The sequence below is a fragment of the Photobacterium minamisatsumaniensis genome (assembly GCF_050336695.1).
GTDB classification, from domain to species: domain Bacteria; phylum Pseudomonadota; class Gammaproteobacteria; order Enterobacterales; family Vibrionaceae; genus Photobacterium; species Photobacterium minamisatsumaniensis.
The window spans coordinates 1-57,671 of the sequence record NZ_JAKJSI010000043.1 but is presented as its reverse complement, the minus strand read 5'-3'; the positions used below and the strand labels follow the sequence as shown (position 1 = coordinate 57,671).

The 57,671-nt window shown below is 43.5% G+C and carries 54 protein-coding genes and 1 riboswitch (1 of these 55 running past the window's edge); of the genes, 23 read left to right on the top strand and 31 right to left on the bottom strand.

Going from position 1 to position 57,671, the window contains the following annotated elements:
- The 3 genes from L4D78_RS21720 to L4D78_RS21710 form a co-directional block, all read right to left on the bottom strand.
- Window positions 1-617, bottom strand: partial view of a transporter substrate-binding domain-containing protein gene (locus L4D78_RS21720; RefSeq protein ID WP_428468852.1) — the beginning only. It extends 3,574 nt beyond the left edge of the window; the window shows 617 of its 4,191 coding nt (coding positions 1-617); the start codon lies at window positions 615-617; its stop codon lies off the left edge, out of view.
- A 47-nt stretch (window positions 618-664) separates the two neighbouring features.
- Window positions 665-1,999 carry a response regulator gene (locus L4D78_RS21715; RefSeq protein WP_428468851.1) on the bottom strand — a complete coding sequence of 445 codons (1,335 nt, stop codon included), beginning with the start codon at window positions 1,997-1,999 and terminating at the stop codon, window positions 665-667.
- 171 nt (window positions 2,000-2,170) lie between these two features.
- The gene (locus tag L4D78_RS21710; protein WP_428468850.1) at window positions 2,171-3,493 is read right to left on the bottom strand and encodes a Na+/H+ antiporter family protein; all 1,323 of its coding nucleotides are present in this window, start codon (window positions 3,491-3,493) and stop codon (window positions 2,171-2,173) included.
- A gap of 341 nt (window positions 3,494-3,834) precedes the next feature.
- Between L4D78_RS21710 and L4D78_RS21705 the strand changes: the two genes are divergently transcribed.
- Window positions 3,835-4,440: a peroxiredoxin C gene (locus L4D78_RS21705; protein WP_428468849.1), complete on the top strand. Its 606-nt coding sequence runs from the start codon at window positions 3,835-3,837 to the stop codon at window positions 4,438-4,440.
- 94 nt (window positions 4,441-4,534) lie between these two features.
- Here the strand turns inward: L4D78_RS21705 and L4D78_RS21700 are convergent, their stop codons facing one another.
- From L4D78_RS21700 to rnt, 3 genes are all read right to left on the bottom strand, one after another.
- On the bottom strand, window positions 4,535-6,979 hold the full coding sequence (locus L4D78_RS21700; RefSeq protein ID WP_428468848.1) for a VolA/Pla-1 family phospholipase: 2,445 nt from the start codon (window positions 6,977-6,979) through the stop codon (window positions 4,535-4,537).
- Window positions 6,980-7,010: 31 nt separating this feature from the next.
- Window positions 7,011-8,270, bottom strand: a complete 1,260-nt coding sequence (locus L4D78_RS21695) for an outer membrane protein transport protein (RefSeq protein ID WP_428468847.1) — start codon at window positions 8,268-8,270, stop codon at window positions 7,011-7,013.
- A 400-nt stretch (window positions 8,271-8,670) separates the two neighbouring features.
- Window positions 8,671-9,339 (bottom strand): ribonuclease T, encoded by a 669-nt coding sequence (rnt, locus tag L4D78_RS21690; protein WP_428468846.1) that lies wholly within the window; start codon window positions 9,337-9,339, stop codon window positions 8,671-8,673.
- Between the two features lie 201 nt (window positions 9,340-9,540).
- Here rnt and motY point away from each other — a divergent pair, with 201 nt between their 5' ends.
- From motY to L4D78_RS21675, 3 genes are all read left to right on the top strand, one after another.
- On the top strand, window positions 9,541-10,428 hold the full coding sequence (gene motY / locus L4D78_RS21685) for a flagellar protein MotY (RefSeq protein WP_428468845.1): 888 nt from the start codon (window positions 9,541-9,543) through the stop codon (window positions 10,426-10,428).
- A gap of 85 nt (window positions 10,429-10,513) precedes the next feature.
- Window positions 10,514-10,822 carry a hypothetical protein gene (locus tag L4D78_RS21680; RefSeq protein ID WP_428468844.1) on the top strand — a complete coding sequence of 103 codons (309 nt, stop codon included), beginning with the start codon at window positions 10,514-10,516 and terminating at the stop codon, window positions 10,820-10,822.
- Window positions 10,823-10,973: 151 nt separating this feature from the next.
- The gene (locus tag L4D78_RS21675) at window positions 10,974-11,312 is read left to right on the top strand and encodes a hypothetical protein (RefSeq protein WP_428468843.1); all 339 of its coding nucleotides are present in this window, start codon (window positions 10,974-10,976) and stop codon (window positions 11,310-11,312) included.
- Between the two features lie 65 nt (window positions 11,313-11,377).
- Here L4D78_RS21675 and nth read toward each other — a convergent pair whose 3' ends face one another.
- The 7 genes from nth to rsxA form a co-directional block, all read right to left on the bottom strand.
- A complete protein-coding gene (nth, locus tag L4D78_RS21670; protein ID WP_428468842.1) occupies window positions 11,378-12,019 on the bottom strand; it encodes an endonuclease III in 642 nt (213 codons plus the stop codon).
- Window positions 12,020-12,161: 142 nt separating this feature from the next.
- Complete coding sequence (locus L4D78_RS21665; protein ID WP_428468841.1) at window positions 12,162-12,854, bottom strand: electron transport complex subunit E; 693 nt, start codon at window positions 12,852-12,854, stop codon at window positions 12,162-12,164.
- 1 nt (window position 12,855) lies between these two features.
- A complete protein-coding gene (rsxG, locus tag L4D78_RS21660; protein ID WP_428468840.1) occupies window positions 12,856-13,491 on the bottom strand; it encodes an electron transport complex subunit RsxG in 636 nt (211 codons plus the stop codon).
- A gap of 8 nt (window positions 13,492-13,499) precedes the next feature.
- The gene (gene rsxD, locus L4D78_RS21655; protein WP_428468839.1) at window positions 13,500-14,549 is read right to left on the bottom strand and encodes an electron transport complex subunit RsxD; all 1,050 of its coding nucleotides are present in this window, start codon (window positions 14,547-14,549) and stop codon (window positions 13,500-13,502) included.
- A gap of 2 nt (window positions 14,550-14,551) precedes the next feature.
- Window positions 14,552-17,488: an electron transport complex subunit RsxC gene (gene rsxC / locus L4D78_RS21650; protein WP_428468838.1), complete on the bottom strand. Its 2,937-nt coding sequence runs from the start codon at window positions 17,486-17,488 to the stop codon at window positions 14,552-14,554.
- 1 nt (window position 17,489) lies between these two features.
- A complete protein-coding gene (gene rsxB, locus L4D78_RS21645; RefSeq protein WP_428468837.1) occupies window positions 17,490-18,071 on the bottom strand; it encodes an electron transport complex subunit RsxB in 582 nt (193 codons plus the stop codon).
- Complete coding sequence (rsxA, locus tag L4D78_RS21640; RefSeq protein WP_428468836.1) at window positions 18,072-18,653, bottom strand: electron transport complex subunit RsxA; 582 nt, start codon at window positions 18,651-18,653, stop codon at window positions 18,072-18,074.
- Window positions 18,654-19,496: 843 nt separating this feature from the next.
- Between rsxA and uvrB the strand changes: the two genes are divergently transcribed.
- The 3 genes from uvrB (at window position 19,497) to L4D78_RS21625 (ending at window position 23,751) form a co-directional block, all read left to right on the top strand.
- Window positions 19,497-21,533, top strand: a complete 2,037-nt coding sequence (gene uvrB / locus L4D78_RS21635; RefSeq protein WP_428468835.1) for an excinuclease ABC subunit UvrB — start codon at window positions 19,497-19,499, stop codon at window positions 21,531-21,533.
- A 406-nt stretch (window positions 21,534-21,939) separates the two neighbouring features.
- Entirely contained in the window at window positions 21,940-23,373 is a 1,434-nt protein-coding gene (luxO, locus tag L4D78_RS21630; RefSeq protein WP_428468834.1) for a quorum-sensing sigma-54 dependent transcriptional regulator LuxO, read from the top strand.
- An 18-nt stretch (window positions 23,374-23,391) separates the two neighbouring features.
- Window positions 23,392-23,751 (top strand): Hpt domain-containing protein, encoded by a 360-nt coding sequence (locus L4D78_RS21625; RefSeq protein ID WP_428468833.1) that lies wholly within the window; start codon window positions 23,392-23,394, stop codon window positions 23,749-23,751.
- Here the strand turns inward: L4D78_RS21625 and yvcK are convergent.
- From yvcK to L4D78_RS21610, 3 genes are all read right to left on the bottom strand, one after another.
- Window positions 23,713-24,618, bottom strand: coding sequence for a uridine diphosphate-N-acetylglucosamine-binding protein YvcK (yvcK, locus tag L4D78_RS21620; RefSeq protein ID WP_428468832.1), 906 nt, complete (start codon window positions 24,616-24,618; stop codon window positions 23,713-23,715). The genes L4D78_RS21625 and yvcK overlap by 39 nt on opposite strands.
- Window positions 24,619-24,832: 214 nt before the next feature.
- Entirely contained in the window at window positions 24,833-25,408 is a 576-nt protein-coding gene (locus tag L4D78_RS21615) for an LON peptidase substrate-binding domain-containing protein (RefSeq protein WP_428468831.1), read from the bottom strand.
- 157 nt (window positions 25,409-25,565) lie between these two features.
- Complete coding sequence (locus tag L4D78_RS21610; RefSeq protein WP_428468830.1) at window positions 25,566-25,793, bottom strand: hypothetical protein; 228 nt, start codon at window positions 25,791-25,793, stop codon at window positions 25,566-25,568.
- 179 nt (window positions 25,794-25,972) lie between these two features.
- Window positions 25,973-26,116: riboswitch (molybdenum cofactor riboswitch) on the top strand.
- Between L4D78_RS21610 and moaA the strand changes: the two genes are divergently transcribed.
- From moaA to moaE, 4 genes are all read left to right on the top strand, one after another.
- The gene (gene moaA / locus L4D78_RS21605; RefSeq protein ID WP_428468829.1) at window positions 26,105-27,094 is read left to right on the top strand and encodes a GTP 3',8-cyclase MoaA; all 990 of its coding nucleotides are present in this window, start codon (window positions 26,105-26,107) and stop codon (window positions 27,092-27,094) included. (Overlaps the previous riboswitch by 12 nt.)
- Window positions 27,095-27,140: 46 nt before the next feature.
- Complete coding sequence (moaC, locus tag L4D78_RS21600; RefSeq protein WP_428468828.1) at window positions 27,141-27,620, top strand: cyclic pyranopterin monophosphate synthase MoaC; 480 nt, start codon at window positions 27,141-27,143, stop codon at window positions 27,618-27,620.
- Window positions 27,617-27,862 carry a molybdopterin synthase sulfur carrier subunit gene (gene moaD / locus L4D78_RS21595; protein WP_428457329.1) on the top strand — a complete coding sequence of 82 codons (246 nt, stop codon included), beginning with the start codon at window positions 27,617-27,619 and terminating at the stop codon, window positions 27,860-27,862. Before moaC ends, moaD begins: the two co-directional genes overlap by 4 nt.
- 2 nt (window positions 27,863-27,864) lie before the next feature.
- Window positions 27,865-28,311 carry a molybdopterin synthase catalytic subunit MoaE gene (gene moaE, locus L4D78_RS21590; RefSeq protein WP_428468827.1) on the top strand — a complete coding sequence of 149 codons (447 nt, stop codon included), beginning with the start codon at window positions 27,865-27,867 and terminating at the stop codon, window positions 28,309-28,311.
- 16 nt (window positions 28,312-28,327) lie between these two features.
- Here moaE and L4D78_RS21585 read toward each other — a convergent pair whose 3' ends face one another.
- Window positions 28,328-28,456, bottom strand: a complete 129-nt coding sequence (locus tag L4D78_RS21585) for a hypothetical protein (protein WP_428468826.1) — start codon at window positions 28,454-28,456, stop codon at window positions 28,328-28,330.
- Window positions 28,457-28,597: 141 nt separating this feature from the next.
- On the opposite strand from L4D78_RS21585, the gene L4D78_RS21580 reads away from it, so the two are divergent.
- The gene (locus L4D78_RS21580; RefSeq protein WP_428468825.1) at window positions 28,598-29,134 is read left to right on the top strand and encodes a hypothetical protein; all 537 of its coding nucleotides are present in this window, start codon (window positions 28,598-28,600) and stop codon (window positions 29,132-29,134) included.
- An 88-nt stretch (window positions 29,135-29,222) separates the two neighbouring features.
- Here L4D78_RS21580 and L4D78_RS21575 read toward each other — a convergent pair whose 3' ends face one another.
- Window positions 29,223-29,621, bottom strand: coding sequence for a MerR family transcriptional regulator (locus L4D78_RS21575; protein WP_428468824.1), 399 nt, complete (start codon window positions 29,619-29,621; stop codon window positions 29,223-29,225).
- 691 nt (window positions 29,622-30,312) lie between these two features.
- Between L4D78_RS21575 and L4D78_RS21570 the strand changes: the two genes are divergently transcribed.
- The 6 genes from L4D78_RS21570 to oppF all read left to right on the top strand — a co-directional run bounded on the left by L4D78_RS21570 (window position 30,313) and on the right by oppF (window position 36,546).
- Window positions 30,313-30,489, top strand: coding sequence for a hypothetical protein (locus tag L4D78_RS21570; RefSeq protein WP_428468823.1), 177 nt, complete (start codon window positions 30,313-30,315; stop codon window positions 30,487-30,489).
- Window positions 30,490-30,924: 435 nt separating this feature from the next.
- The gene (locus L4D78_RS21565; protein ID WP_428468822.1) at window positions 30,925-32,556 is read left to right on the top strand and encodes an ABC transporter substrate-binding protein; all 1,632 of its coding nucleotides are present in this window, start codon (window positions 30,925-30,927) and stop codon (window positions 32,554-32,556) included.
- 114 nt (window positions 32,557-32,670) lie between these two features.
- Complete coding sequence (gene oppB, locus L4D78_RS21560; protein WP_428468821.1) at window positions 32,671-33,591, top strand: oligopeptide ABC transporter permease OppB; 921 nt, start codon at window positions 32,671-32,673, stop codon at window positions 33,589-33,591.
- Window positions 33,592-33,607: 16 nt separating this feature from the next.
- The gene (gene oppC, locus L4D78_RS21555; RefSeq protein ID WP_428468859.1) at window positions 33,608-34,519 is read left to right on the top strand and encodes an oligopeptide ABC transporter permease OppC; all 912 of its coding nucleotides are present in this window, start codon (window positions 33,608-33,610) and stop codon (window positions 34,517-34,519) included.
- 72 nt (window positions 34,520-34,591) lie between these two features.
- The gene (locus L4D78_RS21550) at window positions 34,592-35,557 is read left to right on the top strand and encodes an ABC transporter ATP-binding protein (protein ID WP_428468820.1); all 966 of its coding nucleotides are present in this window, start codon (window positions 34,592-34,594) and stop codon (window positions 35,555-35,557) included.
- Window positions 35,557-36,546 carry a murein tripeptide/oligopeptide ABC transporter ATP binding protein OppF gene (gene oppF / locus L4D78_RS21545; protein WP_428468819.1) on the top strand — a complete coding sequence of 330 codons (990 nt, stop codon included), beginning with the start codon at window positions 35,557-35,559 and terminating at the stop codon, window positions 36,544-36,546. The genes L4D78_RS21550 and oppF overlap by 1 nt, the downstream gene beginning before the upstream one ends.
- Before the next feature lie 140 nt (window positions 36,547-36,686).
- Here oppF and L4D78_RS21540 read toward each other — a convergent pair whose 3' ends face one another.
- The 5 genes from L4D78_RS21540 to L4D78_RS21520 all read right to left on the bottom strand — a co-directional run bounded on the left by L4D78_RS21540 (window position 36,687) and on the right by L4D78_RS21520 (window position 42,178).
- Window positions 36,687-37,820, bottom strand: coding sequence for a ribosomal protein uL16 3-hydroxylase (locus L4D78_RS21540; RefSeq protein ID WP_428468818.1), 1,134 nt, complete (start codon window positions 37,818-37,820; stop codon window positions 36,687-36,689).
- A gap of 165 nt (window positions 37,821-37,985) precedes the next feature.
- Window positions 37,986-39,356 (bottom strand): adenylosuccinate lyase, encoded by a 1,371-nt coding sequence (gene purB / locus L4D78_RS21535; RefSeq protein ID WP_428468817.1) that lies wholly within the window; start codon window positions 39,354-39,356, stop codon window positions 37,986-37,988.
- Window positions 39,357-39,462: 106 nt separating this feature from the next.
- Window positions 39,463-40,080, bottom strand: coding sequence for a high frequency lysogenization protein HflD (gene hflD, locus L4D78_RS21530; RefSeq protein ID WP_428468816.1), 618 nt, complete (start codon window positions 40,078-40,080; stop codon window positions 39,463-39,465).
- Window positions 40,081-40,094: 14 nt separating this feature from the next.
- Window positions 40,095-41,222: a tRNA 2-thiouridine(34) synthase MnmA gene (mnmA, locus tag L4D78_RS21525; RefSeq protein WP_428468858.1), complete on the bottom strand. Its 1,128-nt coding sequence runs from the start codon at window positions 41,220-41,222 to the stop codon at window positions 40,095-40,097.
- Between the two features lie 320 nt (window positions 41,223-41,542).
- Window positions 41,543-42,178: a pseudouridine synthase gene (locus tag L4D78_RS21520; RefSeq protein WP_428468815.1), complete on the bottom strand. Its 636-nt coding sequence runs from the start codon at window positions 42,176-42,178 to the stop codon at window positions 41,543-41,545.
- A 142-nt stretch (window positions 42,179-42,320) separates the two neighbouring features.
- On the opposite strand from L4D78_RS21520, the gene icd reads away from it, so the two are divergent.
- A complete protein-coding gene (icd, locus tag L4D78_RS21515; RefSeq protein WP_428468814.1) occupies window positions 42,321-43,574 on the top strand; it encodes an NADP-dependent isocitrate dehydrogenase in 1,254 nt (417 codons plus the stop codon).
- Window positions 43,575-43,874: 300 nt separating this feature from the next.
- On the opposite strand, the gene cspD is transcribed toward icd, so the two are convergent.
- Entirely contained in the window at window positions 43,875-44,096 is a 222-nt protein-coding gene (gene cspD, locus L4D78_RS21510) for a cold shock domain-containing protein CspD (RefSeq protein ID WP_428468813.1), read from the bottom strand.
- Between the two features lie 479 nt (window positions 44,097-44,575).
- On the opposite strand from cspD, the gene clpS reads away from it, so the two are divergent.
- Entirely contained in the window at window positions 44,576-44,896 is a 321-nt protein-coding gene (gene clpS, locus L4D78_RS21505; RefSeq protein WP_428457345.1) for an ATP-dependent Clp protease adapter ClpS, read from the top strand.
- A gap of 47 nt (window positions 44,897-44,943) precedes the next feature.
- A complete protein-coding gene (gene clpA, locus L4D78_RS21500; RefSeq protein ID WP_428457346.1) occupies window positions 44,944-47,208 on the top strand; it encodes an ATP-dependent Clp protease ATP-binding subunit ClpA in 2,265 nt (754 codons plus the stop codon).
- Between the two features lie 51 nt (window positions 47,209-47,259).
- On the opposite strand, the gene speB is transcribed toward clpA, so the two are convergent.
- The 5 genes from speB to aat form a co-directional block, all read right to left on the bottom strand.
- On the bottom strand, window positions 47,260-48,174 hold the full coding sequence (gene speB, locus L4D78_RS21495; RefSeq protein ID WP_428468812.1) for an agmatinase: 915 nt from the start codon (window positions 48,172-48,174) through the stop codon (window positions 47,260-47,262).
- A gap of 96 nt (window positions 48,175-48,270) precedes the next feature.
- Window positions 48,271-50,193 carry a biosynthetic arginine decarboxylase gene (gene speA, locus L4D78_RS21490; RefSeq protein ID WP_428468811.1) on the bottom strand — a complete coding sequence of 641 codons (1,923 nt, stop codon included), beginning with the start codon at window positions 50,191-50,193 and terminating at the stop codon, window positions 48,271-48,273.
- A gap of 551 nt (window positions 50,194-50,744) precedes the next feature.
- Entirely contained in the window at window positions 50,745-50,963 is a 219-nt protein-coding gene (infA, locus tag L4D78_RS21485) for a translation initiation factor IF-1 (protein WP_005298441.1), read from the bottom strand.
- 185 nt (window positions 50,964-51,148) lie between these two features.
- Complete coding sequence (locus L4D78_RS21480; RefSeq protein WP_428468810.1) at window positions 51,149-51,856, bottom strand: arginyltransferase; 708 nt, start codon at window positions 51,854-51,856, stop codon at window positions 51,149-51,151.
- A complete protein-coding gene (gene aat / locus L4D78_RS21475; protein ID WP_428468809.1) occupies window positions 51,853-52,566 on the bottom strand; it encodes a leucyl/phenylalanyl-tRNA--protein transferase in 714 nt (237 codons plus the stop codon). The genes L4D78_RS21480 and aat overlap by 4 nt, the downstream gene beginning before the upstream one ends.
- Window positions 52,567-52,635: 69 nt before the next feature.
- Between aat and L4D78_RS21470 the strand changes: the two genes are divergently transcribed.
- Window positions 52,636-53,097, top strand: a complete 462-nt coding sequence (locus L4D78_RS21470) for a glycine zipper 2TM domain-containing protein (protein WP_428468857.1) — start codon at window positions 52,636-52,638, stop codon at window positions 53,095-53,097.
- A gap of 45 nt (window positions 53,098-53,142) precedes the next feature.
- Here L4D78_RS21470 and pyk read toward each other — a convergent pair whose 3' ends face one another.
- Both pyk and L4D78_RS21460 read right to left on the bottom strand, forming a co-directional pair.
- Window positions 53,143-54,588, bottom strand: a complete 1,446-nt coding sequence (gene pyk / locus L4D78_RS21465) for a pyruvate kinase (protein WP_428468808.1) — start codon at window positions 54,586-54,588, stop codon at window positions 53,143-53,145.
- A 385-nt stretch (window positions 54,589-54,973) separates the two neighbouring features.
- The gene (locus L4D78_RS21460; protein WP_428460785.1) at window positions 54,974-55,828 is read right to left on the bottom strand and encodes a MurR/RpiR family transcriptional regulator; all 855 of its coding nucleotides are present in this window, start codon (window positions 55,826-55,828) and stop codon (window positions 54,974-54,976) included.
- A gap of 334 nt (window positions 55,829-56,162) precedes the next feature.
- On the opposite strand from L4D78_RS21460, the gene L4D78_RS21455 reads away from it, so the two are divergent.
- Entirely contained in the window at window positions 56,163-56,990 is an 828-nt protein-coding gene (locus L4D78_RS21455) for an NAD-dependent epimerase/dehydratase family protein (protein WP_428468807.1), read from the top strand.
- Window positions 56,991-57,671 lie beyond the last annotated feature (681 nt).

Below are 57,671 nucleotides of genomic sequence, written 5' to 3'. Positions count from 1 at the left end.
CCAAAAGAGGTATTATTTTCGATGGATTTAATCGCCGTGGCGCTATTAGGGACAGAGTGCAGCTGTACTTTAGGTAAAAGTGCTGGCAGTAATTCTTGTAAGGCAAAGCCTTGTTCAACGGCAATCGCTTTATTATTTAATTCTTGATAGCGGTTAATTGGCTTACTTTGTGTAATAACGGCACGGCGGATCGAAAAGATAGGTTCGCTGAAAGCCATGAACTTTTGGCGCTCAAACGTTGAAGATACCCCGAGTAATAAATCGAGTTCCCCAGCCTTGAAGGCGGTAGTCACGTCTTCATAGGTCGGATAAAACACCAGTTGAAAGTTAAGATCGGCATGGGTCGATACTTGCTTTAATACATCAATGAATAAACCACTATAAGCATCGTTATTGACAGCATAACCTTGTGGGGAAATAAGCGCTGAGTCAATTGAATCATGGATATAGATATAGGGAGGCAGGCTGAAATAGGGAAGACCGATCTTCAAGACCGGTTGTGATGCATTGTCGTTGAAACTTGTCTCTTGCTCTGGTGCCGCAAAAAGCCTGAATGAACAGAGAACAAGTGAGATAAAAATAGTGAGCCTTATAGCCGTTCGAATAGCATGTAGCATGCTTTACATCCTTGTAAAGAAAGAACCTATATCGTTTTTTATGAGAATTAAGCACTCGGTTCAGGTAACGAAATACGTTGTTGAGTTAACTTACTAAGAGCTATCGCCTGCAAACGTTCAAGCGTGAAACTGGTTGGCGACTGGAGGTTTCCCATTATTTTTGTTACACGGTTTATGCCGTCTTGATCACCGAGTTTATGCTGCGCCCAACAGATTAAATAGCCTGTTTCAGTATCAGATATTTCTTTATCGAGGATCTCTGCCAGTGTCTTTTGTGCTTGCTGTTTCTCATCTAAAAGAAGGTGCTTTATAGCGGAAATAGCCTTCTGTGTTCCTTTTGAGGCAATTTTACTTTTTGGATCTTTGCTGATCCGAGCCCAAGCAGGTTCCAGTTTCCAGTTTTGCAGTGCGTTGGGTTTATCTGATTGTTTACATGAGAGTAAATCAGCAAATACAGCAAGGCCACGGCGACCAGCGTTGTCCCACATAGAGTGGGGGAGTAACAATGCGCTTTTTGATAGCAATGGTGCTGCTTTTGCGATGTCGTGTTCTGAGAGATAAAACCAAGCAAGGCTTAGTGTCTGTTCAATGTTGCTACTTTGCAGTTGGATGTGGCGTTGAATGGTTGGCTCGATGTCTTGCCATTGCTCTGCCATCACACTAATGGTCGCTTTTATGCCAAGTAACCGTACATTAAAAGTATTTTCATCGATAAGTTGATCGAGCTGTGCAATGGCTTTTTTGTATTGCTGTTGATCCGCCAGTATTTCTACTTGCTTGATCTTGGCGGGTAGGTAATCGTGGATTTGCAGCAAGCCCGCGAGCATCGCTTGAGCCTCATCAAATTGTTCTTTTGTACGTAAAAGATTTGCGACAAAGAGTATGCCTCCTTTTAATGCCATCGTATCTGGTGCTTTTGCAAAGAGTGGTTTAACCATAGGAAGCCCACCACTATTAAACGCTTCTTGGAGTTCTTCACAGAATGTTCTTCTCAGCAGGCCCGATGAGACACGCTTAATAATATCGCCAGAACGGATGGGCTTAATCAGGTAGCCGTCGGGCTCAAGCTGAGAATAGCCAAAAAATACATCCTGACTATCGTTGCCCGTGACGATGAAAACCAATACTCGGCTTGAAAGTAATTGTTTGTAGTGCAGGTATTCTAAGAGCTGCAGCCCTGTGCTGCCCGCTCCGAGATTGTGGTCGATAAGTAAAATATCAAATTTACGTTGAGTGCAGGCAGAAATCGCGCCTTTTGCATTGGCCGTGCTGACGATATTGTTCATTGGCACGCCCATTTTCATCAACAGAGCACGCGTGGCGCTTTGAATAATATTACTGTCATCAATGATTAGATATGATGACTGAGTGAGAATTTCCATTAATCATCCCTGAAAAATCTATTTCTTATCAAATAACTATAGAACAGGGAATCTTCATGTGAGTGTTGTTTTATAAGAAGTTGCTGAGGAATGTGAGATAAAAAAATACCAGCCCCAATATGGGGCTGGTATTCATGTTGTTACATGGGTTTGTGCGAAACTTGTCGTCTGCTATAGCACCATTGCGGCTAACCAGCCAAAAGCAATTAGCGGTAGGTTGTAGTGCAAGAATGTCGGTACAACGGTTTCCCACACGTGTTCGTGTTGACCATCGGCATTCAAACCCGCAGTTGGACCTAAAGTTGAATCTGATGCTGGTGAACCCGCATCGCCCAATGCAGCAGCAGTACCTACTAGTGCAACCGTTGCCAATGGTGAAAAACCAAAAGTCAGGCACAGTGGCACGTAAATCGTAGCCAAAATTGGAATGGTCGAGAAAGATGAACCAATCCCCATGGTAACAAATAGGCCAACGATAAGCATCAGCAGCGCCGCTAGCGGTTTGTTATCACCAATGGCATTGGCCAGTGAGCTAACCAGTGTTTCAACACCACCTGTTGCTTTCATTACTGCGGCGAAACCCGCAGCGGCGATCATAATAAAGCCGATCATTGCCATCATGTGTACACCTTTGGTGAACACGTCTTGGGTTTCTTTCCACTTGATGACACCACCGAAGGTGAACACCATGAAGCCGATCAAACCACCGACAATCATCGAGCCACTATAAAGTTGAGCACCTAAAGCAGCCACGATAGCGACAACGGCGATCTTTACATGCTGCATATTAATCTCAGCATGCTCTGGTTCATTTGCGAGGATCTTTTCTTCTGAATACTCACGCGGTTTGCGGTAGCTGAAGAATGTGGCAATCAATAAGCCAAAGATCATACCCAGCGCAGGAAGAAGCATGGCAAATGGTACTTGAGAAGCGACTACATCTAATCCGTTATCATGTAGGTTCTTCAAAAGAATATTGTTAAGGAATATGCCACCGAAGCCAACTGGCAGAACCATGTATGGGGTGACAAGGCCAAATGTTAGTACACAGGCAACGAGGCGACGATCCAGCTTCAGCTTGGCAAATACATGCAATAGCGGTGGGATCACAATCGGGATAAAGGCAATGTGAACTGGGATTGCGTTCTGAGAAGAAATGGTTAGAAGTAGTAAAATGGACAGAACGGAATATTTTACGCCAGTTGCGGCCGCAGCATTATTGTGACCAGTTATTTTCTTAATCACCTTTTGTGCCAGTACGTCGGTGATGCCAGAGCGAGAAATCGCAACAGCAAACGTACCTAGCATTGCATAGCTAAGCGCAGTTGTTGCACCGCCACCAAGGCCACCTTCAAAAGCAGAGACTGTTTCTGCTAATGACATTCCGCCCATCAGGCCACCTAGAATGGCACTGAAGGTAAGCGCTACAACAACATTGACCCGCATTAAAGCGAGTACCAGCATGACGCTTACCGATATTACTATTGGGTTCATAAAACTGAGATCCATCCGTTGTGTTATGTTTTTAAAATACTTGTATTACGTCATTTGATGCATAAAAAAGCATCTAATTACCGTATTTATTAATTAATTGGGCTTTTTTGCTCAAAAACATTCAGTTTGCTGAAATTTTTCAACATGTCGAGGAAAATTTGATGCTAATGGGGAATTTTCTTTATCTGTGCTTTAGATCTAAGCCTTGTCATAAAGTGCTGTTTATACTGCATAGACTGAAGAATTAAGTTTAACCCATAGTAATAACAATGATTTATTATTATTCATGGTTTATATGAACGGCATTTTTATGATGCCTCACTGATAAAATGGAGTTTGTAATGAGTGTACTAGTAGGTCGTCCAGCGCCGGACTTTACTGCCGCGGCTGTTTTAGGCAATGGTGAGATTGTTGATCAGTTTAACTTGAAAGAGCAAATTGCAGGAAAGCCTGCGGTTATTTTCTTCTACCCATTAGACTTTACGTTTGTTTGCCCATCGGAGTTGATTGCTTTTGATAAGCGTTTTGCTGATTTTCAGGCAAAAGGTGTTGAAGTGATTGGCGTGTCAATTGACTCACAGTTCTCTCATAACGCATGGCGTAATACCGCGGTTGAAGATGGTGGTATTGGCCAAGTGCAATATCCACTGATTGCTGATACTAAGCATGAAATTTGTCAGGCATACGATGTAGAGCACCCAGAAGCGGGTGTGGCTTTCCGTGGTTCGTTCCTGATTGATAAAGAAGGCATGGTTCGTCACCAAGTCGTGAACGACTTACCGCTAGGCCGTAACATTGACGAAATGCTTCGTATGGTCGATGCACTTCAGTTCCATGAAGAGCACGGCGAAGTGTGTCCGGCACAGTGGGAAAAAGGTAAGGAAGGCATGGACGCATCACCGCAAGGTGTTGCTGCGTACCTGTCTGAGCATACTGACGACCTGTAATTGAGTCGAAAACATTGGTTATATCATCAATGAATACGGTGGGATAAAACAAAGGCTAGCCGCGAGGCTAGCCTTTTTGGTGAGTATTACGAAGTTATGGTGTAGTGGTCAGAATTCCACTGTTGTTTACAGTAAGTGTAGTGCCATCACCATTAAGCAGGCTAGCTGCATGCCCTTGCATTTCAGCGGTTGCTGGTTTGCCTGAGGGAGCTGTCGTTTCTTGCATGAAACTAGTGTGACTTCCCGCTGTAAAGAAGGCAGCCGTTTTCAGTGGTTTATCTCCAGTAACACTACTTGTAGTAGGAGTTAGTCCCAGCTGTGCTTCTGATACAAGGTTTGCAGTACCTGCAAATGCTGAATAGGGTTTCATGATATCAGTCCCCTCAACCGTTGCTTTTGGTATCAGATGGTTGGGGATAGTGCTGTCATCAATTGTCATCGACATATAAACAGGAGTTTGTTCACTAATAAGTGGCGCGTGATTGAGTGGGTCGACTGTATCCAAGATAGTTTGAGAAGCATATGCAAATTCGCTGTATAAGCTATAAATAGATTCGAGTTGGCTGAGCGACTCATTACTACCACTATTCACTAACGATCGTTCGTATCGCCCATAACAAGTTGTCATTGGTAACAAACCTGGGTTATTACATACTGCCGCAAATTCATCACTGCTTGCCGAAAGTAAAGTACCTTTGACAAAGTTACCAAATGAGCCTGACTCAAGAAGTAAATAGGGAATACCTGCTCCTGGGTTTGCGAGCGCAAACTTATTGATATTAAAGAGCAGCGGGTCTGTTTCTTCATTGACAGTACGATTGGCAACATAGGCCAAATCAATACCTGTAATTGCCCCTAGCGAGTGACCGACAAAATTGACACCTTTTGTAGGGTCTAGCCAACCAAGTGGGCCCATATTACTGCCGTTTCCTGCTGAAATCCCCGCAAAAAGACGGCCAATAGCGACACGTAGGTTTATTTGGTCTGTAATGCTTTGACGAACATTATCTCTACCAACGGGTAGATATTGCAGGTTCAGGTAAACACTTGGATCGTCTGAGGCATTAACCGTGCTTCCATCTGGAAGCGAGATGCCACGAGTACCATGAAGCGGTAAGTCAATTGCAAAAATTGCATTACATGAATCACCAATTATTTTATCAGGGAGGTCACTTGCTTTAAGAGTGTCTTTGTAAGACGTGATCCCGTGTTGGAAAATAGTAACTTGGTTAGCCGCTATATTCTGACAATCTGTATCAGATGGGAAAATAACAGTGTATTCCACTTCCTGTATTGACTTCAATTTTGGTACAGGGCTATAGCGGGTGATAAGTCGCTCTGCGTCAAGTTGGCTACCGTCAGATAATATGATCTCTTGACCTGTCAGTAATGGCAATACGCGAAGTTGAGTCGCAGGGTCTGTTGCGATGTTTGCAAGATCATCTAAAGTAATACCTAATTCCGTTAGCTTGGACATTACAATTGACTTGTCAGTCTCAGAGCCGTTTTCAAGTACATAAGAAATTGCAGCTAAGCTCGGCATACCACTTTGCCACGGAGTAGAAGCAAATTTCGTTGGGTCTGTTTCTAAGTAATACGGTAAGTTGACAGTCCCTGTGAAGACAAGGTTACCGTCTGGAGTGTTGGTTAATGATGCTTGTTCGAAAGACATCTCGAACACACTATCTAATTCATCTGGCGTTACGTCTTCACCGATTGCCGTTCCTGTCCAGACGTTTTCAGCACCCTGTTGTAAAGCAAGTGCAGAAGCCGCTTTAGCAGCATACATAGCATCACCGGCAGATACAGTTGTAAACCAATTAGAGAAAATTATTTTATCTTTATCCACCCCCGTTGCAGCAAAAGTCGCTTCACTCAAGTGGGCAACTTTCTGTGCTGGTTCTAGTGCTATGTCTGGCGTTGGAGTCGTTGATTTTAATACTGCGTAACTACTACTCATTCCTACAGAGTTACCTTTTTCATCTTTAAGATCAGATGTAACCGCAAACTGGTATTGGCTTGCAGGTTTTAAAGGTTTTAGGAAGATGATTGTTAGTGTTTTACCTGATGCACTAACAATGAAATCACCATTGGCGGCTGTTAATGGTATTGGGGGAGTATTGGCATATTCAGGTGAGCTTGGGTCTGCTGTTTCTAGAAGGTAGAAACCATCTTCAGCTGTGCTAGCATCAAGATTGTTACCAGTAAACTCGATCATTATTGGCTGGTTTGTACTCCAACCATCCGTTTTTCCGAGGGCTATTTCAGGGTCAGAAATATCAGTTGAATATCCTTCTGCACCTACGTCACCGTCTGTTTTTATTGTACCGTCAAAGCTATCCATTGCGAGGTAGGTAGGCGTAACGATAATTGGGTTAGATGGATCAGTTGTAAGATCGAACTTTATTTTTGTTTCTGCTTTTAGGCTTTCACCAATACCAGGATCTAATGTAGGGTCACCTGTTGTTGTGGCTTCATCTCCACATGCTGTTAAACCAAGGGTTGATGCTACTAGAAGAGCAAGTAATTTTTTATTCATTAAGTTTATCCTTAAAATCTTTTAGCTAAAATTAGAATTTGTAGTTAACTTGTGCAGCACCTAGCCACGCATAGTTTTTGCCACTAAATTCATATTCTCGGCCATCAACATACTCTTCCTTGAACGTGTTACTTTTGCCATATAGGTAGGTAACACCTAAATCAAATGTTAAGTCATTACTATAAAGATATGTAAAGCCTGCTGAGTACCAGTAGCGGTCTGTGTCAGGGATACTTAGGGTTGCTTTTCCTGCTTGTTCGTCAAACGCAAATCCTGCTCGGATCACCCATTCAGGGTTTAACGTGTATGTTGCACCTAATGAATATCGGAAACTATCGTTATACTCTTCTTCTTTAAGAAGGCAGGTATTATCAATGCAGTCATCACTCGTCGCTTTAAGTTCGGTAAATTTACTCCACTGTGTCCATTGAACACCATAATGGACAGCCCATTGCTTAGTTAACTGGTGAAAACCACCAAATTCAGCAATTGCAGGGAGAGGTACTTTTAAATTGCCGTCAACAGTGGCTGGATTTGTTGGAGAAGAACCTGCTACACCACTTCCTTGATAGTCAGTGTATTTGCCATCAAAATCTAAATCGACCTGTGAGCGATAGCTAAAACCAAAGCGGTTATTTTCGTCGAGCTCCCATAATGCACCAATATTCCAGCCCCACTCCCATGTATCACCTTGAAGGTTCATCAGTGTTTGGCTTGGTTCAGTCCCGTATATTGGCGCGAGGCTGCCGAAGTTTCGATTTAGCTCTGCATCGGCATAAACAAGAGATACACCAGCGCCCACGCTGAAGTGATCATTAATTCGCCATGAAATATTGGGGTTAATATTCATGGTGATCAGATCTGTCATACCAGCTAAAGCTCCAAAGTTTGCATCTGCTGGGTAGTCGGTTGCGAAACCGTAATTTGAAAATATTCCAATTCCCCACGCAAGTTTGTCGTTTATTGGTTGGATGAAATAGCCAGCAGGTACTGCAGCGAAAGGTGCTACATCATTGTATGTTTGGCTCGGGCTGCTACCAACGGTGGAAACATCAATAGAAGGGTCAATAAGGGATAAGCTACCCGAGAACTCCATGCGGTCAAACATGGCCATCGCTGCAGGGTTACGTGCAAGCACTGATGCATTATCTGCTACTGCCACTTCACCAGAGAATGCACGGCCAAGGCCTGATGCGGAGTGTTCATTTACTTGGAAGCCTGCCGCATTAGCATTAATGCTAACTAGCGCTGCGGTTATGGCCATTGCTGTATATGTGATTCTTTTAGACATTATTATAGTTGCCTTATATTTAGACGCTGCTTCTTGCTCTTCTATCCATGAAAGGAAAAGCAAACTAAATCACTGGCTCATTGCTTCGGTGAGAGTATTCCGGGACGGCATAGTAGAAGGGCAAGCCTATTAGAGCAGGCTAATGAGATATTTGTTTCTACTCGTTATCACTGGAAGCATTACGAAACATTATGAAACAGTTGGCACTATTATAAAGATCAACTTTAGAATTGTTAACCTAGTGTAACCAATTGTTTTTGAATATATTGTCTAATTATTCGCCGTTCGATTACATGCTGTTTGAAATAAACGTTTAAAATGAAACGAGCGTTTGAATATATATAAAAAAAGCCCAGAGAGTGGGCTTTAAAGGGAGGTGCTGCAGTGGCTGTTGTTTAAATTAAGCGTCGCTTACTTCATCTTCTGTTTGATTTTCGAACAAAGGCCAGCCACCTAATTTCTTCCATTTGTTAACAATCTCACAAAAAAGTTCAGCTGTTCTTTCTGTATCGTACAGTGCTGAGTGTGCTTCTTTGTTATCAAAATCAATGCCAGCTGTTGCACACGCTTTTGCTAATACAGTCTGGCCAAAAGCAAGACCGCTTAATGCGGCGGTATCAAAGGTCGCAAAAGGGTGGAATGGGTTACGTTTAAGTTTTGCGCGCTCAGAGGCTGCCATAACGAAGCTGTGATCAAAATTAGCGTTGTGCGCGACCATGATTGCACGCGAACAACCCGCCGCTTTTTGTTCTTTACGAATTTGCTTATAAATATCTTTTAAAGCCACTTCTTCAGACACAGCCCCACGTAATACACTGAATGGGTCTCGTATGCCGTTAAATTCTAATGCTTCTTTGTGGATCACGGCACCTTCGAAAGGCGTAACATGGAAATGATGCGTAGTGGCTGGCTTTAACCAACCGTCTTCATCCATTTGAAGGGTAACGGCACAAATTTCAAGCAATGCATCTGTTTTAGCATTAAATCCAGCGGTTTCTACATCGATGACAACTGGAAAGTAGCCGCGAAAGCGACTTTTTAGTGTGTTTAGTTCGTTATCTTGGCTCATAACACTGCGGCAGAAAATAAATAATCAGTCATTATGTCAGATTCGTAACCGGAGCTAAACCTTTAGGTCGCATGACCATTTCATTGTGGTGAATCGATGTTAGCTGTTCTATTCGAAATTTTGTGTCTACAGCTAAGTTGATTAAAGATTTTTCTATTTTATCCGATACAATAGAGAGGTTTTAATGAACGAGTAATCACTATGGGCAAAACAACAATCACTCTTTGCTATGCTGCCGCGACACTTAGTCTTGTATTAAGTGGTGCTGTCGCGGCTGGCCAGAAATATGTTGCAAGCCCTGACCAATCAAGTTGGAAGGTTGCTGTTGATACACCGCTTGAATGTAGAATGCTTCACGCCATTCCAAACTATGGTGAGGCACAATTTACCTCTAAAGCCAGCAAAAAAATCAACTTAGACTTTGAATTGAAAATGCGCCGGCCTATGGGCGAAACGCGTAATGTTAGCTTGGTTTCGATGCCCCCGCGGTGGATGCCCGGAGAGGCGGCAGAACCTATCACAAAGTTAACGTTCTTTAAGCAGTTTGACGGTTATGTCGGTGGGCAGACTGCCTGGGCGATACTATCAGAGCTGGAAATTGGTCGTTACCCCACCTTTAGTTATCAAGACTGGCAACAAAGAAACAAGAGAGTAGACGTCGGGCTTTCTGCTGTAGCCTTTCAGTCTTCATACAATCAATTTAGCCAGTGTTTAGATAATTTATTACCCTACAGTTTTGATGATATTGCTTTTACTGTACTGCATTATGACCAAGATAGTGACGAGCTGAATAAGGCGTCGCAGCAGCGCTTGGCACAAATATCAGATTTTGTTCGCTATAGTGATGACGTTGATTTGATCCTCGTCGCAACCTATACCGATTCTCGTGGCGGTAAGAATACCAACCAAGCCTTATCAGAACGCCGAGCGGTTAAGTTGGAAGAGTACTTCATGCAGATGGGTTTACCGAAGAATCGTATTCAGGTTGAAGCATTTGGGGAGCGTCGTCCCATTGCAGATAACGCCTCACCGCTTGGCCGAAGTAAGAACCGTCGTGTCGTGATCTCTTTAGGTCGTACGATTATTTAGATTTCCATACTTTCTCGGTATAAAATTCGCTAATTTTGATTGTTTGTCTAACTTTATAGGGTGTAATCAAAATTGGCCGTTGAATATGAAATCGTTGTTATTCATGACATTGTTTGCTGTCTCACCTCTATTCGCACAAGACTGTAATCAGGTCGCTAAAGTTGATGGTGTACCTTTTGAGGTATCGAAAGATAAAGCTGAATCACTCGGATTAAATAGAGCCGAGTCGTTTACTGTTTATACTGTTACAAGTAAGGCCCGACTTGACCAGCAGGTATATAACAAATTGAAATCTAAGAATATCGAGTACTATTCTGTCGCGTATGTCGTACCTCGTAGTTATAACAGTAACTACCAGGCTATCGTTACTGGCTACTATAATCGGGTCGAATAGCCTCGTATTATTAACGTGCTGGAAATTAAAAGGTGGCGATGTCACCTTTATCTTTAGAGCAACCCGCCTATATTTCTTATTTCTGAAGCTGAAGTAACCTAAAAAGTGACTAAATTTAGTGTGAACAATAAAAACTAAGAAGGTAGTGGTAATGAAAAATTTAGTTTGGCTATTCATGTTTGGTGTCGGTAGTGTGTTCGCGAGTGATGATGTTGTACTTAATAGTGATGTGACGAAAGTCGACTCGGAGTTGGCGGCAGAAGTTGAGGCTGAGCAGATTACTGTTGAGCAAGCTGAAGAGATGGATCTTAACCGCGCTGAAACGTATGAGCTTTCAAGTACAGTAAGCGTTGAAAATTTAGAAATGCAAATAGCTGAAAAGCTAAAAGAAAGTATTATGCCGTATTACTCTATCGAGTTTAATGACCCGACCAGTGACGACAATAATTACCGTGCTATCGTAACGGAGTATTTTAGTAAGGTTGAATAGTTATTGCCTGAGTTTAATGCTAAAAAGCCCGGTACATCGGGCTTTTTAAGCTTGTTTGGCACCGGTTACTCTTCTGGGTAGACTTTTTCTTTGTACTCACAAAGATCTTCAATAATACAACTACCACAGCGGGGTTTTCTTGCAACACAGGTGTAGCGACCATGCAGAATTAACCAGTGGTGCACATCCACCTTGAACTCTTTAGGGACGACTTTTAAAAGCTTCTGCTCTACTTGGTCAACATTTTTACCGATAGCAAGCTTGGTGCGATTTGATACTCGGTAGATATGAGTATCAACCGCGATAGTTGGCCAGCCAAATGCAGTATTCAGTACGACGTTTGCCGTTTTGCGCCCAACTCCTGGCAGTGCTTCCAGCGCATCTCTGTCTTCAGGTATTTCACCGTTATGTTGATCTAACAATATACGGCAAGTCTTAATGACATTTTCAGCTTTAGAGTTAAATAGGCCAATGGTTTTAATGTATTCTTTTACGCCCTCTACACCTAAATCAAATATAGCTTGTGGGGTATTGGCGACAGGGTAAAGCTTATCCGTGGCTTTGTTGACACTGACGTCGGTGGCTTGCGCTGAGAGTAATACAGCAATGAGAAGCTCAAATGGAGAGCTCCAATTGAGTTCGGTTTCAGGGTGTGGATTCTCTGCTCTCAGTCGTTCCAGTATTTGGACTCGTTTTTCATTGTTCATAGTAGCTTCCAGTTAAACTGACATTGCTCTTATCTGTTGGGTTTATTGTGTTTTCAGACGGTAAAGAGCATGTTTTGCATCGGCTCTGCTGTGGGTTATCCGTACCCACAGCGTGATTAAGCGTTTGCTTTAGTATGTATGTTTAATTTGATGATGTAACGCGGACTCGTTCGATAACAGGTTTATCTTGTTGCTTTTCGGCTCTTTTTTCGCGTTGTTTATCAATACTGTTCTTTAAGGCAATCATAAAACCGACACCGATGAATGCACCTGGAGGTAGAATTGCAAGTAAGAAGCTACTATCAAAATTAAACACTTCAATACGCAGTACCGAGGCCCAGTCACCTAATAGGCGATCTGCGCCATCAAAAAGGGTCCCATTGCCGAGTATTTCACGCATTGCACCTAAAACAACCAGAGCCGCCGTCATACCTAGCCCCATCCAAAGGCCGTCTATTACCGCTGGCTTTGGGTCGTTTTTGGAAGCAAAAGCTTCGGCACGCCCGATGATAATACAGTTGGTAACGATCAGAGGTATGAAAATACCCAGCGATTGGTAAAGCCCATAGGTAAAAGCGTTCATCAATAGCTGCACGCAGGTAACCAAAGCTGCAATGATCATGACGAACACTGGGATACGGACTTCGGAAGGTATCCACTGGCGTACCAGCGATACAATCAGGTTCGAACCTACCAGCACCGCAGTGGTCGCTAAACCAAGGCCCAGCGCATTAGTAACCGTTGCTGATACGGCAAGTAGTGGGCAAAGCCCTAGCAGCTGTACGATGGCTGGGTTGTTATTCCATAAGCCATTCTTCATTAATTCATTATTCATACTATGATCCGCCCTGACAATTCAGAGGTTGTTCGAATAAGGTTTGTTGGTGCTGTTGGTAATACAAGGATACGTTTTTCACGGCACCAACGACGGCACGTGGCGTGATCGTTGCGCCTGTGAACTGGTCAAACTCCCCACCATCTTTACGGACGGCCCAATGAGGATCTTTTTCACCATTAAGTTTCTTACCATTAAAGCCGTAGATCCAATCACTGATCCTCGTATCGATTTTATCGCCGAGCCCTGGTGTTTCGTTGTGGTTTAAGATCCGTACACCCGTTACAACGCCATCAATGTTCAAGCCAACGATCAACTTAATCGCTCCGCTGTAACCGTCAGGTGCAATTGCCTCTATAGCGATACCTGTTTTCTTACCGTCTTTTTCGGCTATATAGGCAGGCATTGGGGCTGGCGTGCCTAGGTATTGCTCATTGGTAATTAGCGTACAGCTTTTATAGAGCTCATTATCATGGCTATCTGGCGAGATAACTTGATTCAGTACTTTTAGGAGTTCTTTTTGTTGTTGCTCTTCAATTTTATCCGCTGTTAGCAGGTGAGTGACTGAGACCAATGTAGTCGAGAGCAAAGCAAATATTGCTAATACGCCCCCATTTTTTTTCATCGCGTTAATCATAACAGCTCCTATTGATGGCCGTAGGTTCTAGGGCGTGTGTAGTAATCAATAAGAGGGACACACATATTGGCAAGTAGGACACTGAATGCAACGCCATCAGGGAAGCCGCCGAAGGCTCGAATAAGGAAAACAAGTAAACCGATTATTGCACCGAAGATAAGTCGGCCTTTTACCGTTGTTGATGCCGAGACAGGATCGGTAGCGATAAAAAAGGCACCTAACATTGTGGCACCAGAAAATAGGTGGAACAACGGTGAGGCGGAGTTATCTGGGCTAATTAAAAACCCTAAGGTACTAACTAATAGCAACATGCCAAGCATACCCGCAGGAATATGCCATTGGATTACTCGCATCTTTAGCAAAATTAAGCCGCCCACTAAAAAGGCAACATTAACCCATTCCCAACCAATACCCGCGATGCTGCCAAAAACAGGGCCTGACATAATTTCAGCAGTCGTATGACCGGTTGTTAGTGATGTTTTAAGGGTATCTAAGGGGGTAGCTGTTGTGACACCGTCTACAGCAATACGAAGTTGATGAACGCTAAACCCATCCTGTGTAAAGCCCGTCATGATAGCGCTAAGGCTATCGATAAATGTCACAGGCTCCGCGCTGAGTGATGTAGGTGGCAGCCAAGTGGTCATCTGGAGTGGAAATGAAATCAGCAGTACTACATAGGCAACCATGGCTGGATTAAACAGGTTTTGTCCCAAGCCACCATAAAGATGCTTGGCAATGAGGATAGCAAAAACGACCCCAATGACAGTGATCCACCATGGTGCAAGAGGTGGAATTGATATCCCTAGTAATACACCTGTTAACAACGCGCTGTTATCCCGTAAATAAGGGATAAGCGGGCGGCTACGCAACTTTAGGATTGCGGCCTCAGTAACAACGGCGACAATCGAAGCCAGTGCAACTTGGATTAAGACACCCCAGCCAAAGAAATACCATTGAGTCGCCACACCCAGTGAAGTACAAAGAATCACTGTACGCATTAAGCTACTGGTGCTTCGACGGCTGTGTGCATGGGGTGAACTGGCAATATTAAAAGCCACGATTAATTTTCCTCATTTTTTTCTTGTGCATCGCGAGCTGCTTTTCGTGCTTTTGCACGAGCAACGGCAGCCGCTACAGCTGCTTTTTTCGGATCGTCAGTTTCTGGCGCGTTATCCGTTTCTGTTCCTGCAGCAACTTCGGCTTGCTGCGCTGCTTTTCGTGCTTTTGCACGAGCAACGGCAGCCGCTACAGCCGCTTTTTTCGGATCATCCGCTGCTGGCGCGTTATCCGTTTCCGTTTCTGTTCCTGCAGGCGTTTCGGCTTGCTGCGCTGCTTTACGCGCTTTAGCACGAGCAACGGCAGCCGCCACAGCAGCTTTTTTCGGATCGTCTACAGCTGGCGTGTTATCCGTTTCTGTTCCTGCAGGCGCTTCGGCTTGCTGCGCTGCTTTACGGGCTTTTGCACGAGCAACGGCAGCCGCTACAGCCGCTTTTTTCGGATCGTCCACTTCAGGCGCGTTATCTGTTTCCGTTTCCTTTTCTGCAGGTACTTCGGCTTGCTGCGCCGCTTTTCGTGCTTTTGCACGAGCAACGGCAGCAGCTACAGCCGCTTTTTTCGGATCGTCCACTTCAGGCGCGTTATCTGTTTCCGTTTCCTTTTCTGCAGGCGCTTCTGCTTGCTGCGCAGCTTTACGGGCTTTGGCGCGAGCAACGGCAGCCGCTACAGCCGCTTTTTTCGGATCATCCGCTGCTGGCGCGTTATCCGTTTCTGTTCCTGCAGCAACTTCGGCTTGCTGCGCTGCTTTACGCGCTTTACGCGCTTTACGCGCTTTAGCACGAGCAACGGCAGCAGCTACAGCCGCTTTTTTCGGATCGTCCACTTCAGGCGCGTTATCTGTTTCCGTTTCCTTTTCTGCAGGCGCTTCGGCTTGCTGCGCTGCTTTACGGGCTTTTGCACGAGCAACGGCAGCAGCTACAGCCGCTTTTTTCGGATCGTCCACTTCAGGCGCGTTATCTGTTTCCGTTTCCTTTTCTGCAGGCGCTTCTGCTTGCTGCGCTGCTTTACGGGCTTTTGCACGAGCAACGGCAGCAGCTACAGCCGCTTTTTTCGGATCGTCCACTTCAGGCGCGTTATCTGTTTCCGTTTCCTTTTCTGCAGGCGCTTCTGCTTGCTGCGCTGCTTTTCGTGCTTTAGCGCGAGCAATAGCTGCAGCCACAGCGTCCTTTTTATTATCAGAAGGTGCTGCTACTTGATCATCACTGAGCTCTGCTGGCTTAGCCGCTTTCCGCTCACGAGCTTGACGCTTACGTTCTTCACGTAATTTTGCCATTTCACTGTTATCAGGAAGTGTGTCTTCAGTGTTGCTTGCTTTTGCTGCTGCTTCTGCCTGTTTTGCTTTAGCGCGAGCAATCGCGGCTGCAACGGCAGGTTTTTTATCATCTGTATCGGCATTTGTAGCTTGCGCTTGTTTGGCTTTTACACGAGCAATCGCGGCGGCGACAGCATCATCACCTCCGGACGATGACATCTCTTTTCGGCGATCATCAGCTGCTTTTTTGAAGCGATTTTCTCGTGCGGCTTTATCACGCTCAAAACGTGCTTGCTTCGCTTCAAAACGTTGTTTTGCACGCTCGGCGTTTTCTTCATCTTGACGGCGAGCATATATTTCAGCTTTAGCCTGACGATAGTAACTGACAAGTGGGATCTCACTCGGACACACATAGGCACAAGCGCCACACTCTATGCAGTCAAAGAGGTTATATTCTTCGCATTTGTCGTAGTCTTGGTCTTTTGCATACCATTGCAGCTGCTGAGGCAATAGTGATGTCGGGCATGCGTCAGCACAGGCACTACAGCGAATACAGGCCATTTCATGCGTATGAAGAGGTAACTCTCGACGCTTTGGTGCAAGAATACAGTTAGTAATTTTAGTGATTGGTACATTGGCATGGGGAAGGGTAAACCCCATTAGTGAGCCGCCCACAATAACTCGCGGGTACTTTCGATCCGGCTTATAGCCATAGTGGTCGAGTAAGTAGCTAATCGGCGTACCTAAGCGTGCAAAAACATTACCGCGCTGTTTGAAGGCTTCACCTGTCAGTGTAACAACACGTTCAATTAATGGTTCCCCATCAATAATTGCGCGTTTAACGGCAAATGCTGTACCGACATTTTGTACCACGACACCAACAGCAGAAGAGCGAGACTGTGTTGGAACTTCGCGGCCAGTTAGAACCTTTACAAGTTGTTTGGAGCTACCTGAAGGGTACTTGGTCGGGATAACTCGAATAATAATATTATCATCGGCATTAACGCACATTTCTAAGGCTTTAACTGCTTCAGGCTTATTATCTTCGATACCTATCAGTGTAAGCTTAGGCTTCACAATATGACGTAAGATACGAATACCTTCGATGACCTCTTCAGCATAATCTTGCATTAAGCGGTCATCGGCGGTGATATAAGGTTCACACTCGGCAGCATTGATGATTAAAATATCTGCAAGTCCAAGGCTACCTTGCAGTTTTCGCCCTGTAGGAAAGCCTGCGCCACCTAATCCGGCAATACCACTGAAACGAATAGCATCAATGAGGTCACCGGGTTCTTGTGTTTGATAGTTAGGTGTCTTAGTTTTCGCGTACCACGCATCTTTACCATCACTTTGGATCACGATACTTAAATCGGTTAAGCCTGACGGGTGTGCGGTTGTACGCTGTTCTATTGCACTGATGATACCGGATGTTGGTGCGTGAATCGGAACGCACATGCTCATATCACTTTTTGTCAGCGGTTGCCCTTTGAGCACGCTATCGCCGACGGCAACAAGAATGTCACCTTTAGTACCAATGTGTTGCTTCAGCGGCAGTATGAGTTCTTGAGGAATACCAGCTTGTTCAATCGCGGCTTTGCTTGATATTTTTTTGTTTTCAGATGGGTGTATTCCGCCCGGAAAGTCCCAAAGCTGGCCTTGTTTTATTTGTTCGATAATTGACAGCATGTTACTTCACCGTGCTCTGTTTACTTTCGGCTGGTAGATTAACGACAGGGATCTGGTTGAGGTCCCATTTCCAGCTTTCAGGTGTCGTTTCTATTGGCACCATTTCAATACAATCAGTTGGACACGGCGCAACGCATAAATCGCAGCCGGTACATTCATCTTTAATGACGGTGTGAAGGGCTTTTGTGCCACCAACAATCGCGTCAACAGGGCAAGCCTGAATACACTTTGTACAGCCAATACACATATCTTCATGAATGAACGCCACTTTTTTAATACTTTTTTCAGCATCATGTGCAGACTCTTGGACATCAACGCCCATGAGGTCAGCAAGTTTTTCTATTGTTTGTTGGCCGCCGGGAGGACATTTGTTGATATTGTCACCATTGGCAATGGCTTCGGCATAGGGACGGCAACCGGGGTAGCCGCATTGCCCGCATTGGGTTTGTGGCAAAATGGCATCAATTTGTTCAACAATTGGGTCTGCCTCAACCTTAAAACGTATAGATGCAAAACCCAAAACAAGGCCAAAGATTGCGGCGAGAACGGCAATCGCGATGACGGCAATCAGTAATCCGCTCATTTACAGTTTCACCAATCCAGTAAAGCCCATGAAGGCAAGAGACATTAAACCTGCAGTGATCATGGCAATAGATGCTCCTTTAAAAGGCGCAGGAACGTCAGCTGCAGCAATACGCTCTCGCATTGATGCAAAGAGAATTAGGACGAGTGAAAAGCCTGCGGCAGCACCGAAACCATAAATCACGGATTCGATAAAATTATGTCGTTCGTTAATATTGAGTAGAGCAACCCCAAGTACTGCGCAATTGGAGGTAATTAATGGTAAGAATATCCCCAATAGGCGATAGAGCGTTGGACTGGTTTTATGAACCACCATTTCTGTAAATTGAACGACAACAGCGATCACTAAGATGAAGCTGAGGGTCCGAAGGTATTGAATATCCAAAGGGATAAGAATATAGGTCTCAACCAAGTACGCACACACTGATGCCAGTGTGAGTACAAACGTTGTCGCTAACCCCATGCCTATCGCTGTTTCCAGTTTTTTGGAAACACCCATGAAAGGACACAGGCCCAAGAATTTTACCAATACAAAGTTGTTAACCAACACTGTACCGACAAGAAGGAGTAGGTATTCAGTCATACCGCCATAATACTATTTGCTAAAGATCCTTATATTATCAGTCTTTGTTGTATCTATAACAACTCCTCAGGAGCAGGGTTTTTCAGTTAGATGCACTTTTTGATGGTTAATTAGCCCATCGTAATGAGAATGCTATGTTGTATTAACAGGCGTGTACGTATTTCCAGCATTAAGTAAACATCTGTCAAATATTTTTTCACGCGCCATGCCAACTTATTGTGACCCGTTTTTTGTAGGAAAAAGCTTAAAAGGGTCTTGCATTCCTACAGCCCAGCAAAGACAAGGCTTTAACACACTTATCCACGGAAACTGTGGATAAGTATGTTGATGGATACTTGGAAACTACTCAGTAAGCCTACGCGGGTGGCATTTTGGGTAAAAAATAGACAATTTCCAAAGGGCGTTAAATAGCTGTTATTGGGGGCATCATAGGGTGTTGTTTAAGCGTGGGGGCGTGTATTGAAGTAATTACTTTATTTTTATAATTGAGAATAATGTTCTGTGAATTGATTTAAATCAAGAATTGAATAAGCTGTGGGAAAGGTTGGTATAAAAATATAACACTAAGGAATAGTCGAGACTTAATCAGAATGAATCTGAATGGAGGCTGTATGAATCGTGGGCGCTGATAATACGGCGTAAGATCAATACCGTCAAGCGAAAAGTATATTTACTTTAATTAACGAAAAATGCCCCTCCATTAATAGGCGGTTGCTCGCTGGAGTGGCTTTAGCAAGGTTTAGGTGGGGAGATCCCTAAGAAGGATCCACTCTTATTATTGACATGTTCGTAAGCTACTGCACAATGTCACCACACTGATCATATAACCAGTTCGGAATCATGATGGATAAGACTAGCTCTAAAACCTTTAACCTTTCATCACGCTATTCACCTTCTGGTGATCAGCCAACGGCCATTTCGCAGTTACTCGATGGGCTCGATTCAGGGCTGGCACACCAAACTTTATTGGGAGCGACGGGTTCGGGGAAGACGTTCACTGTTGCAAACGTCATTGCGGAAACAGGGCGTCCAACGATGATCCTTGCCCCTAACAAAACCTTAGCTGCACAATTATACGGTGAAATGAAGGGCTTTTTTCCAGACAATGCTGTTGAATATTTTGTTTCATATTACGACTATTATCAGCCCGAAGCGTACGTACCAACAACCGATACTTTTATAGAAAAAGATGCATCGGTTAATGCGCATATCGAACAAATGAGGCTATCGGCAACCAAGGCAATGATGGAAAGGCGTGATGTCATTATTATTGCTTCAGTGTCTGCGATTTATGGCTTGGGTGATCCGGACTCTTACTTAAAGATGATGCTGCATGTTCGACGTGGAGACATGATCGATCAACGTGATATTTTACGTCGCTTGGCTGAATTGCAATATAAGCGTAATGATATGGCATTCGAGCGCGGAACCTTCCGAGTTCGTGGCGAAGTCATTGATATTTTTCCTGCGGAATCAGAGAAAGATGCCATTCGTCTTGAGCTATTTGATGATGAAGTTGATTGTATCAGTGTGTTTGACCCCTTAACTGGCACCTTGATTAAGCGGGATTTACCAAGGTGTACTATTTATCCGAAAACCCACTACGTTACACCAAGAGAAAAAGTACTTGAGGCGGTAGAGGGTATAAAAGTCGAATTAGCTAGCCGTAAAAAACAATTACTTGAAAGTAATAAATTGGTAGAAGAACAGCGGATCAGCCAGCGTACTCAGTTTGATATTGAAATGATGAATGAGCTTGGCTTTTGTTCTGGAATTGAAAACTACTCACGCTATTTAAGTGGTCGTACAGAAGGCGAGCCACCACCGACCTTATTTGATTATTTACCTGCCGATGGTTTGCTGATTATTGATGAATCTCACGTAACGGTTTCACAAATTGGTGCCATGTACCGTGGTGACCGTTCGCGTAAAGAAAACCTCGTAGAGTACGGCTTTCGACTACCTTCTGCATTAGACAATCGGCCATTGAAATTTGAAGAATTTGAGGCACTCGCACCACAAACGTTGTATATATCCGCAACACCGGGCAATTACGAAATTGAAAAATCCGGTAATGATATCGCTGAGCAAGTTGTACGGCCGACGGGCTTACTTGACCCTATTATTGAAGTAAGGCCTGTTGCCACACAAGTTGATGATTTACTGTCTGAAATACATAAAAGAGAAGTGAAGCACGAACGCGTGTTGGTGACGACTTTAACCAAACGTATGGCTGAAGACTTAACGGAATACTTATCTGAACATGGTGTGAAGGTAAGATACCTACACTCAGATATTGATACAGTAGAACGGGTCGAGATAATACGCGATCTTCGTTTAGGCGAATTTGATGTACTCGTGGGTATTAACTTGCTCCGAGAAGGGCTTGATATGCCTGAAGTTTCACTTGTTGCGATTTTGGATGCTGATAAAGAAGGCTTTTTACGCTCTGAACGTTCATTGATACAGACCATCGGCCGAGCGGCTCGCCACTTAGAAGGCCGAGCCATTCTTTATGGTGACAAAATTACCGGCTCTATGCAGCGTGCAATTTCAGAAACAGAACGTCGCCGAGAAAAGCAAATCGCACACAATGAAAAGCATGGCATTGTTCCGAAATCCCTTGATAAAAAAGTCTCCGATATTATGGAGCTAGGTATTCCTGGTAAAGGAAAATCAACAAATCGAGCTGCGCAGCTTCACAAGGTCGCAGAGACAAAAGGCAGCTATAGTTCGATGTCGCCACAACAGCTTGAAACTGAAATACAGCAGGTTGAGAAGCAGATGTACGATGCGGCACAGAATTTGGAATTTGAAAAAGCCGCAGAGCTGCGAGATAAAATTCATACGTTAAGACAGCAATTTATTACCAACAGTTAATTCCCACTCATTTGAGATTGCCTCTTTTTACTTTTGTGTATTTATCAGGGGCAAATTTCAGGCAAAAAAAAGCCAACCGAGAACAATTTCGGTTGGCGTCATTGTTTTAGTGAAAAAATCCACAAACAACGTCAGTTGGCTAGGTTGACTCTCAGGAGAGTCATATTAATTAATGCAGAACCTGTGCCAACTTTTTAAGACTCCTTTAATTGTACTTTTTTAGCGGCCTTCAAGGATATTTTTGTCATTTAAAGGTTGAAAAATAAACACGTATTTGCATTTTGCRAATTATTATGCGATTCATAATGAAAAAAAAGGCGTTATGCGACTTCAATGACAAAAAAGTACTATCAAAATTTTTCTATTGATTACAATTAGTAAAGATCAATAAGATTTGGAGGGGGCAATGGAAAGCAAAACAAGACAGCGCCAAGTCTTGATGGTTGAAGACACTGCGTCAGTCGCGGCACTTTATAAGTCTTACCTCAACCCTTTAGGTGTATCGGTGACGATCGTTGGCACGGGCTCAGAAGCGCTCAGATTTGTCAAAGACATCATCCCGGACCTTATTTTACTGGATCTCAGGTTGCCAGATATGACCGGGATGGAGGTGTTGGAAGCGGTAAGGCGCGATCTCGGCGATATACCTGTCGTGATCATGACAGCCCACGGCTCGATTGATGTAGCTGTTGAAGCAATGCGCTATGGTGCACAAGACTTTTTGATAAAACCATGCGAAGCCGACAGGTTACGTGTGACGGTTAATAATGCGTTAAAAAGCGAAGAAAAATCATCGCAAGGAGTAGCGGCTTCTAAGCAGGCTGGTGCGCAATATCAAGGCTTTATTGGTAATAGTTTACCGATGCAGGCGGTATATCGAGTAATTGAATCTGCTGCATCGAGTAAAGCAACTGTATTTATTACGGGCGAGAGTGGAACGGGTAAAGAAGTGTGTGCGGAAGCGGTTCATGCTGCGAGTCCTCGAAATGATAAGCCATTTGTAGCCTTAAACTGTGCAGCGATACCCAAAGAGTTGATTGAAAGTGAATTGTTTGGCCATGTTAAAGGTGCGTTTACAGGGGCATCAACCGAGCGGCAGGGTGCTGTAGAACTTGCCAATAATGGGACGTTATTTCTTGATGAGCTTTGCGAAATGGATCTGGATTTGCAAAGTAAACTGCTTCGCTTCATTCAAACAGGTACCTATCAAAAAGTTGGTTCATCGAAAACCAGCTCTGTTGATGTACGCTTTGTTTGTGCGACGAATCGAAACCCTTGGTTAGAGGTACAAGAAGGACGCTTTCGAGAAGACTTATATTATCGTTTACATGTTATTCCTGTAACACTGCCTCCGTTACGCGATCGCGGTGAAGATGTACTTGAAATAGCTCATGCTTTACTGGCACTGGTATCGGTTGAAGAAGGAAAGAACTTTAGTCGTTTTTCCCCCGAAGTTATTAAGCTCTTTACCCAATACCATTGGCAAGGAAATGTTCGTGAGCTACAAAACGTAATTCGTAATATCGTGGTGCTAAATGCAGGCGAAGAGGTTACATTACCAATGGTGCCGCCTCCTATTAATAATGGTGGCGTTAAAATTGCATCCTCTTCGAGCATTGTGCTAGATACGCCAAGCACACCTGAAGTGCATGGCATAAATAGTGTGAGCCAAATGGCGAGTAAATCACAGGTAGAGCCGCTTTGGATTGTAGAGAAACGCGCAATAGAAGCAGCAATCGATGCCTGCGATGGTAACATTCCGCGAGCGGCGGGACTTTTGGAAGTTAGTCCGTCCACGATTTATCGTAAATTACAAACCTGGCAGGAAGCACAAGGTTAGTTGTAGGGAGAGTATTGAATGGCAACCGGAATCAACGCAGAAACAATTAGGCGTATGGCAGACGAAGTTGGTCACGATACCTTAACGTTATTATTGACCGTATTTAGTGATGAACTGGATCAGTATTTTTGCCAGCTTTCAGATCAGCCAAGTGTTGGCCAGGTTCGAGAGATCAGCCATGCCATTAAAAGTAGTGCCGCTAGTTTTGGGGCCGACGAATTAGCGTTAATGGCGCAAGAGTGCGAATCGAGAGTAAAACAAGGGCAAGATCAGTGGATGTTCGACCATCTGTCTGAATTTAGACAGCTGGTCGAGGGTATGGCAATTGAGTATAAACGCTTAGCGAGCCATGATGATCCGCTCAATGGCTTGCTGTAGTTTTTCGCGGTCATGGCGCCATTCATGATTGTTTGATGCGAGATCTTCCACATATTGTTTATATTTTGCATCAAGCAATTCATTTGGCTGATCAGTCAGTACACAGTCTACTTGACGCCCCCCCATTGCTCGCTCGCACCAATGCAGCATTTGAGCGAGCGACATTCTACCTGCGGGGCCTTTCTCTTTATCTAAGTTCGTAATAAACACAACGTTAGCTGAGCTGCTTTTCAGCGCTTGCTCAATTTCCTTCAGCAGTAATGCAGGCATTACACTGGTAAGAAAACTACCAGGGCCAAGTAAAATAATGTCAGCATTGTTGATTGCGACAACAGCTTCTTTGGTTGCGGGCACTGCAGATTCAACATAAAGACGTTGAGGTACATCTTCTAATTCGTCAACACTGGTTTCACCACAGATAATTTCACCTGCCGGCGTCATGGCTGATAGGTCGGCTGGGTGCTCTGACATCGGGACGATATTTGTTTTTACTTTTAACATATCGCAGATAAGGTTAATGGCTTCTAATGGACGAATCGAAAGGTTATCGAGTGCTTTTAGCATTAAATTACCGAGATTATGTCCATCAAGCTCACCGTTACCCCGAAAGCGGTATTCAAAAATCATCGAGCCAACAGAAGGTTCGGTAATTAATTGATTGATACAGTTACGCATATCTCCCCATGCAATTCCCCCCTGACAAGCCCTTATTCGGCCTGTTGAACCACCATTATCAGTGGTGGTAACAATGCCTGTCACGTTCTCACCGTAGTTAGACAAGGCCGATAAAATACGCCCTAATCCGTGACCACCACCGATAGCGACAATGTTTGGGCTTTGATTAGAAAGAGAGGTTGCGTTAGACATGAAGGTGCCAATATATACCGATAAAACAAGAATTGTGAACAGTGTACTTATTTCATAACAGCGAATACAGGCAATTACGTAAAGCTGATAACTTTGTCACACTTCGTGAGTGTGAAACATGCGTGGCAAGTTGATCGCGCGGGCGGGGGGAGGGTATGTTGCGAAACCTGTTACGCCTTCTCTTATGAGTGAGGCGTACATTGTGGTTTGGCAGCTAGTGTGTTTTTTGCATGATGCTCATTAAATAATCATATGTATCTAAACAGTTTGGTGTATTTATTAGAGCTTGCTTCTCACTGGTTGGCACTGGCAGAATTTCAAGCCATCGCTGACATAACCAAGTTAAGTTGTTGAATTGTTTTTGCTGATGGAGCCCATTAAGCTCAGGGTGTTTTTTGAACATGACCTTAAGTTTGTCAGCGAGAATTTGTTGGTCATTATTCACTTGCGTTTCAGGCCAGAGCGGAATGGCATCGCATTCGCCAATGAATACCCCATCATCATTACGTTCGAGGCTATCGATTCGGAAGTTTTCATGGCCTGAAACCGTTACAATCAATGTGCCATCTGTTGGGGATGTATCAAAGTCTTCTACAGTGACACGTGTACCTATGTGGAAGAAGTGATGCCCATGCTCACCTTCATCGAACATGCAGACCCCAAAGCTATCGCCACTAGATAATGCCGCTTTAAACGTATCCATTTGTGGGCCGGGTGCAATGCGGAGAGGAATTTTACCGCCAGGTAAAATATGGCGTTTTTGGAAAAGAAGCGGTATGTACTGTTTCATAAGATGCTCCGGCTATTTAACCCTTGTCAGATAATATAGACATTGCAAATGTAGTGCCGGATTGTCATACCGCTTTTATTGTGGCTTTCTTACTAATGAGTCAGTATTTAGTATCATATTGCAAACTGATGGCCAAAATGAGTGTGCAAAATGCGAATTATTTTTGATTTGCGATAATCTTTAGTGCGTTGTCACTGGGTAACAGTTCTAAGTGACTTTGTTCATCAAAGTACCAGCCTTTAATTAACCCTTTATCCTGCATATCGGTAAAGCTATCAATAACGACCTGAGCTTGCGTACGGGCACTACTCGCATCTAGCCCTTCTTCACGTTGTAGGTAGAGTGCAACATCTTCAATCGTGGCAGATTCTATTATATTGGACATAATATCCTCACTTTTTGTAAGAAAACTTTCCTGTATTCACTTTAGTAGTATTGTCGTGAAATCCCGTGAAAGGTAGAATGCAGAACGAATTTTTTCCAACGATTTGCCCGTTTGGTCAATTTTCTGATACTTTTATAACTATACGCTGTTGTGTTCTGTTTGGATTATCCCCCTTTGCACAATTGCCATAACTCCGAGCTTGGATCACTAAGTGCTTCTTAAAAGAAACATAAGTGTTTTAAGACAGTGACATTTTGTCACCAGGGTCGATAAAGAAATGCATCGGCCTCCCGTATTTGGAAAGGTGTTCCGTGGCGAAACAATTTGAAGATACTTATCATCGCAAGTTCTATTACTTGCGTTTGTCAGTTACAGATGTCTGTAACTTTAAATGTACATATTGCCTGCCGGATGGCTACCGTCCAGCAGAGAATAAAAAACCTTCTTTTCTAACGCTTGAAGAGATCCAACGAGTGACTGGTGCTTTTGCTGAATGTGGTACGTCTAAAGTGCGTATTACGGGTGGTGAGCCGAGTCTTCGTCGTGATTTTACCGATATCATTCGTACTGTTGCAGCGCAGCCAGGTATTACCAAAGTCGCGACCACGACAAATGGTTACCGTATGGCAAAGCATGTTAAAGAGTGGCGTGACGCTGGTTTAACGCACATTAATGTGAGTGTTGATAGTCTTGACCCTAAAATGTTTTATCAGATAACTGGTGAAAACATGTTTAATCAGGTTATGGATGGTATTGATGCAGCCTTTGATGCGGGTTTTGAGCAAGTAAAAGTGAATACCGTCTTATTGAAAGACCTTAATTCACAGCAACTCCCTCAGTTTTTAGCTTGGATTCAACATCGTCCTATTCAGCTACGTTTCATTGAATTAATGCAGACGGGTGAAATGGATGATCTCTTTACCAACCATCATGTATCAGGCGTGAGTATTCGTAATTATTTAATTGCCAATGGTTGGGTGTTGAAGCTTAAAAGCAATAACGATGGCCCTGCCCAAGTGTTTTGTCATCCTGATTATCAGGGTGAGATAGGGCTGATCATGCCTTACGAGAAAGACTTCTGTAAAAGTTGTAATCGCTTGCGCGTTTCGGCAAAAGGCAAATTGCATTTGTGTTTGTTTGGTGATCACGGCGTAGAGCTGCGTGATTTACTGCAAGAGGACGAACAACGTGATGCGCTGATTGCTCGTATTCAAGGCGGATTACAAGAAAAAGCGGTCAGCCACTTCCTTGATGAAGGTAATACCGGCATGACACCGAACTTGTCATCAATTGGCGGCTAAGTCGTCTTTTTAATCATTTTCATTTTTCTGTTTGGATTTTTAACGGATGAACCAATTTACGCACATTAATGCTTCTGGTGAAGCGAACATGGTAGACGTGTCTGCAAAGTCAGAAACGGTTAGAGAAGCGCGCGCAGAAGCTTTTGTTCATATGGCGGCTGACACATTACAGCTTATTGTTTCAGGTCAGCACCATAAAGGTGATGTGTTTGCGACAGCACGCATTGCTGGTATTCAAGCGGCAAAGAAAACATGGGATCTTATTCCACTTTGCCACCCGTTGTTGCTGTCAAAAGTTGAAGTACAACTTGAAGCCATCGAAGCGGAAAATATGGTACGCATTGAGTCTTGCTGTAAATTAGCGGGTAAGACCGGTGTTGAAATGGAAGCCCTTACGGCGGCTTCGGTTGCTGCGCTAACTATTTACGATATGTGTAAAGCCGTACAAAAAGACATGGTGATCGGACAGGTTCGTTTACTTGAAAAAACGGGCGGAAAGTCTGGGCATTTTAAGGTGGAATCATGATTAACGTACTTTTCTTTGCTCAGGTAAAAGAGCTAGTAGGGGTTGACCGCCTTGAATTAAATGCTGAATTTACTACAGCTGAAGCATTACGAAGCCACCTAGTGACACGTGGTGATAAATGGCAGCTTGCATTAGAGTCAGGAAAATTGCTGGTGGCTGTTAATCAAACAATCACAGCGTTAGATACCGAAATTAAAGACGGTGATGAAATTGCCTTCTTCCCGCCAGTAACTGGGGGATAAGCATGATTTCTGTTCAGTTTGAAGATTTTTCAGTGGCTGATGAGTATGAAAAATTAGCTCAAGGTACAGATGCGGGAGCAGTGGTTACGTTTGTCGGTAAGGTTAGAGATTTTAACCAAGGTGATAGCGTTACTGGTCTTTCTTTAGAGCATTACCCGGGAATGACAGAAAAGTCATTGGCTGAAATCGTTGAACAGGCGAGTCAACGCTGGCCATTACTGAAAACCCGCGTGATTCACCGTGTCGGTGATCTGGCATTGGGTGATCAAATTGTATTTGTTGGCGTAACCAGTGCTCACCGTGGTGCAGCATTTGAGGCATGTGAGTTCATTATGGACTTTTTGAAAACACGTGCTCCTTTTTGGAAAAAAGAACAAACGGCAGAAGAGTCTCGTTGGGTGGATGCTCGCGATACAGATACCTCTGCTGCTGATCGCTGGGAAAAATAACGCCTAGTTATAGCGCCTATATATATGGGCGCTCTATTCTTTCCTGTTCCTCCTGTTCCTCCTGTTCCTCCTGTTCCTCCTGTTCCTCCTGTTCCTCCTGTTCCTCCTGTTCCTCCTGTTCCTCCTGTTCCTCCTGTTCCTGCATAATCTTTCTTAAATATTCAGGTGTTCATTCCTAAAGCGCTGTGCTACTTTCAAAGTATAGGTATAAATAACCACTAATAATGAATGGTTATTTAATTTAAACAGCAAGGCAAGGAATGCAAAACTGCTAGGGAGTATGCTTATGATCAGGAGCGATCGTTTACTCTATGAATTAGAGCCAGATGGTTTTGGGCAAAGAAGCTGTGAAACATGGGCTCAATGGCGACCTAAGGCAAAGCAAGTACTGCCTAACTTTCCTGATGATGTACTCGAACAATGGGTTTATCGGCATTGGAAAGGGGTACTTTGTAATTGGGGGTGGCTGGATTTTCAGTCAATGCAGTTCTCTTTAGAAGAGTGGGGCTCAGAGCAAATTCAGTCAAAAATTCAAACGCCACACCAAGATGTCATTGATAAGTTGTCTGGCCGAATGCAAAATCCTATTTTTCAGCGTAGTTGGCTAGTTCAAGAGATGCAAGAGAGGGGGACTTGGCCCGTTGCGCCAATTGTCCTTCATTATGAGCGTGATTTACCCACAATGAATGGCAAGGTGCTAAAAGCTCCCTTTAATCTTATTGAAGGCCACCATCGTTTAGCTTATTTAAAACGTATGATTGTTGATGGCGTTGATACTCAGCAGACACATAAGGTATGGGTGATAAAAATTAACATGCATTAGCTGTGTGGAGTATCGTCTTAGTGCGCGAATTTAAATGAGGTAAGAGGGCGTGCGTTGCGCCCTTTTTATCTGCCTATTACAGTAATGCCTAGCCTAACTTTGATAGTTGCTTATAACAGCGACGTTCTGCAGCGTTAAGTTCCATCATAATCAGATCAATATCATTTTGCTGCTGTTTTAGCTTTTGTTGGCGTGCCTGAACAGTATTGAGCATGTCCTGTAGTTGCTTTTTTGTGCCGCTATCTGCGTCATATAAGCGAAATAACTCTTGAACCTCCATTAGAGTAAAACCTAAGCGCTTACCTCGGAGGATGAGTATTAGCCGACTTCTATCACTGCGTGAAAAAATCCGATGTTTGCCGCGACGATGCGGTTTAAGTAACCCTTGATCCTCGTAAAATCGAATACTTCTTAACGAAACAGAAAACTCCTGTGCAAGTTGAGATATTGAGTAGGTTTCGTCATGTACAACTGTTTTTGTTTCCATCTAGGCTTCCATTCAAAACATCAATACCAAACGAGTAAGTGCTGGTGGTTTATTGTTTGATATAAGGTGGCAGATCATTTCCTTGATCGTTAGCTGATGATTTCATAGCTATTGATGAATGGCAAGGAGCGCAGAAATTAGCGGATGTGTTTTAGAAAAAAGTAGCCCCTCATCATGAGGGGCTAAAAGATACGATAACGCAACCGTAAAGGCTTAATTGTTACCTTTGTTACCATCTTTGGCTTTGTGCGATGGAGGCACATAGCCGTGACGGACGCGGGAAGGACTTGGGGGTGGATAGCAACCAACGGGTCTCATATAGTATTACTCTCAAGATATAACGGAACGGGAACGGATTATTGGAATAAACTTAGTGTAATTAAGTAAATAGCCAATAAATTTATAGTAGCGTTATAAACTTGTTATAGAAATGCCTTCGTTATGAAAAGTTCACTATGTGAAAAATCAATCTATTGAATTTGTTTTATATTCGCTTTGGTTATTATGGCGTCGTGTGCCGTGCGGGAATTATATTGTTGTGCCATATTTTATATTCATGTTTCGTCTGCCTGAATGAACGTCAATATTGAAATTTTATTCAGTCAGAATGATAAAGAGTGCTAGCTGGGTTTAAAAATAGACTTTTTCTACTGCTCCAAATTGATAGTTTTGGTTAACAACGGAGGGTTCCATGAAGCATAAGCGAGTGACGAATCGTAAAATTAAACAAATGATGGACGAAATTAATCACGATGGTTTGTTTGATTCGGTTGTAAATGCTGATGATAATCAGTCAATGGTTGAAGGAAAACAGCAAACACCCAATGAAGTGCCACCCAATATTCAATTAGACAGTGAGAATAAATAAAAAAAGCGCCGAAAGGCGCTTTTTTTATGTATCAGAGTCATATCTTTAAATAAATGTTATTGACTATATGGGCTATCGTTGTGTATTTGAGTCTTTTGTGCTGATTTTTTGTTTTTTAATGAGATTAATTATTCAAAAATAAGGTTTTCTTGGCGTTATTGGCCGATATTTCTTTCTTATATGAATTTTGTGACACATTGAACTGTAACCAAACAGTCATCTAGTCACTTATTTCACATTAATGGCTATTATTAAGAATTATGTCGCTTTTTGTAATCAAAATGTGGCAACTTACTTCAATGCCTGATAATGTTTTGACCAATTCTTCGGTTTGCTTTGTGTTGCTTAGGATTAGTGATGCAAAGGTAGTTGCTTAATTATGCAACCAACTGAAGAAACTCAAGGACGTATTAAATGATGTATTGGAGTTAATGCATGTATAAGAATAAAATTACCCAAGCGCTTTTGCTTGGTGCTGGTATGACAGTTGCTGCTACCTCTTTTTCTACTATCGCGGCGGATGTTCCGGAAGATGTAAAGCTTGCGGAAAAACAAGAATTAGTTCGAGGCAACGGCACTGAAGTTGAATCACTAGACCCGCAGAAAGTATCTGGCGTCCCTGAGTCGAATGTGATTCGCGATTTGCTAGAAGGCCTAGTCAATCAAGACAGTAACGGTAAGCTGGTTGGTGGCGTAGCCGAGTCTTGGGAAACCACAGATAATCAAACTTGGGTCTTCAACCTAAGAAAAGATGCAAAATGGTCAAATGGCGATCCAGTTGTTGCTAGTGACTTTGTTTATACTTGGCAGCGTCTTGCCGATCCTAAAACTGGCTCTCCTTATGCTTCTTACCTAGAAATGACCACCATGAAAAATGCTGGTGATATCATCATGGGTAAAAAGAGCCCAGATACATTAGGCGTTGAAGCAATTGATTCGCATACCTTAAAAATCACACTTGATCAGCCTGTCCCGTACTTTGCATCAATGACAGTACACACTTCTATGAAGCCAGTTAATGCGAAGGTGGTTGAAGAGCTTGGTGATAAGTGGACTAGCCCTGAAAATTATGTTGGAAACGGTGCATATAAGCTAGATAACTGGGTGGTTAACGAGCGTATCGTGCTAACTCGAAATGACGCTTATTGGAACAATGCAGAATCAGTATTAAATAAAGTCACTTACCTACCAATTGAAAACCAAGTTGCGGAAATGAACCGTTTCCTTGCGGGTGAAGTGGATGTGACTTATGAAATGCCAAACGAACACTTTAAGCGTTTGGTAAAACAATACCCTGAAAATGTAAAAGTAACGCCATACCTATGTTCATATTACTACGAGTTTAATACGGCTAAAGCACCGTTTAATGACGCGAATGTACGTAAAGCATTGTCTTATGCAATTGACCGTGACGTGATTGCTAAATTCATTGTGGGTAAAGGTGAAACATCTGCTTATAACTTCACACCATTAGCGACGAATGGTCTTGACGTTGAAATGCCTGACTACTCGAAATTGTCTCAGAAAGAGCGAGTAGAGAAAGCAAAATCATTATTAGCTGAAGCAGGTTACGATTCAAGTAATCCACTTAAATTCGATTTACTGTATAACACCAGCGAAAACCATAAGAAGGTTGCTGTTGCTATCGCTTCAATGTGGCAGAAATCATTGGGTGTAACGGCTGTACTTGAAAACCAAGAATGGAAAAGCTACCTAGACAGCAAGCGTCAAGGTGACTTTGATGTATCACGTGCCGGTTGGTGTGGTGATTATAATGAAGCATCAACATTCTTAGCTATTATGCGTGATGGTCACTCTCAAAACTATCCTAAGTACGAGAGTGAATCTTATGATGCACTATTAGATAAAGCACTTGCTGCTGCGTCAGATAGCGATCGTTCGGCTGCGTATAAGCGTGCAGAAGCACAATTATCAAAAGATATGCCAATTATGCCTATCTATCACTATGTGAATGCACGCCTTGTTAACCCGAAACTTGGTGGTTACCCAGAGAATAATCCAGAAGATAATATCTTCAGTAAAGATCTATACATCATTGCTGATTAATAAACAGCAAGATATCTAATAAACACTGCTCTCAGGAAGAGAGCAGTGTCATTTCTAGTTTTACAGCTAGCGATTTATAAACTGTCACAGACGATAATTTAACGGTGGAATTTTATGATTAAATTCATCGCAAAACGGATTTTTGAAGCAATACCAACACTATTGGTATTAATTACAATCTCCTTTTTCTTGATGCGTTTTGCACCAGGTAACCCATTTACAACTGAACGTCCTCTCCCTCCTGAAGTGATGGCAAATATCGAGGCAAAATATGGTCTCGATAAACCTGTATTTGAGCAATACACCACATATTTAGGCAATATTGTTCAAGGCGATTTTGGCCCTTCTTTTAAATATAAAGACTTTACGGTTAACGAGTTAGTGTTTAATGCGCTACCGGTTTCAGCCAAAATTGGTTTCTTTGCCTTTATTTTTGCGTTGGTGATGGGGGTAACCGTTGGCACCATTGCCGCTTTGAAACAAAATAGTTGGATAGATTATACGATAATGTCCACCGCCATGGCCGGGGTGGTGATGCCTTCCTTTATATTGGCGCCAATACTCATTTATATATTCTCAATTAACTTGGGTTGGTTACCTGCTGGTGGTTGGAACGACGGTTCGATTAAGTACATGCTATTACCTATGATAGGTATGTCATTACTGTATGTTGCGACGTTTGCCCGTATTACCCGTGGTAGCATGATTGAGACTTTGAACAGTAATTTCATACGTACCGCACGTGCGAAAGGGTTGAGCTACCCACATATCATCTTAAAGCACGCTTTAAAGCCTGCAATGCTGCCAGTTGTTTCTTACATGGGCCCTGCATTTGTCGGCATCATCACAGGCTCTGTTGTTATTGAAACCATTTTTGGGTTACCCGGTATTGGTAAACTGTTTGTGAATGCTGCTTTTAACCGTGACTACTCTTTGGTGCTAGGTATTACCATTCTTATTGGTACTTTGACCATTATGTTCAACGCCATTGTCGATATTGTACTGGCGTACATTGATCCGAAAATTCGTTATTAAGGGGCCGAACAATATGATGCTGACTAAAAAAGACAACATAGAGGCCATCGAGAAATTTTCAGAGCAATTGGATATCGAAGGCCGTAGCCTGTGGCAAGATGCGCGAATTCGTTTTATGCGTAACAAAGCCGCAATGATTAGCTTGGCTATTCTGACCATGATTACCCTTGCAGTGATTTTTGGCCCGATGTTTAGTTCATATGCGTTTGATGATACTGACTGGTATGCCTTACATGCAGCACCAAGCCTTGGCGCGGAAGGCCATTTTTTTGGAACCGATAGCTTAGGTCGTGACTTATATACCCGAACCTTAGTCGGAGGGCGGATCTCCTTAATGGTGGGGATCATGGGAGCATTCGTTGCGGTAACCATTGGTACGTTGTATGGCGCTGCTTCTGGGTACATTGGTGGTCGAACGGATCGCGTTATGATGCGCGTAATTGAGATTCTATACTCCATCCCATTTATGTTCTTTGTGATTGTGCTTGTGACATTCTTTGGCCGAAATATCATGCTGATTTTTGTGGCCATAGGTGCAATCTCTTGGCTTGATATGGCACGTATCGTACGTGGTCAGACATTGTCACTCCGTAGCAAGGAATTTATTGAAGCTGCGCATGTGTCTGGTGTTAGCCAGTGGCGAATAATTACACGCCACATTGTGCCAAATGTGCTGGGTATTGTTGCGGTGTATTCGACCTTGCTCGTACCGTCGATGATTCTAACGGAATCATTCTTGAGCTTCCTTGGGCTTGGCGTTCAAGAGCCAATGACAAGCTGGGGCGCACTGCTGCAAGAAGGGGCTCAAACAATGGAAGTGGCCATCTGGCAACTCTTGTTCCCTGCTGCCTTTATGGTCGTGACGTTGTTCTGCTTTAACTATGTGGGTGACGGTTTACGTGACGCACTGGATCCAAAAGACAGATAAGAATAAGGCAAACTTTAGTTCACTGCTGGATGGTGGCAGTGAATTAAAGATGAATAAGTATAAGGAAGTATTATGAGCTTATTAGATGTCAAAGATCTACGCGTGGAATTTAAAACCCAAGACGGCATTGTTACCGCGGTAAATGATCTAAATTTCTCATTAAATCAGGGTGAAACCCTTGGTATCGTTGGTGAATCTGGCTCAGGTAAAAGCCAGACTGTTTTCGCAATCATGGGTCTCTTAGCCAAAAATGGCATGATTAGCGGCAGTGCTAAATTTGAAGGCCGCGATATTCTTAATTTGCCAGAAAAAGAGTTAAATAAGATACGTGCTGAGCAAATCGCGATGATTTTCCAAGATCCGATGACCTCGTTAAACCCCTACATGAAAGTTAGCGATCAGCTAATGGAAGTACTCATGCTTCATAAAGGGATGGGAAAAGCAGAGGCATTCGAGGAAAGTGTTCGTATGCTAGACGCCGTTAAAATTCCTGAAGCGCGCAAACGTATTTTGATGTACCCCCATGAATTCTCAGGTGGTATGCGTCAACGTGTAATGATTGCGATGGCGTTATTGTGTCGCCCTAAATTACTGATTGCCGATGAGCCGACAACCGCACTAGATGTGACGGTACAGGCACAAATCATGGAAATGATGAATGAGCTAAAGAGCGATTTCAATACTGCCATTATCATGATCACCCACGATCTTGGTGTTGTTGCTGGTAGCTGCGATAAAGTACTTGTGATGTATGCTGGCCGAACGATGGAGTACGGTAAGATCAATGAAATCTTCTATCAGCCCTCTCACCCATATACTGAAGGCTTATTGAAAGCGATCCCTCGTTTAGATACCGAAGGCGAGGAGCTACCGACGATCCCTGGTAACCCACCTAACTTGCTGAGCTTACCTGTTGGTTGCCCTTACCAAGAGCGTTGCCATAGGGTATCAAGCCGCTGCCATCAAGAGGCTCCAGAGCTAAAAGCGTTTAGCGAAGGGCGTTTACGTGCGTGTTTTTCTGATATGGGGACGTGGTAATGGAAGCACATAAAAATCTACTGCTTGATATCCAAAACCTAAAAGTGCATTTCAACATCGCACAAAAGTCAGCTTGGCCTTGGACAAAACCATTAACTCTTAAAGCTGTTGATGGCGTAGGTATTCGCCTTTACGAAGGAGAAACACTCGGTGTCGTTGGCGAGTCGGGTTGTGGAAAATCGACGTTTGCTCGCGCTGTTATTGGTTTGGTCGAAGCGACAGAAGGTAGCGTTGTTTGGCTAGGACAAGACCTAACCAAGCTTGATCACAAAGCAATGCGTGAGAAGCGTAAAGATATTCAGATGATATTCCAAGATCCATTGGCTTCATTGAACCCTCGAATGACAGTTGGCGAAATTATTGCGGAGCCATTAAAAGCTTATTTCCCAGACTTATCAAAAGAGGACGTTAAAGCCCAAGTCAGAGCGATGATGACGAAGGTTGGTCTATTACCCAATGTGATTAACCGTTACCCGCATGAGTTCTCTGGTGGGCAGTGTCAACGAATCGGTATTGCGCGTGCATTGATCTTAAAACCCAAAATGATCATTTGTGATGAGCCTGTGTCAGCGTTGGATGTTTCTATTCAGGCACAGGTAGTCAATCTACTTAAATCACTGCAAAAAGAGATGGGCTTAAGCCTTATTTTTATCGCGCATGATCTTTCAGTGGTAAAACACATCTCTGACCGAGTGTTGGTTATGTACTTGGGCAATGCCGTTGAGATGGGGGAGTCTGATGCGCTCTTTAGCGAGCCGAAGCACCCTTATACCAAAGCGCTGATGTCTGCAGTGCCTATTCCAGACCCTGATCTAGAACGTAATAAACATATCGAGCTCCTTGAAGGTGAATTGCCATCACCAATGAGCCCGCCATCAGGTTGTGTGTTCAGAACGCGATGTCCTGTTGCTACGGCATCGTGTGCGGAGAAAAAACCGCAACTAGAAGGGAATGATATTCACGCGGTCTCTTGCTTGAATGCCCATTAATTTAAGCCTGTGACAGGCTTTAAGCGCGAGGTAAAATCCGCGCTTTTTTTATCACGATCGGGTGACATTATTCTTTGGTAACGTAAAAACACCGAGCAATAGCTCGGTGTTTTGTTTTTAGTGTTTGATCGGTGGCAAGCTTAGTCGGCAGGGTACCAGTAGCCGTGATTAACCAACTGAGTTAAAAGCGCAACAAAAGCAGGGTGATCGAGTAACTGGCCTAGCATCTCTTGTGTGATGTTTTCTTCATCACACAGATAAGTAGCCGCTTTGCCACATTCTTCGGGTAGTTCATACCTATCGCCATTGATATACAATACATGTGATTGCTCAGGGAAGTAGAATGCACGAAGCCCCCCCAGACGTTTCATCACCTCACCACTTTCTAAAAACTGGTAGGTTTCAGCACTTTGCCACGGTGGTTCTGCCGAGATAATATCAAGTTCATGTCGGCTATTACTGAGGTGCTCCCCCATCCACTGCTTCATCATTTGAGGATGGTCAAGCAAGCTGCGCATCATGGCCTCTAAGTCTTGGGCTTCACTTTCTAAGATAGCACCAGGCGTTTTACGAGCTGGTAGAGCGGGGTTGTGATAATGCACATCACCGACTTCATTGGCGATGACAAAGTCAGCAAAACTGCTGAGCAGCTCTTGTTTCTTCGGTGAGCGGAAGCCGACAGAAAAGCTCATCGATGTATCAATGGCATAGCCATCATGCGGAAAGCCTGGTGGAATATAAAGAATATCGCCAGGCTCAAGAATATCATCGAGAATGGGTTCGAAGCTTTTTATTTGACGTAACCCAGAGTGACCAAATTCTTCTTCATAATCATCTTTTTTCGGGCCGACTCGCCAGTGGCGCTTACCTGAGCCTTGAATAATAAAGACATCGTATTGGTCAATGTGTGCCCCAACACCACCGCCGGGTGTGGAATAACTGATCATCAAGTCGTCGAATAACCAATTGGGCAACTGACGAAAAGGGGTGATCAAACTCGCAGCACCTTCATGCCAGTGATTCGCCGCCTGAACAATGAATGACCAATTATCTTCTGGCACCTTATCAAAGGTTAAAGGGCCATGGCGAACATCCCATTTACTACGGTGTTTAGCGACGTAACGGGAGTCGACTTCTTCTTCCATCGCAAGACCAGCAAGTTCATCTGCACTAATCGGATCGACGAAGTTTTTAAAGCCGCCTTTAATGATTGTTGGTTTTTTTTGCCAGAATTCAGCAAGGAATTCATCGAATGAGAAGCTGAGTTGATACATATTATTGGCTTTTTTAGCTGACTATTATCGCGGATTATACTCTTTATTTGGTTAATACCAATCAGCAGTGATTGAGAGAGGTGTATGAGAGGGCTAAAACGTAAAAAGGCCAGCGAATGCTGGCCTTGAAGTCGAATCGTGAGCTATTTTACAAATAGCCTGCGATTACAGCTTATCAGTAAGCTTAATAGCATCACCGATGTAGTTTGCTGGCGTCATTTCTTTTAGACGTACTTTTTCGTGCTCAGGAAGCTCAAGACCGTCAATGAATACGCGCATGCCTTCACCGTCAACACGCTTACCACGAGTTAGCTCTTTTAGCTTCTCGTATGGCTTTTCGATACCGTAGCGGCGCATAACAGTTTGTACTGGTTCAGCCAATACTTCCCAGTTACGATCCAGCTCAGCTTCTAGTGCTGCTTGGTTAACTTCTAGCTTGCTAATACCTTTCAGTGTTGACGTGTATGCAATGATTGCATAGCCACAACCAACACCTAGGTTACGCAGAACCGTTGAATCTGTTAGGTCACGCTGCCAGCGAGAAACAGGTAGTTTCTGTGCTAGGTGGTTGAACATAGCGTTTGCTAGACCAAGGTTACCTTCAGAGTTTTCGAAGTCGATTGGGTTAACTTTGTGTGGCATGGTTGAAGAACCGATTTCACCAGCGATCGTCTTCTGCTTGAAGTGACCGAGTGCAATGTAGCCCCAAACGTCACGGTCGAAGTCTAGAAGAATCGTGTTGAAACGAGCAATTGCATCAAACAGTTCTGCGATGTAATCGTGCGGTTCAATCTGAGTTGTGTATGGGTTCCAAGTAACGCCAAGAGATTCAGTAATGAATTCTTCGCTGAACTGGTGCCAGTCAACTTCAGGGTAAGCAGAGATGTGTGCGTTGTAGTTACCTACAGCACCGTTGATTTTCGCTAGAATTTCAACGTTCTCGATTTGCTTGAATTGACGTTCCATGCGGTATGCAACGTTTGCCATTTCTTTACCCATCGTTGATGGAGAAGCTGGCTGACCGTGGGTACGTGAAAGAAGCGGTATTTCACGGTATTCGTTAGCAAGGCCTTTAATCGCATCAATAACATTGCGAATTTCTGGCAAAATCACTGTTTCACGTGCTTCGTGAAGCATTAGTGCGTGAGACGTGTTGTTGATATCTTCAGATGTACATGCAAAGTGAATAAATTCATTTACTGCGTGCAACTCTGGTACTTCAGCTACTTTTTCTTTCAGGAAGTATTCAACAGCTTTTACATCATGGTTTGTTGTGCGCTCGATCGTTTTGATACGTAGTGCATCTTCTTCGCTAAATTCAGCGGCAACGCGATTTAGGAAAGCGTTAGCTTCGTCGCTGAATGCAGGAACTTCCACGATAGCATCAGTAGCGGCTAGCTTTTGTAGCCAACGGATTTCAACAATAGTACGGTACTTAAGTAAACCAAATTCACTGAAAATACTGCGCAGTGCAATTGTTTTACTTCCGTAGCGGCCGTCTACCGGGGAAACAGCAGTCAATGCTGACAGTTCCATGTTGATCTCTCCTGATTTGTGAGTTTAAAACGATGTATTACAGTCTCTTTGAACAGTCAAAAAGACAAAATAAAATGCTGGAACGAGGCCCCAGCAGTTAGAAAAATTAGCAGCGGGCGAGCAATATTTTTGCTTGCTCAACCATTTGCTTGCGTCCGAAGATGAGATGGCGGCGCTTGCCACCAACTTGACGCCAAAGTACAGCCGCACGAATAGCTGACAGTAATAATGCACGTACTTTATGTTGTACGGCTTGCTGCTGAAGGTGCGCAGGTGTACCTGTTACCTGAATGCGAGGGCCTAATGGGCTGATTACATCAAGGTAAATGCTGGCCAAATTACTGACCATTTGATCTTCTAGAAGATCGAAGTGGTCGATTTGGCGTTTAGCCGTATCAATACGATCACCAAGTTGAGACATGCTGTCACGGCGACTGGCAAGCTTACGCTCAAGTGCCATCACACTGACCAAGTAGCGTGTCATTTCATTACCTGATGGGGTGTTATCAATTTCAGCTGATAACGCTTCTAGGCCCATGCGCAGGTTAGCTTCATTACCATAAATTTCGATGGTATTTGATGGTTCAGTGATCACAATACTGTTTAGGCTGGCAGCCAAAATATCTTGGTCACAATGACCATCTCGAGCAATTTTCTGAACAAGTTTTACCGCTTGGCAAATCCCGGCAAAAGCAATGGTACGGTCATATACAGTGTGTGCCATGTGCGTTAACTCCCTTAGATACGCTTCTCGATAATACCGCCGCCCAAACAGACTTCGCCACTATAAAAAACAGCTGACTGGCCTGGTGTTACCGCAATTTGTGGCTCATCAAAGATCACTTTGATGTTTTCATCATCAACCGGGATGATGGTGCAAGAAATATCTTGTTGGCGGTAACGTGTTTTTACGGTACATGATAGTGGTTCACGGATTGGTTGACGGTCTACCCAGTGCAACTGGCCAGCAATCAAACCATCAGATTTAAGGCGAGGGTGGTCTTTACCTTGGCCTACAATTAGAACATTACGCTTCACGTCTTTATCAACGACGTACCATGCATCTTCGTTACCGCCGCCGCCTTTCTGGCCGCCAATATGCAAACCTTTACGCTGACCAAGCGTGTGGTACATTAGCCCTTGGTGTTCGCCAATGACTTGACCTTCGTCAGCGGTTTCAATCTTGCCAGGTTGAGCCGGTAAGTATTTACCTAGGAATTCAGTGAATTTACGTTCACCAATGAAGCAAATACCCGTTGAATCTTTTTTCTTCGCAGTGATCAAATCTTGCTCTTCAGCAATTCGGCGTACTTCTGGCTTCTCTAGCTCACCCACAGGGAAAAGGCTGCGAGCAATTTGCTCGTGGCTTAGGGTATAAAGGAAGTAGCTTTGATCTTTATTGTTATCAACACCGCGTAGCATTTGTGGCTTATCGCCTTCTGCACTTGGGAAGCTACGACGGGTATAATGACCCATCGCGATGTAGTCTGCTTCAAGTACTTCGTCAGCAAACTCCAAAAACGCTTTGAATTTGATTTCTTTATTACAAAGAATATCAGGGTTTGGTGTACGCCCTGCTTTGTATTCGGCTAAGAAATACTCGAAGACGTTGTCCCAGTACTCAGCTGCAAAATTAATGGTGTGCAGGTGAATACCCAATTTGTCACATACAGCTTGTGCGTCAGCGAGATCTTCTGCGGCAGAACAATACTCTTCGTTATCGTCCTCTTCCCAGTTCTTCATGAACAGGCCTTCCACTTGGTAGCCCTGTTGAAGTAGCAAGTAAGCGGATACAGAGGAATCAACGCCGCCGGACATGCCGACTATGACTTTTTTCTGGCTGTTATCTGACATATTTCTCTTCAGTCGTTTAATAGTGTTAAGGGCGTAATTCTAACAGAAAGCTTTTTCGCGAAACAGAGCGAGAGCCTAATCACACTTTATTAATTTGCCTATCTTCAGTTCAGAGCAAACTTTCATAGTTGAAAGTGCTATAACTCGATTCAGTGGCCGACTTTAAAAAGGACGCAAACGTTTGCTTTGTGGCGGCAATAATAGATTAGCTAGACACAAATGTGTAGCGCTTTTCGTTTTTTGATGAAAAAATCACTAGTAGGCCGTCGAGTACCAAAACGAAAAAGCGCAGCCTAATTCAGAACAATTGGGTTGCACTTTAATGTTAGTGGTTAGCCTAGTGTGACTTCTCGCCATTCACCTGGCGCGAGGTCTTTCACTGTCCACTCTGCCATTTTATAACGTATTAAGCGAAGTGTTGGATAGCCAATATGTGCAGTCATGCGTCGAACTTGACGGTTACGACCTTCTTGCAATGTGATCGCGATCCATGTGGTTGGAATATTTTTCCGTTCACGGATCGGTGGAATACGCTCCCAAATATCAGGGCTGTCAATACGCTCAATGCCGGCGGGCAAAGTCGGCCCATCTTTTAGAGTGACGCCTAAGCGGAGTTTCTCTAAATCCTCATCACTTGGTGCGCCTTCAACCTGAACCCAATACACTTTCGGCTGCTTTGACTTTGGTTGAGTCAATTGGGCTTGAAGCACACCATCGTTAGTTAGTACTAACAGTCCTTCACTGTCTTTATCTAATCGCCCTGCAGGGTACACATCTTTAACAGGCACAAAATCAGAGAGGGTTTTATCGCCCGGTTCCCCAGTGAATTGGGTAAGAACGTTAAAAGGTTTGTTAAATATTATGATCTTCTGCGGTCCGCGCGGCCGCTTTGGTTTATTTAATTTTCTTGAAGGTCGACGCTCATTATTAGAACGTTTTTGTTGACGTGGTGAGGTATTTGGCTTCATAAATAGCGTGTTGTACTAGGAAGTAGTAAATCGACATGCCCATTATACTCGAAAAATCACACGAGTGGCGTATCGATAATTTTTCAAGTATGATTTGCGCGCATCTTACAAAAAGATAACAAATGGACGCTAGGAGATTTAAATGGATAGTAAAGTAGTTGTACCAGCTGAAGGTCAGAAAATCACTCTGGATTCTGAAGGTAAACTGGTCGTTCCTAACAACCCAGTCATTCCTTATATTGAAGGTGATGGTATTGGTGTTGATGTAAGCCCTGCAATGATCAAAGTTGTTGATGCTGCAGTAAACAAAGCCTACGCTGGTGACCGTAAAATTGCGTGGATGGAAATCTTTACTGGTGAGAAGTCAACTCAAGTTTATGGTGAAGATGCTTGGCTACCGCAAGAAACGCTTGATTTCATCCGCGAATATAAAGTAGCGATTAAAGGTCCACTGACGACACCAGTTGGTGGCGGTATTCGCTCGCTAAACGTTGCTCTACGTCAAGAGCTTGACCTATATATCTGTGTTCGTCCTGTACGTTACTTTGACGGCGTACCGAGTCCACTAAAACAGCCAGAATTAACCGATATGGTTATCTACCGTGAAAACTCGGAAGATATCTATGCGGGTGTTGAATTCAAAGCTGGCACAGAAGAGTCTGATAAGGTTATCAAATTCCTTCAAGAAGAAATGGGCGCAACAAAGATCCGTTTCACACAGCAGTGTGGTATCGGTATCAAGCCAATTTCAGAAGAGGGAACAAAGCGTCTGATTCGTGCTTCGTTACAATACACTATTGATAACGATCGTGATTCACTGACGTTGGTTCACAAAGGTAACATCATGAAGTTCACCGAAGGTGCCTTCAAAGATTGGGGTTACGAAGTAGCAGCAGAAGAGTTTGGTGCAGAGCTGCTTGATGGTGGTCCTTGGATGACATTCAAAAATCCAAAGACTGGCAAAGAAATCGTTGTTAAAGATAGCATCGCAGATGCATTCCTACAGCAGATTCTACTTCGCCCAGCTGAATACGATGTTATTGCAACGATGAACCTTAATGGTGACTACGTTTCTGATGCACTCGCTGCTCAAGTTGGTGGTATTGGTATCGCACCAGGTGCAAACATTGGTGATGGTGTTGCACTATTTGAAGCGACGCACGGTACGGCACCAAAATATGCGGGCCAGGATAAAGTAAACCCAGGTTCGTTGATTCTTTCTGCAGAAATGATGCTACGCCACCTAGGCTGGGTAGAAGCGGCAGATCTAATCATCAGCTCAATGGAATCGGCGATTAGCAATAAAACTGTTACTTATGATTTTGAGCGCCAGATGGAAGGTGCAACATTGCGTAAGTGTTCAGAGTTTGCTGACGACATGATTGAACAAATGTAATTTAAGTTACATTTAGCATGCCAAAGCCCGGTGATAACACCGGGTTTTTTTATGTCTGCAGATCAAGCACGATGACTTTCGATACACATCAATCTTTTATTATTAATCTCTGGGCGTAGCTATGTTAACAAAATTGTTAATAGGTGGCCGCGGAAGGTTGGTAGGCTTATGCATTTATTATTCAGTTAATGCGAAAGGGCATCCGTGAGGTAAATAATAAAAAGTGCTAGGTGTGGGCAGTGCTAGATTACAGAAAAGGCGAGCACAGACTCGCCTGGAAAATGCAGGTTGAAGCGAGCGTTATTTTGCTAGCTCACCCTCAACAGGCACTATCTCTTTGGCATGGAAACCCTTCGGACCTGTCTCTATTGTGTAATTAACCTGTTGGCCCGCTTTAAGTGTACGGTATCCATCCATTTGGATAGTTGAATAGTGTGCAAAAATATCGCCTTCACCAGTCTCTGGGCAAATGAACCCGAACCCTTTTGCATTATTGAACCATTTAACTGTACCTGTTGCCATGCTTACATCCTTCTTTGCATTCAAGTTCCATTTTGCATTAGCTTGCTATCTCTTTGTAACATGACTTGCATACTAATGCTAATTTGATGCAGTTAATATCTACTACAGGTTACACTTTAGTAAAAATAAATGGACAGTCAAGTGTGTGCGTTAACATCTATGTAAAAACATTTGTGTAGAAATAATCTTTTAAAAGAGGAATAAACGTCAACGTGTGTCTGACAATTGTAGATATCAGGCGTTATGTACAATTATTTGCAACTTCTATCGAAAATGGACATTTTGTCAGCAGATACATCTTCTATCAGTCGGTATTGTCGGCTTAGTCATAGTCATCTCAGATTTGCTGGAATACAATGTGTGCATTAGTCTGAATATATAGGTAGGGAAATTGCGGTCGATTTACCATTTCTTTATAGCTTAATGTTAAGTTATTGTTTATTGGTGGACTATTCCTATCGTACTGGTAAGTTAAGGTTATGAGCAAGTTATATGAATGGATTATCCCAGATTCTGACGTCTTGGAAGAAGAGGATATCCAGGTTAAACCACCATCGATGTACAAAGTAATTTTAAATAATGATGATTACACACCGATGGATTTTGTGATAGAAGTGTTACAGAAGTTCTTCTCCATGGATCTGGAGAAATCAACACAGTTGATGCTTGCTGTGCATTATGAGGGTAAAGCGGTTTGTGGAACCTTCACCGCTGAAGTCGCCGAAACAAAGGTGGCCCAAGTGATGATGTATGCAAGGGAGCATGAACATCCGCTACTGTGTACCAAGGAAAAAGCTTAGGTTTTTTCCGGCACGCCATTTTGAGTGGTATTTAGGGGAGGTGCCTTATGCTAAATAAAGAACTTGAAGCTAGCTTGAACGGTGCATTTGCACGTGCAAGAGAGAAGCGCCATGAGTTTATGACAGTAGAACACCTACTGTTAGCGCTATTAGAAAATGCAGCCGCTCAAGAGGCTCTTTTAGCTTGTCGAGCTGATTTAGATACGCTGCGTAAAGAATTAGACTCATTTATTGAACAAACTACGCCATTGATTCCTGTTGATGACGAGAGCAGAGAAACTCAGCCTACACTTAGTTTTCAGCGTGTATTGCAGCGTGCTGTATTTCACGTTCAATCTTCTGGCCGAAGTGAAGTCACTGGCGCTAATGTACTCGTTGCGATTTTTAGTGAACAAGAGTCGCATGCTGCATACCTGCTTAAGAAAAGTGATATTAGCCGCCTTGACGTGGTTAACTTTATTTCTCACGGTACAGTCAAAGACAGTGATAATGATGACCTGAACAGCTCAGATGTCGGTGGTGAAGATCCTCGTGCTGAGCAAAACTCAGAAGACCGCCTAGAAAATTTTGCCACGAACCTTAATCAATTGGCTCGTGCTGGTGGTGTTGACCCGTTAATTGGTCGAGATTCAGAGCTTGAACGTACAGTTCAGGTGCTATGCCGTCGCCGTAAGAACAACCCATTGCTGGTGGGTGAAGCTGGTGTGGGTAAAACAGCTATCGCTGAAGGCCTTGCTTGGCGTATTGTTGAAGGTCAAGTACCTGATATTATCAAAGATTGTGTTATTTATTCGTTAGATATTGGTTCATTATTGGCGGGTACTAAGTATCGTGGTGATTTCGAAAAACGTTTCAAAGGTATTTTGAAGCAGCTTGAGAAAGAAGATCATGCGGTACTGTTTATTGATGAAATCCACACGATTATTGGTGCGGGTGCTGCTTCTGGTGGCCAAGTTGATGCGGCGAATCTAATCAAACCTCTACTAAGTAGCGGTAAGCTGCGCTGCATGGGTTCCACAACCTATCAAGAATACAGCAACATTTTTGAGAAAGAGCGTGCATTGTCTCGCCGTTTCCAAAAGATTGATGTGATAGAACCATCGCTTGATGATACGACTAAAATTCTGATGGGCTTGAAGCCAAAATATGAAGCACACCATGAAGTTCGTTTTACCAATAAAGCGATTCGTGCTGCGGTAGAGCTGTCAGCGAAATACATCAATGAGCGCCACTTGCCTGATAAGGCTATCGATGTCATTGATGAGGCTGGTGCGCGTTGTCGTCTAGCACCTGCTAGTCGCCGTAAGAAAACGGTAAATGTTAGCGATATCGAAGCCATGATTGCCAAGATGGCACGTATTCCAGAGAAATCTGTTTCTTCAAGTGACCGCGATGTGCTGCAAAAACTTGATAGTAAATTGAAGATGCTGGTATTTGGCCAAGACCCTGCAATTGATGTACTTACTGAAGCGATCAAACTAAGTCGTGCTGGTTTAGGGGCAGACAACAAGCCTGTAGGTTCATTTTTGTTTGCGGGCCCGACAGGGGTGGGTAAAACAGAAGTTACCGTTCAGCTTGCACGTACTTTAGGTATCGAATTACTGCGTTTTGATATGTCTGAGTATATGGAACGTCACACGGTGAGCCGTTTGATTGGTGCACCTCCAGGTTATGTTGGTTATGACCAAGGTGGCTTGTTAACGGATGCTGTTATCAAACAACCGCACTCTGTTGTGCTGCTTGATGAAATTGAAAAAGCACACCCAGATGTATTCAACTTACTATTACAAATCATGGATAACGGTACATTAACGGATAATAACGGCCGTAAAGCGGACTTCCGTAATGTAATTTTCGTGATGACAACCAATGCGGGCGTAACTGAAACGGTACGTAAATCGATTGGCTTGATTCAACAAGATCACAGTCACGATGCAATGTCGGAAATTAAGCGTGTGTTTACACCTGAATTCCGTAACCGTTTAGATAACATCATTTGGTTTAACCACCTTGAGAAAGATGTCATCACGCAAGTAGTTGATAAATTTATTGTTGAACTCCAAGCGCAGCTTGATGCGCGTGGTGTATCAATGGAAGTATCATCGAAGGCTCGTGAATGGTTATCTGATAAAGGTTATGACAAAGCGATGGGTGCGCGCCCGATGGCACGTGTTATTCAGGAAGACCTGAAAAAACCAATGGCGAATGAGTTGCTGTTTGGTTGCTTAGTGAATGGTGGCTCAGTTCGTGTTGATATTGTTAACAACGAGCTTGAGTTTCAATTTAGCAGCGAGTTAGAACCTGCGCATTAATCCTTATGGTGTTCCATGAAAATAAATAACCGCCTTAATGGCGGTTATTTTTTAGCGCTGGCTTGCCCAAAGGTGAAGTAGCTCTGTTGCAATTGTTGCTGCAGCTAAAGCCGTTATATCGGCGTGATCATAGGCTGGGGCGACTTCGACTACATCCATACCAACCAAATTAATTCCTTGTAAGCCTCGAATGATCTTCAATGCCTTGTCTGATGAAATACCGCCACAAACGGGTGTACCTGTACCGGGTGCGTAGGCAGGATCTAGGCAGTCAATATCAAACGTTAAGTACACTGGACGAGTACCGACGGTTGCTTTAATTGTCTCGACAATTTGTTGAACAGACCAATCATTCGCAGTTCCTGCGTCCAGAACCTTAAAGCCCTGTTTGTTATCATAATCGGTACGGATACCAATTTGCACTGAGTGTTTGGGGTCAATTAAGCCTTCATTTGGCGCGTGGTAGAACATGGTTCCATGATCGTATTGGCTACCCATATCATATGTATCGGTATGTGCATCAAAATGGATCAGTGCCATTTCACCGTGATGTTTTGCATGTGCTCTAAGCAAGGGCAGAGTAACAAAGTGATCGCCTCCGAAAGTCAGTAGGGCTTTCCCTTGCTCAATCAAACTTGCCGCGTGCTGTTCAAGGCGTTCGCACATTTGGCCTGCATCACCGCTGTCAAAAACTAAGTCTCCACAGTCTGCCATTGTGATTTTATCGTTAAGGGCGAAAGACCATGGCCAGCGTCGTCCTTCCCAAGCTAAGTTAGTCGAGATCTGACGTATTGCCCCTGGACCCATTCGGCTACCAGAGCGGCCAGTTGTCGCCATGTCGAATGGTACGCCTGTGATAACAACATCGGCATTGGAGGCGAGTGGATTAAACTCAAGGGGCTGACGTAGAAAGCCAAATGCATTGGCATATAACGAGTAGTCAGGGTGTGTTGCAAGTGTTGCCATAGCTAACTCCATTATCGCATTAACATTGCTGTGTATATTGCGATAGTAGTAACCACCCCTTCCTCTAGAGAGAAGGGGTAGTGCGTTAATTAAAATTTACTTATTTGTTCGAATATCTTCGAGGTAGGTATACCCACTTAATCCTTCAGTCAGCTCACCGAGAATACTCGCGTGTTCATGCTCTGGTAAGTGTTGTATCACCATACTTTCATATTGGTTCAGAAGCTTTTCAGGGCTTAAGTGAACATAGCGAAGCACATCGCAAACACTGTCACCTCGTTCAATGGCGTCGATATGATAGCCGCCTTCTGGCTTGCAGCGGACGATCGCAGTATCGGTATCACCAAAGAGGTTGTGCATATCACCTAGAATCTCTTGGTATGCACCAACTAGAAAGAAACCCATACGGTAAGGGGCTTCATCAGTCCATGCCGGCACCGCAAGCGTACTTTCAATACCTTGGCCTTCTATGTATTGATCGATTGCCCCATCTGAGTCACAGGTGATATCGAGCATTATTGCGCGACGTTCTGGCGCCTTGTCGAGGTTGCTCAATGGCAATACTGGAAATACCTGATCAATTCCCCATGCATCTGGTAATGATTGAAAAAGCGAGAAGTTCACAAAGAACTTATCAGCTAGTCGCTCATGCAGTTCGTCCAGTAATGGACGGTGGGCACGGTGCTTAGCTGCCAGCAGTTTCTCTAGTTCATAACATAGACGCAAGCTAACTTGCTCAGCCCAAGCGCGTTCTTCAAAATTAACCATACCCATTGAAAATTGGGTGTGTACTTCAGCCAAATCACTTTGGTTGTCATGGAAAATTTCAACCAAAGAGCGGTGATCTGCATGCTCACTTAAGGCCAGCCATGAATTCCACATGTTGTGCAGTACCTGTGGCGATTTATCTGCTGGCGGATAAATATATTCAGGCTTGTAGCTTTCTACACCGACAACATCGGTAATTAATACAGCATGGTGCGCTGTTAAGTTGCGGCCTGATTCAGAGATAATCCTTGGCATGGTAATGTGATATTCACGGCACACATCGCCTAAAGCCGCGACGACGTTATTCGCATACTCACGTAAGCTGTAGTTCATTGAACAGCTACTTTGACTACGAGTTCCCTCATAATCAACAGCGAGCCCACCACCTACGTCGACAGTAGTGATGGTAGCACCAAGTTTACTGAGTTCAGCGTAAACACGACCCGCTTCACTAACCCCTTTTCGTACATCACGAATATTGGCGATTTGCGATCCAAGGTGGAAATGTAATAGCTGGAGGCAATCTAGTATACCGTGCTGGCGTAATCGGCTTGTTACCGAGAGTACTTGTGCTGCGGATAAGCCAAATTTAGATTTCTCGCCGCCACTAGCTTGCCATTTCCCTTTACCTTGTGAGGCCAAACGTGCGCGTAGTCCTAATCGAGGTTTTACACCTAACGCTTCTGCCTCTTTCAAGACTAAATCAAGTTCAGAGAGCTTCTCTAGGACGATATAGACCTCATGCCCTAGCTTTTCACCGATAAGTGCTAATCGAATGTATTCCCGATCTTTATAGCCATTACATACGATTACTGAACTTGCTTCTTGTGCCATTGCCAGAACAGCCATTAGTTCTGGCTTACTGCCTGCCTCAAGGCCGAGTTGACGTTGCTGTTTCGCATACTGGCTTTTTAGGATCTCACTCACCACCGCTTCTTGCTGGTTTACTTTTATTGGATAAACCGCGAGGTATTCGCCTGTATAGCCATAATTTTCAATCGCATGATTGAAGGTTGAGCAAAGGCTATCAACCCGATGTTGCAAGATGTCAGGAAACCTTACCAAGATCGGTAGTGATGCGCCTTTTTCAATCAGCTCATCGGCTAATTGAGAAAGCACAACAGCATTATCAGGGTTATGGCTTTCTGGTTTGACAACGACTTCACCGTTATCATTGATATCAAAATAACCTTGTCCCCAATATGGGGTATTGTAGACGTCACGTGCATCATTGATAGACCAATCACTCATGTCTTTTCCTCGATAGTGATTGGGTGCTGACAGTCAAGGTGAGATACAGCTGTGCTTTAGCTCAGCGGTAGCGACAGTTAGCACCTAGTAAAAAAATTTATAGTGTTTTCGGCTCGTAATTACTTTTGATAAGACGATGACGAGCTGGGGGAGAGCCGTTAAGCCAATCGCAAGACGAATGGATACGGTTTCGTTCGCTGTATCAACAGACAGTGTTGTTGTGCTGAGGGGTAATGAATTGCAAATAGTTTCATTGTCATTCCCAAACGACCGCGCTGTAGATAAATATACGGTATGAGAGAAAGAAGAGGCTTGCTATAAGCCGACTACACCTCGACATGTCTGGCTGTGATGACTTAATGGGTGCAGTGCGATTAAACGATCAAAACATGATGCTGGCAAATTAACATTTTTCTGGTGACGATAAGAATTTTTGCTTAAGAAGCGGAAGTTAGGGTTTCGCTGGGGGAACGATGAAATGAGATATCGTAGGATAAATAAAACCCGGCGCTAGGCCGGGTTTTATTTGTATTCTTAATCTTGATTCAAGATTAACGGGCGCGGAAGACGATACGGCCTTTGGTTAGGTCGTATGGAGTCAGTTCCACAGTTACCTTGTCACCAGTAAGAATACGGATGTAGTTTTTACGCATTTTACCAGAGATGTGAGCGGTAACAACGTGACCGTTTTCTAGCTCAACGCGGAACATAGTGTTAGGTAGTGTATCAAGTACAGTACCTTGCATTTCAATTACGTCTTCTTTTGCCATTGAATCCTCTTAGGCTACCAGCCATTCGTCTGATCGGGCTGGATAATGCCTTGAATCTGTTTGAGTGTAAAGTCTAGGCCGCAATTTTACCCTTGCTATAGGGCTTTGTCAGCAACTGTGACGCATTAAAACGTATTTTATCTCATTTCGTTGCGACCAACAGTGAAAATTACACCTTTATTAGCCTAACAGGTCGTTTCCCAACCGTTTTCTGATAATTTTTGATGAGGTTTAAAGCGTATTTTGTAGTTCATCGCCTTGCAATTATCAATTTGGTAGCCCGGATATAACCATTCTCTACCAGATTGCTGACAATACTGGATTTGGTAAAGCACGCAGAGTGAGCCGAGTGATAGGGCATGCTCTGGTTCAAAGAAACTATAGACTGCACTCATGGCGTTATCAAAGACGTCTGTTACTGCAATTGCGATTAACGTATTACCATCGTACGCATGTAAAAATAATGTCGACATCCAAGGGGCGGTGCAAAACTCAAAAAATTGCTCTCTATTTGGGGGATACATACTGCCATCAGAGTGGCGTTGGCTAATGTACCTCTCATATAATGAATACCAATTGTCATCCAGTGTTCTTTTAAATTCCCAACGTAGCTTTTTAACTTGGTTCAGTTGCCGTTTTTGGCTTTTTGACGGTGTAAACGCCGCACAGTCAACACGCAATGGGGTACAAGCTTGGCAGTGTTGACACATCGGCTTGTATACTGCTTGGCCGCTACGGCGATAACCAGAGGCTAAGAGGACACTATACCCTGCAGGGGTTAGCCACTGGTGATCCATTACGACGCCGAGCTGCTCCTGTTCAGAAGGAAGGTAATTACAGTCTGACTCAGGCGTTAACCCAATGCGAAGTGATAATTTATTAAAACTGGTCATGATGGCGTTAGTGTCAATTCCTGCGGTTGGTAGCACCCTAGGTTTAGTATGGCATCTCTGTATCGATGAAGATCTTGAGTAAAAGATTGTCTGTCCATTTCTTCTGCGCCCAGAGAGGCCAAATGATTATTCATTATTTGGCAATCAATCAAGGTGCCTCCATGTGCGGTAAAATGTTGGCAGAAAAACCATAATGCAATTTTTGATGCATTATCAGCCAGCGAAAACATGGATTCGCCACAGAAGACAATACCGACCCCAATACCATACAATCCACCCACTAACTGCGCATCTTTCCAAACTTCAACTGAGTGGCAATAGCCAAGGCGATGCATTAGCTGGTAAGCCTCTATCATGTCAGTTGTTATCCAGGTTTCATCTTCTCCACGTGTATCTGCACATAAGCGGATTACCTCGTGACAGGCATTGTTCAGTGTGATTTGATAGCCTGACTTACGATAAAACTTTTTTAAACTTTTACTGGGTTTAAATTGATGAGGCGTAAAAATAGCCCTTGGTGCTGGACTCCACCAAAGCAAGGGGTCGCCTTCTGAGAACCACGGGAAGATACCTTGTCGATAAGCCGAAAGTAGGCGCTCAGGGCGTAAGTCACCACCGAACGCTAATAAACCGTTAGGATCTTCCATTGCTGTTGACGTGGATGGGAATTCGGTGCTGACCGGATCAAGCTCCGGAAGATAAATAGCCATAATTAAAATAAATGTAGTTTAAATAGTTCGCCATCRTGGCGTTACTTACAAAGAAAGGGGGATTATATGATGAGAAAGTGGTTAATGTTATTGCTAATTTTACCGTTGGCCGTTTCAGCCGCCCCTTACAACCGGAATCAGGCTAGAACAGTTAATCAGGTTGTTTTTGGTGATATTGATAGTGTTCGATATATCACGCATCAAGAGGTCATTAATTCTCAGAAAAATGGCTGGGAAACCTTATTAGGTGGTGTAATTGGTGGACTTATTGGTAATCAGTTTGGTGGTGGTACTGGTCGTGAGGTTGCAACGGCTGTGGGTGCTGTGGCTGGGGCGGGTATTGCACATAATCGTCAGCCGACGCAAAAAACAATGAATTATCGATTAGTGGAAATTCTGGTAAAAGCGGAAGATGGGTCATTAATCAATATCATTCAAGATGTTGATCAAAGTATGATCTTTAAGCGTGGTGATGCGGTAAGGATTTTATATTTTGATAACGGGGTACGGGTCGATAGAACATACCCATAACCCCGTTATAAACAAAAAGCGTAACGAGAGTTACGCTTTTTTTGCTTATTCTACAGTCAGAATTCGCATGTTGTTGGTTGAACCAATGGTATCCATCACATCGCCTTGAGTGATGATAACAAGGTCACCTTGCTCTAGGTAGCCTTGTTCTTTTAACACAACAATGGCATGTTTTGCAGCAGCTAGGCCAGCGTCGCTATCGCGGTCGAAAAAGATAGGTGTTACACCGCGGAAAAGTGAAGCACGGTTTAGTGTCTTTTCGTTGCGAGACATTGCGAAAATTGGTAAACCAGATGAAATGCGAGACATCATCAGTGGTGTACGACCAGATTCTGTCATCGTTATCATCGCTTTAACGCCTTCCATGTGGTTCGCAGCATACATGGTCGACATTGCAATGGTTTCTTCTGGTGATTCAAACGTACGTGCAATACGGTGATTTGAAACGTTAATGCTTGGCTCTTTTTCGGCGCCAACACAAACACTTGCCATAGCAGTAACTGTTTCCACTGGGAAGTCACCAGCAGCGGTTTCAGCTGACAGCATTACAGCATCGGTACCATCTAGCACGGCGTTAGCAACATCCATTACTTCTGCACGTGTTGGCATCGGGCTGGTGATCATCGACTCCATCATCTGCGTTGCAGTGATAACAGTACGGTTCAGGCTGCGCGCGCGACGAATAAGTTTTTTCTGGACGCCAACAAGCTCAGGGTCACCAATTTCAACACCAAGGTCACCACGAGCGACCATAACAGCATCAGATGCCATGATGATGTCATCCATTGCTTCTGTTGTTGCAACGGCTTCTGCACGTTCAACTTTTGCGACTAACTTTGCTTCTAGGCCAGCATCAGTTGCAAGGCGACGAGCATATTTCATGTCCTCGCCATTACGTGGGAATGATACCGCTAGGTAGTCAACACCCATTTTTGCAGCTGTAAGGATATCAGCCTTATCTTTGTCTGTAAGTGCTTCAGCAGAAAGGCCACCGCCTTTCTTATTGATGCCTTTATTGTTTGAAAGTGGACCACCAACGGTTACTTCAGTGTGTACCTTATTGCCTTCTACAGCGGTGACACGAAGTTGGACGCGCCCATCATCAAGCAATAATACATCGCCTGTTTCAACATCGTTTGGAAGCTCTTTGTAGTCAAGACCAACAGCTTGCTGGTTACCTTCGCCTTTTGGAAGATCGCTGTCTAGGGTGAATTTATCACCGATAGCAAGTTGAATTTTGTTGTCTTTGAATGTCGAAACTCGGATTTTAGGGCCTTGCAAATCGCCAAGAATAGCAACGTGCTTACCAAGTTTTGCGGCGATTTCACGTACAGTCTGAGTGCGCTGAATGTGGTCTTCAGGGCTACCATGAGAGAAGTTCATACGTACTACGTTAGCACCGGCAGCAATCACTTTTTCAAGATTGTTATCGCGATCGGTAGCTGGACCCAAAGTAGTTACGATTTTAGTACGTCTTAGCCTATCTGACATTATAAACTCCATCTGTATCATTATTTGCCATTGAAACGATTGCCTATTAGCCGGCGCTTCATGGATGTGTATGAAATATTACTACAAACAAGCGGGATTAGAAGCTGTTCTTCATCAACAAAATGTAAGAAAAATACGTACTACAAGCATTAACATTGAATAGTTTTGCAGTGGATGAAGGATATTGTGGGAATAATAGAATAACTACTCACCGCTTCTAAGCTATATTACCGCCCCTTCGTTTAAGTGTAGGTGACGAAGTAAGTACTAACCTAACTAAGTATTCCAGCTATATTACACATCGTGTTGCAAGGACCTTTATAGAAAAAAGCACGGGTTAGGAGCCCGTGCTTTTATAACCATCACAATAAAGGTATTGAGCTGATTACATGATGCCTTCTTTAGAGAAGCGCGAATCTTTCAGTGACTCTTTTACACGTTTAAGGTTTTCACGAAACCCTGAGCCGCGACGGAGCGTGAAACCTGTTGCCAGTACATCGATAACGGTCATTTGAACCACCCGACTAGCCATTGGCATGTAAACATCGGTATCTTCTGGTACATCAAGGCAAATAGACAGTGAGCATTCGCGATCGAGGGGAGAATCTTTTGCGGTAATGCCGATAACCGTTGCACCGTTCTCACGTGCCATACGGGCAACTTCTACAAGGCTTTTAGTACGACCTGTATGTGAGATCATAACGACTACATCATTATCTGTGCAATTAATGACACTCATGCGCTGCATGACAATATCGTCGAAGCTTACAATCGGAATGTTAAAGCGAAAGAACTTATTTTGTGCATCATGGGCTACAGATGCTGACGCACCTAAACCAAAGAAAGAAATTTTCTTTGCTTGGGTTAAGAGATCAACGGCACGGTTAACCTGCATTGGGTCAAGGCTATTCTTAGCGACGTCAAGACAGGCCATCGTTGATTCGAAAATCTTTGATGTATAGGCATCTGGCCCGTCATCCTCTTCGACATTTCGGTTCACATACGGCGTACCATTTGCCAAGCTTTGAGCTAAATGTAGTTTAAAATCAGGAAAGCCTTTTGTGTCCAAGCGTCGACAGAATCGGTTGACCGTAGGTTCACTGACATCAGCCATCTTAGCAAGCGTAGCGATGCTTGAATGGATTGCTGTTTGTGGCGACGTAAGAATAACTTCAGCAACCTTGCGTTCAGATTTACTGAAATTATCTAAGTTCTTTTGAATTTTCTCTAAGGTATTCATGGCGGTTACCGCTCGTTACTGAATTTCGTTATCGGCTTTCATCAACATATAAGCCATTTTGATGAAACTATACTACTTTTCATGGATCTGCTCCTAGCAAATCCATGACTATAGCTTTTACTTTTTATTATAGTTTGACAGGGATCGAGTTTTTCCTTTCAGAAATGAAATTCTTTTTTATAAAAATAGCGCTTATGGTGTCTATTTTGGCAAATTCTGTTGTTTATTTTCATCTATTGGGAATTAATTTACAGGATAAAATAAATGCGGATGGTTGTTGAGTGACATGTAGTACATAGTGGTATGTGCTTATAAACCACGTAATGAGGGGATTATGAAAGTAAGTATCTGTGGGTGTGGCTGGTTAGGCTTTCCTCTTGCGGTGAGTCTGGTAGATAAAGGCATTGACGTTTGGGGAAGCAAACAAGAACCTATTGCGGCACAAGCACTAGAGAAAAACGGTATTTCTGGTGTAGCGATAACGTTACCTGATGATCTAGATAATCATCAACGACGGGATGAAATCATTGATTTTTTGAATGCTGATATCCTGATCATTAATATTGCACCTGGCCGTCATGAAGGCGCAGATCAAGATTTTATCGCTAGTGTTTCACTACTTTCTCAAAAAGCCAAATTAGCCGGCTGTAAACACGTTTTGTTTATTAGTACCACTGGTGTATACGGAGCTGCCTGTGGTCAGATAACGGAAAGTACTCCAGCACAACCTGAAACCAAGTCGTCCAAAGCACATGCTCAATTAGAGCAGTACTTACTTTCGGAATGGGGAGAGAATGCGGTTGTTTTGAGGCTAGCTGGATTGATTGGGCCAAATCGTCATCCTGTGAAATTCTTATCAGGTCGGACTGTAGATCATGGTAAGGATAGGGTGAACCTTATTCATCAAATCGATTGTATTGAAGCGATAGGGTGCATTATTGATCAGTGGCCAAAACGTCAAGTCTTTCATTTAGCGGCCCCAAGTCATCCAACTCGTGAAAGATATTATTCCTTTATGGCACAGAAGGCTGGTTTGGTTGAGCCTGAATTTTCGATGTCATTTGATCGTGACTCTAAGGTGGTCGATGCCACTAAAACTTGTGAAGAACTCTCTTTTTCTTTTGTGTATCCGGATTTAATAAAACTCAAACCTGAAATATAAAAAAAAGCCCGCTGAAAGTCAGCGGGCGAAATCTATTTACACAATAAGGAGTTTAGCAGCAGTGGCAATCAAGCTTTAAAAGAGCGAGGCAGTAATTGTYGCGTGGCTCTTTTAATTTGAATGTTATAAATAGGACTACAGCGAAATGGATTAGTTCACAATGATTTCAAAAAAGTGCAGATATCTTTTCTAATCCCGCTATTGCTGTACGGAAGCCAAACCAGACGTAAAAAAAAGCCCGCTGAAAGTCAGCGGGCGAAATCTATTTACACAATAAGGAGTTTAGCAGCAGTGGCAATCAAGCTTTAAAAGAGCGAGGCAGTAATTGTCGCGTGGCTCTTTTAATTTGAATGTTATAAATAGGACTACAGCGAAATGGATTAGTTCACAATGATTTCAAAAAAATACAGATATCTTTTCTAATCCCGCTATTGCTGTACGGCAGCCAAACCAGACGTAAAAAAAAGCCCGCTGAAAGTCAGCGGGCGAAATCTATTTACACAATTAGGAGTTTAGCAGCAGTGGCAATCAAGCTTTAAAAGAGCGAGGCAGTAATTGTCGCGTGGCTCTTTTAATTTGAATGTTATAAATAGGACTACAGCGAAATGGATTAGTTCACAATAATTTCAAAAAAGTGCAGATATCTTTTCTAATCCCGCTATTGCTGCCACGGCAGCCAAA

Coding starts and splice junctions, on each gene's coding strand:
- L4D78_RS21455 (WP_428468807.1), top strand. CDS start 56,163: ATGAAAGTAAGTATCTGTGGGTGTGGCTGGTTAGGCTTTCCTCTTGCG.
- moaC (WP_428468828.1), top strand. CDS start 27,141: ATGAACCAATTTACGCACATTAATGCTTCTGGTGAAGCGAACATGGTA.
- rsxB (WP_428468837.1), bottom strand. CDS start 18,071: ATGAGCGGATTACTGATTGCCGTCATCGCGATTGCCGTTCTCGCCGCA.
- clpS (WP_428457345.1), top strand. CDS start 44,576: ATGAGCAAGTTATATGAATGGATTATCCCAGATTCTGACGTCTTGGAA.
- hflD (WP_428468816.1), bottom strand. CDS start 40,080: ATGGCACACACTGTATATGACCGTACCATTGCTTTTGCCGGGATTTGC.
- L4D78_RS21665 (WP_428468841.1), bottom strand. CDS start 12,854: ATGAATAATGAATTAATGAAGAATGGCTTATGGAATAACAACCCAGCC.
- rsxC (WP_428468838.1), bottom strand. CDS start 17,488: ATGCTGTCAATTATCGAACAAATAAAACAAGGCCAGCTTTGGGACTTT.
- rnt (WP_428468846.1), bottom strand. CDS start 9,339: ATGAGCCAAGATAACGAACTAAACACACTAAAAAGTCGCTTTCGCGGC.
- oppB (WP_428468821.1), top strand. CDS start 32,671: ATGATTAAATTCATCGCAAAACGGATTTTTGAAGCAATACCAACACTA.
- L4D78_RS21470 (WP_428468857.1), top strand. CDS start 52,636: ATGAGAAAGTGGTTAATGTTATTGCTAATTTTACCGTTGGCCGTTTCA.
- uvrB (WP_428468835.1), top strand. CDS start 19,497: ATGGATAAGACTAGCTCTAAAACCTTTAACCTTTCATCACGCTATTCA.
- L4D78_RS21540 (WP_428468818.1), bottom strand. CDS start 37,820: ATGTATCAACTCAGCTTCTCATTCGATGAATTCCTTGCTGAATTCTGG.
- L4D78_RS21700 (WP_428468848.1), bottom strand. CDS start 6,979: ATGAATAAAAAATTACTTGCTCTTCTAGTAGCATCAACCCTTGGTTTA.
- cspD (WP_428468813.1), bottom strand. CDS start 44,096: ATGGCAACAGGTACAGTTAAATGGTTCAATAATGCAAAAGGGTTCGGG.
- L4D78_RS21520 (WP_428468815.1), bottom strand. CDS start 42,178: ATGAAGCCAAATACCTCACCACGTCAACAAAAACGTTCTAATAATGAG.
- L4D78_RS21680 (WP_428468844.1), top strand. CDS start 10,514: ATGAAATCGTTGTTATTCATGACATTGTTTGCTGTCTCACCTCTATTC.
- L4D78_RS21615 (WP_428468831.1), bottom strand. CDS start 25,408: ATGAAACAGTACATACCGCTTCTTTTCCAAAAACGCCATATTTTACCT.
- L4D78_RS21675 (WP_428468843.1), top strand. CDS start 10,974: ATGAAAAATTTAGTTTGGCTATTCATGTTTGGTGTCGGTAGTGTGTTC.
- clpA (WP_428457346.1), top strand. CDS start 44,944: ATGCTAAATAAAGAACTTGAAGCTAGCTTGAACGGTGCATTTGCACGT.
- motY (WP_428468845.1), top strand. CDS start 9,541: ATGGGCAAAACAACAATCACTCTTTGCTATGCTGCCGCGACACTTAGT.
- rsxG (WP_428468840.1), bottom strand. CDS start 13,491: ATGATTAACGCGATGAAAAAAAATGGGGGCGTATTAGCAATATTTGCT.
- moaD (WP_428457329.1), top strand. CDS start 27,617: ATGATTAACGTACTTTTCTTTGCTCAGGTAAAAGAGCTAGTAGGGGTT.
- pyk (WP_428468808.1), bottom strand. CDS start 54,588: ATGTCAGATAGGCTAAGACGTACTAAAATCGTAACTACTTTGGGTCCA.
- rsxA (WP_428468836.1), bottom strand. CDS start 18,653: ATGACTGAATACCTACTCCTTCTTGTCGGTACAGTGTTGGTTAACAAC.
- L4D78_RS21710 (WP_428468850.1), bottom strand. CDS start 3,493: ATGAACCCAATAGTAATATCGGTAAGCGTCATGCTGGTACTCGCTTTA.
- L4D78_RS21580 (WP_428468825.1), top strand. CDS start 28,598: ATGATCAGGAGCGATCGTTTACTCTATGAATTAGAGCCAGATGGTTTT.
- L4D78_RS21460 (WP_428460785.1), bottom strand. CDS start 55,828: ATGAATACCTTAGAGAAAATTCAAAAGAACTTAGATAATTTCAGTAAA.
- L4D78_RS21575 (WP_428468824.1), bottom strand. CDS start 29,621: ATGGAAACAAAAACAGTTGTACATGACGAAACCTACTCAATATCTCAA.
- L4D78_RS21550 (WP_428468820.1), top strand. CDS start 34,592: ATGAGCTTATTAGATGTCAAAGATCTACGCGTGGAATTTAAAACCCAA.
- aat (WP_428468809.1), bottom strand. CDS start 52,566: ATGGCTATTTATCTTCCGGAGCTTGATCCGGTCAGCACCGAATTCCCA.
- L4D78_RS21715 (WP_428468851.1), bottom strand. CDS start 1,999: ATGGAAATTCTCACTCAGTCATCATATCTAATCATTGATGACAGTAAT.
- L4D78_RS21705 (WP_428468849.1), top strand. CDS start 3,835: ATGAGTGTACTAGTAGGTCGTCCAGCGCCGGACTTTACTGCCGCGGCT.
- speB (WP_428468812.1), bottom strand. CDS start 48,174: ATGGCAACACTTGCAACACACCCTGACTACTCGTTATATGCCAATGCA.
- luxO (WP_428468834.1), top strand. CDS start 21,940: ATGGAAAGCAAAACAAGACAGCGCCAAGTCTTGATGGTTGAAGACACT.
- oppF (WP_428468819.1), top strand. CDS start 35,557: ATGGAAGCACATAAAAATCTACTGCTTGATATCCAAAACCTAAAAGTG.
- moaE (WP_428468827.1), top strand. CDS start 27,865: ATGATTTCTGTTCAGTTTGAAGATTTTTCAGTGGCTGATGAGTATGAA.
- nth (WP_428468842.1), bottom strand. CDS start 12,019: ATGAACAATGAAAAACGAGTCCAAATACTGGAACGACTGAGAGCAGAG.
- yvcK (WP_428468832.1), bottom strand. CDS start 24,618: ATGTCTAACGCAACCTCTCTTTCTAATCAAAGCCCAAACATTGTCGCT.
- L4D78_RS21625 (WP_428468833.1), top strand. CDS start 23,392: ATGGCAACCGGAATCAACGCAGAAACAATTAGGCGTATGGCAGACGAA.
- oppC (WP_428468859.1), top strand. CDS start 33,608: ATGCTGACTAAAAAAGACAACATAGAGGCCATCGAGAAATTTTCAGAG.
- icd (WP_428468814.1), top strand. CDS start 42,321: ATGGATAGTAAAGTAGTTGTACCAGCTGAAGGTCAGAAAATCACTCTG.
- purB (WP_428468817.1), bottom strand. CDS start 39,356: ATGGAACTGTCAGCATTGACTGCTGTTTCCCCGGTAGACGGCCGCTAC.
- L4D78_RS21480 (WP_428468810.1), bottom strand. CDS start 51,856: ATGACCAGTTTTAATAAATTATCACTTCGCATTGGGTTAACGCCTGAG.
- infA (WP_005298441.1), bottom strand. CDS start 50,963: ATGGCAAAAGAAGACGTAATTGAAATGCAAGGTACTGTACTTGATACA.
- L4D78_RS21585 (WP_428468826.1), bottom strand. CDS start 28,456: ATGCAGGAACAGGAGGAACAGGAGGAACAGGAGGAACAGGAGGAACAG.
- L4D78_RS21610 (WP_428468830.1), bottom strand. CDS start 25,793: ATGTCCAATATAATAGAATCTGCCACGATTGAAGATGTTGCACTCTAC.
- L4D78_RS21695 (WP_428468847.1), bottom strand. CDS start 8,270: ATGTCTAAAAGAATCACATATACAGCAATGGCCATAACCGCAGCGCTA.
- speA (WP_428468811.1), bottom strand. CDS start 50,193: ATGAGTGATTGGTCTATCAATGATGCACGTGACGTCTACAATACCCCA.
- L4D78_RS21565 (WP_428468822.1), top strand. CDS start 30,925: ATGTATAAGAATAAAATTACCCAAGCGCTTTTGCTTGGTGCTGGTATG.
- L4D78_RS21570 (WP_428468823.1), top strand. CDS start 30,313: ATGAAGCATAAGCGAGTGACGAATCGTAAAATTAAACAAATGATGGAC.